Annotated in this window: 56 protein-coding genes, 1 tRNA gene and 2 pseudogenes (2 of these 59 cut by a window edge); 16 read left to right on the forward strand and 43 right to left on the reverse strand. The window is 72.3% G+C overall.

The genetic code is table 11. From position 1 onward, the window contains the following. Nucleotides 1-155: the 5' portion of a MarR family transcriptional regulator gene (locus AB0I21_RS03520; protein ID WP_360558753.1), read on the reverse strand. The gene continues 337 nt to the left of window position 1, outside the view; the window shows 155 of its 492 coding nt (coding positions 1-155); the start codon lies at nt 153-155; its stop codon lies off the left edge, out of view. Nucleotides 156-253: 98 nt separating this feature from the next. Here AB0I21_RS03520 and AB0I21_RS03525 point away from each other — a divergent pair, with 98 nt between their 5' ends. Both AB0I21_RS03525 and AB0I21_RS03530 read left to right on the forward strand, forming a co-directional pair. Continuing rightward, nucleotides 254-3,445, forward strand: a complete 3,192-nt coding sequence (locus AB0I21_RS03525; protein WP_360558755.1) for an efflux RND transporter permease subunit — start codon at nt 254-256, stop codon at nt 3,443-3,445. 147 nt (nt 3,446-3,592) lie between these two features. Continuing rightward, on the forward strand, nt 3,593-4,561 hold the full coding sequence (locus AB0I21_RS03530) for a hypothetical protein (protein WP_360558756.1): 969 nt from the start codon (nt 3,593-3,595) through the stop codon (nt 4,559-4,561). Nucleotides 4,562-4,576: 15 nt separating this feature from the next. Here the strand turns inward: AB0I21_RS03530 and AB0I21_RS03535 are convergent, their stop codons facing one another. Both AB0I21_RS03535 and AB0I21_RS03540 read right to left on the reverse strand, forming a co-directional pair. Next, nucleotides 4,577-6,172 (reverse strand): methyl-accepting chemotaxis protein, encoded by a 1,596-nt coding sequence (locus AB0I21_RS03535; RefSeq protein ID WP_360558758.1) that lies wholly within the window; start codon nt 6,170-6,172, stop codon nt 4,577-4,579. A gap of 194 nt (nt 6,173-6,366) precedes the next feature. Further along, nucleotides 6,367-7,929, reverse strand: a complete 1,563-nt coding sequence (locus tag AB0I21_RS03540) for a methyl-accepting chemotaxis protein (protein ID WP_360558760.1) — start codon at nt 7,927-7,929, stop codon at nt 6,367-6,369. A gap of 84 nt (nt 7,930-8,013) precedes the next feature. Between AB0I21_RS03540 and AB0I21_RS03545 the strand changes: the two genes are divergently transcribed. Further along, nucleotides 8,014-8,469, forward strand: coding sequence for a hypothetical protein (locus AB0I21_RS03545; RefSeq protein WP_360558762.1), 456 nt, complete (start codon nt 8,014-8,016; stop codon nt 8,467-8,469). Between the two features lie 12 nt (nt 8,470-8,481). Here AB0I21_RS03545 and AB0I21_RS03550 read toward each other — a convergent pair whose 3' ends face one another. Next, entirely contained in the window at nt 8,482-9,291 is an 810-nt protein-coding gene (locus AB0I21_RS03550) for an aldo/keto reductase (protein WP_360558763.1), read from the reverse strand. On the opposite strand from AB0I21_RS03550, the gene AB0I21_RS03555 reads away from it, so the two are divergent. Next, the gene (locus AB0I21_RS03555; RefSeq protein WP_360558764.1) at nt 9,290-10,648 is read left to right on the forward strand and encodes a GH1 family beta-glucosidase; all 1,359 of its coding nucleotides are present in this window, start codon (nt 9,290-9,292) and stop codon (nt 10,646-10,648) included. The genes AB0I21_RS03550 and AB0I21_RS03555 overlap by 2 nt on opposite strands. A gap of 68 nt (nt 10,649-10,716) precedes the next feature. Continuing rightward, nucleotides 10,717-11,112: a hypothetical protein gene (locus AB0I21_RS03560; protein WP_360558766.1), complete on the forward strand. Its 396-nt coding sequence runs from the start codon at nt 10,717-10,719 to the stop codon at nt 11,110-11,112. A gap of 103 nt (nt 11,113-11,215) precedes the next feature. Here AB0I21_RS03560 and AB0I21_RS03565 read toward each other — a convergent pair whose 3' ends face one another. The 3 genes from AB0I21_RS03565 to AB0I21_RS03575 form a co-directional block, all read right to left on the reverse strand. Next, the gene (locus AB0I21_RS03565; RefSeq protein WP_360558958.1) at nt 11,216-11,470 is read right to left on the reverse strand and encodes a hypothetical protein; all 255 of its coding nucleotides are present in this window, start codon (nt 11,468-11,470) and stop codon (nt 11,216-11,218) included. 42 nt (nt 11,471-11,512) lie between these two features. Continuing rightward, nucleotides 11,513-11,587: transfer RNA gene (locus tag AB0I21_RS03570), tRNA-Val, on the reverse strand. An 87-nt stretch (nt 11,588-11,674) separates the two neighbouring features. After that, on the reverse strand, nt 11,675-12,139 hold the full coding sequence (locus AB0I21_RS03575; protein WP_360558767.1) for a peroxiredoxin: 465 nt from the start codon (nt 12,137-12,139) through the stop codon (nt 11,675-11,677). A gap of 47 nt (nt 12,140-12,186) precedes the next feature. Here AB0I21_RS03575 and AB0I21_RS03580 point away from each other — a divergent pair. Then, nucleotides 12,187-13,221: pseudogene (locus AB0I21_RS03580) on the forward strand (Hsp70 family protein); the annotation flags it as partial. Between the two features lie 823 nt (nt 13,222-14,044). Here AB0I21_RS03580 and AB0I21_RS03585 read toward each other — a convergent pair. The 3 genes from AB0I21_RS03585 to AB0I21_RS03595 form a co-directional block, all read right to left on the reverse strand. Further along, on the reverse strand, nt 14,045-14,386 hold the full coding sequence (locus AB0I21_RS03585; RefSeq protein ID WP_360558960.1) for a metalloregulator ArsR/SmtB family transcription factor: 342 nt from the start codon (nt 14,384-14,386) through the stop codon (nt 14,045-14,047). 186 nt (nt 14,387-14,572) lie between these two features. Next, nucleotides 14,573-15,028 carry a hypothetical protein gene (locus AB0I21_RS03590; protein ID WP_360558768.1) on the reverse strand — a complete coding sequence of 152 codons (456 nt, stop codon included), beginning with the start codon at nt 15,026-15,028 and terminating at the stop codon, nt 14,573-14,575. Further along, a complete protein-coding gene (locus tag AB0I21_RS03595) occupies nt 15,028-15,324 on the reverse strand; it encodes a hypothetical protein (protein WP_360558769.1) in 297 nt (98 codons plus the stop codon). Before AB0I21_RS03595 ends, AB0I21_RS03590 begins: the two co-directional genes overlap by 1 nt. A gap of 43 nt (nt 15,325-15,367) precedes the next feature. Here AB0I21_RS03595 and AB0I21_RS03600 point away from each other — a divergent pair, with 43 nt between their 5' ends. Next, nucleotides 15,368-16,366 carry a transcriptional regulator gene (locus AB0I21_RS03600; RefSeq protein WP_360558770.1) on the forward strand — a complete coding sequence of 333 codons (999 nt, stop codon included), beginning with the start codon at nt 15,368-15,370 and terminating at the stop codon, nt 16,364-16,366. Between the two features lie 865 nt (nt 16,367-17,231). On the opposite strand, the gene AB0I21_RS03605 is transcribed toward AB0I21_RS03600, so the two are convergent. Then, nucleotides 17,232-17,867 (reverse strand): response regulator transcription factor, encoded by a 636-nt coding sequence (locus AB0I21_RS03605; RefSeq protein WP_360558772.1) that lies wholly within the window; start codon nt 17,865-17,867, stop codon nt 17,232-17,234. Continuing rightward, nucleotides 17,864-19,066, reverse strand: coding sequence for a sensor histidine kinase (locus AB0I21_RS03610; RefSeq protein WP_360558773.1), 1,203 nt, complete (start codon nt 19,064-19,066; stop codon nt 17,864-17,866). Before AB0I21_RS03610 ends, AB0I21_RS03605 begins: the two co-directional genes overlap by 4 nt. Nucleotides 19,067-19,268: 202 nt before the next feature. Here AB0I21_RS03610 and AB0I21_RS03615 point away from each other — a divergent pair, with 202 nt between their 5' ends. Beyond that, the gene (locus AB0I21_RS03615) at nt 19,269-20,306 is read left to right on the forward strand and encodes an ABC transporter permease (protein ID WP_360558775.1); all 1,038 of its coding nucleotides are present in this window, start codon (nt 19,269-19,271) and stop codon (nt 20,304-20,306) included. Further along, nucleotides 20,303-20,986, forward strand: a complete 684-nt coding sequence (locus AB0I21_RS03620; protein ID WP_360558776.1) for an ABC transporter ATP-binding protein — start codon at nt 20,303-20,305, stop codon at nt 20,984-20,986. Before AB0I21_RS03615 ends, AB0I21_RS03620 begins: the two co-directional genes overlap by 4 nt. Nucleotides 20,987-21,164: 178 nt before the next feature. On the opposite strand, the gene AB0I21_RS03625 is transcribed toward AB0I21_RS03620, so the two are convergent. The 9 genes from AB0I21_RS03625 to AB0I21_RS03665 form a co-directional block, all read right to left on the reverse strand. Beyond that, a complete protein-coding gene (locus AB0I21_RS03625; protein ID WP_344499749.1) occupies nt 21,165-21,929 on the reverse strand; it encodes a GntR family transcriptional regulator in 765 nt (254 codons plus the stop codon). An 11-nt stretch (nt 21,930-21,940) separates the two neighbouring features. After that, nucleotides 21,941-23,191: an amidohydrolase family protein gene (locus AB0I21_RS03630; RefSeq protein WP_360558778.1), complete on the reverse strand. Its 1,251-nt coding sequence runs from the start codon at nt 23,189-23,191 to the stop codon at nt 21,941-21,943. 11 nt (nt 23,192-23,202) lie between these two features. Continuing rightward, complete coding sequence (locus AB0I21_RS03635; RefSeq protein ID WP_360558780.1) at nt 23,203-24,015, reverse strand: class II aldolase/adducin family protein; 813 nt, start codon at nt 24,013-24,015, stop codon at nt 23,203-23,205. Nucleotides 24,016-24,041: 26 nt separating this feature from the next. Continuing rightward, nucleotides 24,042-24,347, reverse strand: coding sequence for a hypothetical protein (locus tag AB0I21_RS03640; protein ID WP_360558782.1), 306 nt, complete (start codon nt 24,345-24,347; stop codon nt 24,042-24,044). Between the two features lie 133 nt (nt 24,348-24,480). After that, on the reverse strand, nt 24,481-24,702 hold the full coding sequence (locus AB0I21_RS03645) for a 4Fe-4S dicluster domain-containing protein (protein ID WP_344499742.1): 222 nt from the start codon (nt 24,700-24,702) through the stop codon (nt 24,481-24,483). Then, nucleotides 24,699-25,409, reverse strand: a complete 711-nt coding sequence (locus tag AB0I21_RS03650) for a GntR family transcriptional regulator (protein ID WP_360558783.1) — start codon at nt 25,407-25,409, stop codon at nt 24,699-24,701. Before AB0I21_RS03650 ends, AB0I21_RS03645 begins: the two co-directional genes overlap by 4 nt. Next, on the reverse strand, nt 25,406-26,176 hold the full coding sequence (locus AB0I21_RS03655; protein WP_360558785.1) for a thiamine pyrophosphate-dependent enzyme: 771 nt from the start codon (nt 26,174-26,176) through the stop codon (nt 25,406-25,408). The genes AB0I21_RS03650 and AB0I21_RS03655 overlap by 4 nt, the downstream gene beginning before the upstream one ends. Then, complete coding sequence (locus AB0I21_RS03660; RefSeq protein ID WP_360558787.1) at nt 26,173-27,234, reverse strand: 3-methyl-2-oxobutanoate dehydrogenase subunit beta; 1,062 nt, start codon at nt 27,232-27,234, stop codon at nt 26,173-26,175. Before AB0I21_RS03660 ends, AB0I21_RS03655 begins: the two co-directional genes overlap by 4 nt. Next, nucleotides 27,231-27,782, reverse strand: a complete 552-nt coding sequence (locus AB0I21_RS03665) for a 2-oxoacid:acceptor oxidoreductase family protein (RefSeq protein WP_360558789.1) — start codon at nt 27,780-27,782, stop codon at nt 27,231-27,233. Before AB0I21_RS03665 ends, AB0I21_RS03660 begins: the two co-directional genes overlap by 4 nt. 79 nt (nt 27,783-27,861) lie before the next feature. On the opposite strand from AB0I21_RS03665, the gene AB0I21_RS03670 reads away from it, so the two are divergent. Continuing rightward, complete coding sequence (locus AB0I21_RS03670; protein WP_360558791.1) at nt 27,862-28,974, forward strand: zinc-binding dehydrogenase; 1,113 nt, start codon at nt 27,862-27,864, stop codon at nt 28,972-28,974. After that, nucleotides 28,971-30,389, forward strand: a complete 1,419-nt coding sequence (locus AB0I21_RS03675) for a class I adenylate-forming enzyme family protein (protein ID WP_360558793.1) — start codon at nt 28,971-28,973, stop codon at nt 30,387-30,389. Before AB0I21_RS03670 ends, AB0I21_RS03675 begins: the two co-directional genes overlap by 4 nt. A 17-nt stretch (nt 30,390-30,406) precedes the next feature. Here the strand turns inward: AB0I21_RS03675 and AB0I21_RS03680 are convergent, their stop codons facing one another. Next, nucleotides 30,407-31,993 carry a class I adenylate-forming enzyme family protein gene (locus tag AB0I21_RS03680; protein WP_360558794.1) on the reverse strand — a complete coding sequence of 529 codons (1,587 nt, stop codon included), beginning with the start codon at nt 31,991-31,993 and terminating at the stop codon, nt 30,407-30,409. A gap of 89 nt (nt 31,994-32,082) precedes the next feature. Here AB0I21_RS03680 and AB0I21_RS03685 point away from each other — a divergent pair, with 89 nt between their 5' ends. Both AB0I21_RS03685 and AB0I21_RS03690 read left to right on the forward strand, forming a co-directional pair. Further along, nucleotides 32,083-32,706, forward strand: coding sequence for a hypothetical protein (locus tag AB0I21_RS03685; protein WP_360558796.1), 624 nt, complete (start codon nt 32,083-32,085; stop codon nt 32,704-32,706). 90 nt (nt 32,707-32,796) lie between these two features. After that, nucleotides 32,797-32,925, forward strand: a complete 129-nt coding sequence (locus tag AB0I21_RS03690; RefSeq protein WP_360558798.1) for a hypothetical protein — start codon at nt 32,797-32,799, stop codon at nt 32,923-32,925. On the opposite strand, the gene AB0I21_RS03695 is transcribed toward AB0I21_RS03690, so the two are convergent. From AB0I21_RS03695 to AB0I21_RS03755, 13 genes are read right to left on the reverse strand one after another with little or no spacing between them, the layout of a single operon-like run. Further along, nucleotides 32,915-34,459 carry a class I adenylate-forming enzyme family protein gene (locus AB0I21_RS03695; protein WP_360558799.1) on the reverse strand — a complete coding sequence of 515 codons (1,545 nt, stop codon included), beginning with the start codon at nt 34,457-34,459 and terminating at the stop codon, nt 32,915-32,917. The genes AB0I21_RS03690 and AB0I21_RS03695 overlap by 11 nt on opposite strands. After that, entirely contained in the window at nt 34,452-35,177 is a 726-nt protein-coding gene (locus AB0I21_RS03700; protein WP_360558801.1) for an SDR family NAD(P)-dependent oxidoreductase, read from the reverse strand. The genes AB0I21_RS03695 and AB0I21_RS03700 overlap by 8 nt, the downstream gene beginning before the upstream one ends. After that, a complete protein-coding gene (locus tag AB0I21_RS03705) occupies nt 35,177-36,022 on the reverse strand; it encodes an enoyl-CoA hydratase (RefSeq protein WP_360558802.1) in 846 nt (281 codons plus the stop codon). The genes AB0I21_RS03700 and AB0I21_RS03705 overlap by 1 nt, the downstream gene beginning before the upstream one ends. Beyond that, nucleotides 36,019-36,921 carry an acyl-CoA dehydrogenase family protein gene (locus tag AB0I21_RS03710; RefSeq protein ID WP_360558804.1) on the reverse strand — a complete coding sequence of 301 codons (903 nt, stop codon included), beginning with the start codon at nt 36,919-36,921 and terminating at the stop codon, nt 36,019-36,021. The genes AB0I21_RS03705 and AB0I21_RS03710 overlap by 4 nt, the downstream gene beginning before the upstream one ends. A gap of 12 nt (nt 36,922-36,933) precedes the next feature. Further along, complete coding sequence (locus tag AB0I21_RS03715) at nt 36,934-38,073, reverse strand: acyl-CoA dehydrogenase family protein (RefSeq protein ID WP_360558806.1); 1,140 nt, start codon at nt 38,071-38,073, stop codon at nt 36,934-36,936. After that, the gene (locus AB0I21_RS03720; RefSeq protein ID WP_360558807.1) at nt 38,070-38,804 is read right to left on the reverse strand and encodes an enoyl-CoA hydratase family protein; all 735 of its coding nucleotides are present in this window, start codon (nt 38,802-38,804) and stop codon (nt 38,070-38,072) included. The genes AB0I21_RS03715 and AB0I21_RS03720 overlap by 4 nt, the downstream gene beginning before the upstream one ends. After that, nucleotides 38,801-39,172: a MaoC/PaaZ C-terminal domain-containing protein gene (locus AB0I21_RS03725; RefSeq protein ID WP_360558809.1), complete on the reverse strand. Its 372-nt coding sequence runs from the start codon at nt 39,170-39,172 to the stop codon at nt 38,801-38,803. The genes AB0I21_RS03720 and AB0I21_RS03725 overlap by 4 nt, the downstream gene beginning before the upstream one ends. Further along, complete coding sequence (locus AB0I21_RS03730) at nt 39,169-39,681, reverse strand: MaoC family dehydratase N-terminal domain-containing protein (RefSeq protein WP_360558810.1); 513 nt, start codon at nt 39,679-39,681, stop codon at nt 39,169-39,171. The genes AB0I21_RS03725 and AB0I21_RS03730 overlap by 4 nt, the downstream gene beginning before the upstream one ends. 10 nt (nt 39,682-39,691) lie before the next feature. Beyond that, nucleotides 39,692-40,447: an SDR family oxidoreductase gene (locus tag AB0I21_RS03735; protein WP_360558811.1), complete on the reverse strand. Its 756-nt coding sequence runs from the start codon at nt 40,445-40,447 to the stop codon at nt 39,692-39,694. A 2-nt stretch (nt 40,448-40,449) separates the two neighbouring features. Next, nucleotides 40,450-41,091 carry a gamma carbonic anhydrase family protein gene (locus AB0I21_RS03740; protein WP_360558812.1) on the reverse strand — a complete coding sequence of 214 codons (642 nt, stop codon included), beginning with the start codon at nt 41,089-41,091 and terminating at the stop codon, nt 40,450-40,452. Beyond that, nucleotides 41,091-42,140, reverse strand: a complete 1,050-nt coding sequence (locus AB0I21_RS03745) for a nitronate monooxygenase family protein (protein WP_360558814.1) — start codon at nt 42,138-42,140, stop codon at nt 41,091-41,093. The genes AB0I21_RS03740 and AB0I21_RS03745 overlap by 1 nt, the downstream gene beginning before the upstream one ends. After that, the gene (locus AB0I21_RS03750; RefSeq protein ID WP_360558816.1) at nt 42,137-42,889 is read right to left on the reverse strand and encodes a CoA-transferase; all 753 of its coding nucleotides are present in this window, start codon (nt 42,887-42,889) and stop codon (nt 42,137-42,139) included. The genes AB0I21_RS03745 and AB0I21_RS03750 overlap by 4 nt, the downstream gene beginning before the upstream one ends. Before the next feature lie 8 nt (nt 42,890-42,897). Next, nucleotides 42,898-43,713, reverse strand: a complete 816-nt coding sequence (locus tag AB0I21_RS03755; RefSeq protein WP_360558817.1) for a CoA-transferase — start codon at nt 43,711-43,713, stop codon at nt 42,898-42,900. Between the two features lie 171 nt (nt 43,714-43,884). On the opposite strand from AB0I21_RS03755, the gene AB0I21_RS03760 reads away from it, so the two are divergent. Next, a complete protein-coding gene (locus AB0I21_RS03760) occupies nt 43,885-44,475 on the forward strand; it encodes a TetR/AcrR family transcriptional regulator (protein ID WP_354894174.1) in 591 nt (196 codons plus the stop codon). 208 nt (nt 44,476-44,683) lie between these two features. Here AB0I21_RS03760 and AB0I21_RS03765 read toward each other — a convergent pair whose 3' ends face one another. From AB0I21_RS03765 to AB0I21_RS03780, 4 genes are read right to left on the reverse strand one after another with little or no spacing between them, the layout of a single operon-like run. Next, entirely contained in the window at nt 44,684-45,550 is an 867-nt protein-coding gene (locus AB0I21_RS03765) for an SDR family oxidoreductase (RefSeq protein ID WP_360558819.1), read from the reverse strand. Continuing rightward, nucleotides 45,550-46,743: an acetyl-CoA C-acetyltransferase gene (locus tag AB0I21_RS03770; protein WP_360558821.1), complete on the reverse strand. Its 1,194-nt coding sequence runs from the start codon at nt 46,741-46,743 to the stop codon at nt 45,550-45,552. The genes AB0I21_RS03765 and AB0I21_RS03770 overlap by 1 nt, the downstream gene beginning before the upstream one ends. A 24-nt stretch (nt 46,744-46,767) precedes the next feature. Beyond that, nucleotides 46,768-47,427: an SDR family oxidoreductase gene (locus AB0I21_RS03775; protein ID WP_360558823.1), complete on the reverse strand. Its 660-nt coding sequence runs from the start codon at nt 47,425-47,427 to the stop codon at nt 46,768-46,770. Beyond that, nucleotides 47,428-48,531, reverse strand: a complete 1,104-nt coding sequence (locus AB0I21_RS03780) for an AMP-binding protein (RefSeq protein WP_360558825.1) — start codon at nt 48,529-48,531, stop codon at nt 47,428-47,430. A 46-nt stretch (nt 48,532-48,577) separates the two neighbouring features. Between AB0I21_RS03780 and AB0I21_RS03785 the strand changes: the two genes are divergently transcribed. Continuing rightward, a complete protein-coding gene (locus AB0I21_RS03785; RefSeq protein WP_360558826.1) occupies nt 48,578-49,729 on the forward strand; it encodes an acetyl-CoA C-acetyltransferase in 1,152 nt (383 codons plus the stop codon). Further along, nucleotides 49,704-50,234, forward strand: a pseudogene (locus tag AB0I21_RS03790) (SDR family NAD(P)-dependent oxidoreductase); the annotation flags it as partial. The gene AB0I21_RS03785 and the pseudogene AB0I21_RS03790, both read left to right, overlap by 26 nt. 217 nt (nt 50,235-50,451) lie before the next feature. Here AB0I21_RS03790 and AB0I21_RS03795 read toward each other — a convergent pair. The 4 genes in view from AB0I21_RS03795 to AB0I21_RS03810 are tightly spaced (each overlapping or abutting the next) and all read right to left on the reverse strand, a layout consistent with a single transcriptional unit that may run on beyond the window. Further along, nucleotides 50,452-51,444 carry an acyl-CoA dehydrogenase family protein gene (locus AB0I21_RS03795; protein ID WP_360558827.1) on the reverse strand — a complete coding sequence of 331 codons (993 nt, stop codon included), beginning with the start codon at nt 51,442-51,444 and terminating at the stop codon, nt 50,452-50,454. Further along, nucleotides 51,441-52,601, reverse strand: a complete 1,161-nt coding sequence (locus tag AB0I21_RS03800) for an acyl-CoA dehydrogenase family protein (protein ID WP_360558828.1) — start codon at nt 52,599-52,601, stop codon at nt 51,441-51,443. Before AB0I21_RS03800 ends, AB0I21_RS03795 begins: the two co-directional genes overlap by 4 nt. Further along, the gene (locus tag AB0I21_RS03805) at nt 52,591-53,436 is read right to left on the reverse strand and encodes an SDR family oxidoreductase (RefSeq protein ID WP_344499679.1); all 846 of its coding nucleotides are present in this window, start codon (nt 53,434-53,436) and stop codon (nt 52,591-52,593) included. Before AB0I21_RS03805 ends, AB0I21_RS03800 begins: the two co-directional genes overlap by 11 nt. After that, nucleotides 53,433-54,296, reverse strand: the 3' portion of a protein-coding gene (locus AB0I21_RS03810) for an LLM class F420-dependent oxidoreductase (protein ID WP_360558830.1). The gene runs 3 nt beyond the window's last position; the window shows 864 of its 867 coding nt (coding positions 4-867); its start codon lies off the right edge, out of view; the stop codon is at nt 53,433-53,435. The genes AB0I21_RS03805 and AB0I21_RS03810 overlap by 4 nt, the downstream gene beginning before the upstream one ends.

Consider the following 54,296-nt stretch of genomic DNA (forward strand, 5'->3'; position numbering starts at 1 on the left):
CCGTCGTGACGAGCGAGCAGAATAAGCACCTTGAGCTGCTGCATCGTGAGGTTTACTGAGAACAGCCGGTTGGTCCGGTCGTACGCGAACAGGGTGCGCAGACGCTGCTCGGCCGTCATCACGCGCAGCAGCAGCGCTTCCCTGTGAGTCTTCACAGGGAAGTTGTACCCCCTGTAACCATTTTGTGCGAGGCGAACGGTTAGCATCACACGAACTAACGTCTGTCTTAGCCGATCGGAAGAAGACTCCAGACATGTCGTTCCTCGCCCGGCTCAGTTTGGCGAACCGGGGGCTGGTCGCGATCATCGCGATCGTCGTCCTGGGCTTCGGCGCCATTGCCATCCCGTCGTTGAAACAGCAGCTCATCCCGTCGATCGACTTCCCCGCCGCGTTCGTGCTGGCGCCCTACCCGGGCGTGTCGCCGGACATCGTGGAGGAGCAGGTCACCCAGCCCATCGAGAACGCGCTGCAGGGCGTGCCGGGGCTGACCGACATCACCTCCACCACGCGTGAGGGGGTCGCGACGGTCCAGGTGTCGTTCGAGTTCGGCTCGTCCATCGACGACATCACCAACAAGATCCAGACCGCGATCAACCGGATCAAGTCGACGCTGCCGTCGACCGTCGACCCGCAGGTCATCGCCGGCTCGACCGACGACCTGCCGGCCGTGGTGCTCGCCGCCAGCAAGTCCGGCGACCAGGTCGCGTTCGCGCAGCAGCTCGACGCGATCGTCGTGCCCGCGCTGCAGGGGATCGAGGGCGTGCGCGCCGTCGAGGTCACCGGCGCCGGGAAGCAGGACGTCGAGATCACGCTGGACCCGGCGAAGGCGTTCCCGGCCGGGGTCAACGCCCAGACGGTGACCGCCGCGCTGAAGTCCAACGGCGTGTCGTTCCCCGCCGGCACCCTCACCGAGGGCGACCGCAGCCTCTCCGTGCAGGTCGGCGGTACCCTGGCGACCCTCGACGACCTGAAGAACCTCAACGTCACGCCGACGGCGAAGCTCGGTGACGTCGCCAAGGTCGAGCTGAAGGCCGCCGAGACGACGTCGATCACCCGCACCAACGGCAAGCCCAGCCTCGGCATCGCGGTCACCGCCTCGCCCGACGGCAACGCGGTGAAGATCAGCCACGAGGTGCAGGACAAGCTCGACGACCTCAAGAAGGAGCTCGGCGGCGACGTGGCGATCACGTCCGTCTTCGACCAGGCGCCGTTCGTGGAGAAGTCCATCAAGAGCCTCAGCACGGAGGGCGCCCTCGGCCTGCTCTTCGCCGTGCTGGTGATCCTGGTCTTCCTGTTCTCGCTGCGCTCGACGCTCGTCACCGCGGTGTCGATCCCGCTGTCGGTCGTCGTCGCCCTGATCGGCCTGTGGACCGGCGACTACTCGCTCAACCTGCTCACCCTCGGCGCGCTCACCATCGCCGTCGGCCGCGTCGTCGACGACTCCATCGTCGTGCTGGAGAACATCAAACGACATCTGGAGTACGGCGAGGAGAAGCGCCACGCGATCCTCACCGGCGTCCGCGAGGTCACCAGCGCCGTCGTCGCCTCCACCTTGACCACGGTCGCGGTGTTCCTGCCGATCGGTCTCGTCGGCGGCTTCGCCGGGCAGCTGTTCCGCCCGTTCGCGATCACCATCACCGTGGCGCTGCTCGCGTCGCTGCTGGTCTCGCTGACCGTCGTGCCGGTCCTCGCGTACTGGTTCCTGCGCCCGCCGAAGCAGGTCGGCGCCCTGGAGCGGGAGGCGATCCTCGCCAAGGCCCTCGACAAGGAGGAGCGCAGCCGCCTCCAGCGGACCTACGTGCCGATCATCAGCTGGGTCACCCGCAGCCGCGGCACCCGCTGGGCGACCGTCGGCTTCAGCCTCCTCGTGTTCGTCGCGACGCTCATCCTGGCCGGCCAGCTGAAGACCAACTTCATCGACCAGAGCGGCCAGACGGAGTTCTCCATCTCGCAGGAGCTGCCGGTCGGCTCCAGCCTCGCCGTCACCGACGCCGCCGCGAAGAAGGTCGAGGACCTCCTCGGGGCCCGCTCCGACATCGAGTCCTACCAGGTCACCATCGGCGCCTCGGCCGGCTTCGGCTTCGCCGGCGCGCAGTCGGGCAACACGTCCAACTTCTCGGTCACCGCGAAGGAGGACGCCGACGTCGACAAGGTCATCGAGGAGCTGCGCAAGCAGGTCACCGACCAGAAGGCGTTCGGCACCGTGAAGATCGCCGCCGGTGGCGGTGGTGGCGGCTCCACCGACCAGCTCGAGGTCGTCGTCAAGGCCAACAACACCGCGGACCTGGCCACCGCGGCGAAGGCGGCGCAGGAGGCGATGACCGGCACCCCGGGCATCGCGGACGTGGAGAGCAACCTCGCGGCCAGCAACCCGCGCATCGAGGTGCGGGTCAAGCGGGACGTCGCGGCGAAGTACGGGCTGTCCGACGCGGCCGTCGGCGGCATCGTCAGCGCCGCGTACCGCGGGCAGAACCTCGCCCAGCTCACCGTCGACGGCCAGGAGCGCGACCTGATCCTGCGCTCCGGCCCGGCCCCGGCCACGCTCGACGCGCTCAAGGCGCTCGCGATCCCCGTCCAGGGCGGCAAGACGCCGTTCGTCCGGCTGGACGAGATCGCGGACGTCAAGGAGGGCGCCGGCCCGGTCGCCATCACCCGCATCGACGGCAACCGCAGCGCCTCCGTCACCGGCCGGGCCGAGGGCTCCGACCTGGGCACGGTCTCCGCGGACCTGCAGAAGAAGATCGACACGCTGACCCTGCCGGCCGGCGCGACCGTCACCCTCGGCGGCGTCACCCAGGACCAGCAGGAGGCGTTCGCGCAGCTCGGCCTGGCCATGCTCGCCGCGATCGCGATCGTCTTCATCATCATGGTGGCGACGTTCCGCAGCATCGCGCAGCCGTTCATCCTGCTGGTGTCGATCCCCTTCGCGGCGACCGGGGCGATCCTGCTCCTGCTCATCACGGACACCCCGCTGGGGCTGCCCTCGATGATCGGCGTCCTGATGCTCATCGGCATCGTCGTCACCAACGCGATCGTGCTGATGGACCTCATCAACCAGTACCGGGAAAGCGGCATGCCCGTCCGGCAGGCGGTCATCGAGGGCGGCCGGCACCGGCTCCGCCCGATCCTGATGACGGCCGTCGCGACGATCTGCGCCCTGCTGCCCATGGCCGTCGGCCTCACCGGCGAGGGCGGGTTCATCTCCCAGCCCCTCGCGATCGTGGTCATCGGCGGCCTGGTCAGCTCGACCCTGCTGACCCTGGTGCTCGTGCCCACGCTGTACACCATGGTCGAAGGCGTGAAGGAGCGCCGCCGCCTCAAGCGTGAGGGACGGCACGCCGCCCCCACCGCTCCGTCCTCGGAGGCGGACGGGTCGGCCGGGGTGGACGCCGAGGGCGAGGGCCGGCACCGCGTCGACCCGCTCGAGCCCGCACCGTCGCACTAGATCCGCACCGCACGACCGACCGGCCACCCGTCACCTCGACGGGTGGCCGGTCGCGTCTGTGCGCTCGACCGATCCGCAGGAGTTCGACGAACAGTAATGTCTGCCGTCGCGGCCCCAGCCGCGGCATTCCCGGCAGGCGAGGACCCCATGGCACTGGCGCTCAACCTGCTCGACGGCCCGGCGTTCAACGGCCTGACCATCGCGCTGACGGTCGCGAGCCTGGTCCTCGCCGTCATCTCGGCGCGCCTCGGGTATTCGGCGCTGTTACCGCCGAAGCGGCGGATCGCGGTCTGGTTCGGCACCCCCGCGGCGTTCCTCCGGGGCGGGTCGCTCACGGTCCAGCACGGCGGCGCGCCGGTCGCCGATCCGTTCGTGGTGTGGGTCATGATCCGCAACACGGGCCGGCACGACATCCCCCGGGAGCAGTTCAGCGCCGGCGGCCCGATCACGCTGGACCTGACGGTGCCGGTGGTCGAGGTGGTGAACCTCGACCCGGCGGACGCCGGCCTCGAAGCGACCGGCGGCGGCACGGCGGTGCGCGTCGCACCCGGGCTGCTGCGCCGGGGAGCCGCGGTCCAGCTGCGGGTGCTGACGGCCGGCGAGCCCGCGCTCCGCCGGCACAACCTCTCGTCGCCGCTGGTGGACACCGCGGTGGTCTGGGAGGCCGTCGAGGACATTCCGGAGCGCTCCGCCCGCTCCGCCCGCCAGGCCGTGCTGGCGGCGCTGACGGCCTGCGTCGTGGGGGTCGTCGCCGCGGTGTCGCTCATCGCCGGGACCGGACCGCTCCAGGAGGAGACCCGCGAGCTCGCGGCGGCGACCGCCGAGCTGCGGCGGGAGCTCGACACGAAACCCGAGCTGCGGGTCACGCCGAGCACCGTGGCGCGCGACTCGGACGTGCACGTCCACGTCTGGGGGCTGCGGCCGGGCGCGCACCTGCTCGTCCGGATCGGCGTGCTGACCGTGGAGCAGGGGCGCGCCGACGCGAACGGGGAGTTCGACGTGGTGGCGACGGTCAAGGACGGGCCCGCGGACCGTACCGTCGCCGTCGTCAACGTCGTCGCGCAGGAGTACGTGACGCACCGGGCCGCGATCGGGTCGCTCATCGTGGCCGGGTAGGGGCGGCGCGCCACCTCACACCCGGAAGCGGCCGACGGTCTCGTTGAGGTCCGACGCCATGCGGGCGAGCGAGTCGGCGGTCGCCCGGGACTCCTCGACCGTCTGGCTCGTCGACTCCGCGGCGTCGGCGACCCCGCCGATCGTGCGGGCGATCTCGTCGGCACCGGCGGCGGCCTCCGAGACGCTCCGGCTCATCTCGCCGGTCGTGGCGGTCTGCTCCTCGACCGCCGAGGCGATCGTCGTCTGGTAGTCGCTGATCCGGTCGGTGATCTGCGAGATCCCCTCGATGGCGGCCACCGCCGCGGACGTCTCCGCCTGGATCGTCTGGATCCGGGCAGCGATGTCCTCGGTCGCCCGGGCCGTCTCCTGGGCGAGGTCCTTGACCTCGGAGGCGACGACCGCGAACCCCTTGCCCGCGTCGCCGGCCCGGGCCGCCTCGATCGTCGCGTTCAGGGCCAGCAGGTTCGTCTGCTCGGCGATCGAGGTGATCACCTTGACGATGTTGCCGATCTCCGACGACGACTCGCCCAGCCGGCCCACGATGCCGGTCGTCTCGCGCGCCGAGGCGACGGCCTCGCCCGCCACGGTCGCCGCGTCGCCGGCGCTCGAGGCGATCTCGCGGATCGCGGCGCCCATCTCCTCCGCGGCGGCCGCGAGCGTCTGCACGTGGTTCGACACCTCCTGGGCGGCGTGGCGCACCGCGCCGGCCCGTCGCGCCGTCTGTGCGGCGCCGCCGGCGAGGGTGTCGCCGAGGCCGGCCATGTTCCGCGACGACCCGCCGAGCGCGGCGGCGTTGGTGCTGATCGTCGTGACAGCGGTGAGCATGCTGCCGATCGCCCGGTTCAGCGCCGACGCCATCTTGCCGACCTCGTCGCGCCCGCCGACGTCGGTGGTGCGGGTCAGGTCACCGTCGGCCACCCCCTCCAGCACCCCCGTGACCCGGCGCAGCGGTCCGACGACCGCGCGGGTGACCAGCCACGCCACGCCGAGGCCGAGCAGCAGGCTGACCACCGCTCCGCTGGCGACCAGCCAGTTGGTGCTGTCCCGCCGGTCGCGCAGCGCCTTCGCCTCCGCGGCGGCGGCGCCGGCCTGGCCGGCCACGAGGGTCTCGAACCGCTGGTTCATCTCGTCGGTCAGCTGCTCCGACTTGTTGTAACCGTCCCAGAACCCGTTCAGGTCGTTCTTGTCGGCGGCGGGCAGCACCTCGGTGTCGCGGATGCGCATGTACGACGCCCAGTCCTTGCGGAGGCTGTCGAGGCTGGCCGGGTCGGCGGTCTCGCCGGCGTACCGCTCCATCGACGCGGCGATGGAGGCGTCGAGCTGCTGCATCTGCTCCTTGTGCTTCGCCTGCCACTCGGCGCTGGAGATGAAGTACTTCACCGTCGTGTTCAGGTCCGCCAGCACGTCCGCGCGCAGCTGGGCGAGCGTCTGCGTGGGCCGGACCCCGCCGTCGTACACGGTCTGCCCACCCGCCGCCAGCCGGTTCAACCCCGCGATACCCAACCCGACCACGACCGCGGACGTCACCATGACGATCAGCACCGCCCCGAAGATCTTCACGCCGACCGGCACGTCACCGATCCGCCCCCGCCCACCTGTGGTCGCGCTCATCCGGACACCCTCCAAAGGGGTTTACCCCACCTATCGGGCGTTTCGCCCCGGATCTGAGCTTCCCGCCCTCAGCGTTGCCCGACCTGGGCGCTCGAAGACTCCGTCGGCGGATGGCCGTCCTCGGCAGGACGCAGAAGGTGACGTGGCCGGACCAGGGCACGGCACCGTAGGGCCACGCGCACACGGAAGGTAGGTCAGTAGCGGAACGTCTGGACGATGGTGCGGAGGCTGCCGGAGAGTTCGGCCAGGCTGCCGGCGGCGCGGTCGGCTTCGCTGAGGCCGGAGGTGGTCAGCTGGACCGAGGTGGACACCTCGCCGATGGTGGAGGCGACCTGGTTGCCGGTGGCCGCGGCCTGCTCGACGCTGCGGCTCATCTCCTCGGTGGTGGCGGACTGCTGCTCGACGGCGGAGGCGATCGTCGTCTGGTACTCGTTGATCTGGCCGATGATGGCGCTGATCTCCTCGATGGCGGAGACGGCGCCGGTGGTGTCGGACTGGATGGCGGCGACGCGGCGGCTGATGTCGTCGGTGGCGCGGGCGGTCTCCTGGGCGAGGTCCTTGACCTCGGAGGCGACGACCGCGAAGCCCTTGCCCGCGTCGCCGGCGCGGGCGGCCTCGATGGTGGCGTTGAGGGCCAGGAGGTTGGTCTGCTCGGCGATCGAGGTGATCACCTTGATGACGTTGCCGATCTCGGCGGAGGAGTCGCCGAGCTTGCTCATGACGGTGTTGGTGGTGCCGGCGACCTCGACGGCGCGGCCGGCGACGGTGACGGCCTGGGTGGCGCTCTGGGCGATCTCGCGGATCGAGGCGCCCATCTCGGTGGCGCCGGCGGCGACGGTGGAGATGGCGCTGGACATCTCGGTGGCGAGGGTCGCGACGGCGGCGGCCTGGCGGGCACCCGTGGCGGCGCCCTCGGAGCTCGCGCGGCTGGTGGTGGCGAGCTCCTCGGAGGCGCTGGCGAGGACCGTCGAGTGCTCGGCGAGGGTCGCGACGGTGCGGCGCAGGTTGCCGGTCGCGGTCCGCAGGTCGGCGGCCATCCGGCCGACCTCGTCGCGCTGGTCGACGTCGGGGTCCTGGGTGAGGTCGCCGTCGGCGACGGCGCGCAGCACGTGGGAGACGCGGCCGAGCGGCTGCACGATGAGCCGGGCGATGTAGAGCGCGAGCGCGACGGCCAGGGCGAGCGCGACGACGAGCAGGGTGACGACGGTGCGGCGGACCGAGGAGACCGTGTCGCTGAAGTCCCGGCCGGCGACGAGGGCCTGGTCGGCGCGGGTGATCTCCTTGTCGAGGAGGGTCTCGTACGACTTGCGCAGGTCACGGTTCGGCCCGAAGGCGGCGGTCACGGCCGCCGCGCGGTCCGTCGTGAACAGCGTGAACTCGGCCTGGAGGGCGGCGAACCAGGCGTCGGTCGCGGCCTGGATCTCCTCGACGGCCTGACCGGACGGGGCGAGCCGGCGGGCGGTCGCGAGCTGGGCGTCGACGCCGGTCTTGCGGCCGAGGGCCTCGTCGCGGAACTGCGTGTCGCCGCCGAGCAGGTAGCCGCGCTCGTCGTTGGCGGCGGTCTTGGCGGTCAGCGCGGCGGAGTGCAGCGCCGCGATGTACGGCGCGGACCTGCCGACCTCGGTGTTGCGCGTGTCGCTCAGGCCGGAGATGCCGACCAGGGCGACGATCCCGGTGGCGGCGGTCCCCGCGACCGCTACCGCGGCCACGAACAGGATCTTGGTGTACAGGCGGCGGGAGCCGAGCCAGCGGCGCATGACAGACGTCCTTTCGGATGTTCTGTCCGGCTGAACGACCGACGGCAGGGACACCTGAGGAAAACGGTGCGCGAAGATGTCGCCGTGAACAGTTGGGTGCCGTTCCGCAGGTCGGACACGGCGAGGGTGGTCGACCTCGTGCGCGCCGTCGCGGCCGCCCGCGACCCGGGCGAGCACGGCCAGGGCGTCGAGGTCGTCGTCGAGGCGCCGAGGACCCGCTGGTGGCGGGCGCTGTTCAACCGCGACGACACCCTGGCGCAGGCGAGGATCGTGGTGACCAGGGAGGGCGGCGAGGTGCGGCACCCCTTCGACATCCAGCTCGTCACGGCGCACGGCGCGGACGCCGCGCACCGTCTGGGCCGGCGGGCGGGGTGGGCCGTCAGCAACTCCGCCGGCCTGGCGTTCCTCATCCAGAAGGGGCCGGAGCCCGACTACGACGAGCTGGTGACCGGCGCGGTCGAGGCCCTGGCCAAGCTGCGCCGCCAGCCCCGCGACGGAGGCTGGCGGGCGCGCGTGGACCGGGCCGTACAGAGGAACTAGGAAACGGGTGGCCTAGAGCGAACCGACGGTCGCCAGCTCCTCGGCGGTCAGGGAGAAGGAGAGCACGGACAGGTTCTGCTCCATCCGGTCCCGGTGCGTCGACTTCGGGATGATGACGATGTCGTGGTGCAGCTGCCACCGGAGCACGACCTGCGGCACCGTCACCCCGTGCGCCTCGGCGATCGCGACCAGCCGCGGGTCGTCCAGCGGCGTGTTCTTCAGCGAGCTGTACCCCTCGACGACCACCCGCCGGTCGCGCATGTCGGCGAGGAAGCGCTCGTCGTGCTCGCCGGGGCTCCACGAGACCTGGTTGACGACCGGGGTCTCGCCGGTCTCCTTGACGAGCTCGTCGATGAGGGCCGCGTCGTAGTTGCTGACCCCGATGGTGCGGGTCAGGCCGGCGTCGCGCAGCTGCTGGAACGCCGCCCACACCGGCACGGACTTTCCCCGCGACGGCGGCCAGTGGATGAGCCACAGGTCGACGGCGTCGACGCCGAGCGCCTTGAGGCTCGCCTCGATCGTCTGCCGCTCGCGGCCCGCCTGCGACGGCGGGAGCTTCGTGGTGATGAAGACCTCGGAGCGGTCGACGCCGCTGTCGCGCAGCGCCCGGCCGATCTCCTCCTCGTTGCCGTACATGGTCGCGGTGTCGATGTGCCGGTAGCCGACGTCCAGCGCGGTGCGGGTCGACTCGTACGCGGACGCTCCGGTGATCTGCCAGGTGCCGAAGCCGATCGTGGGCAGCTGGACGCCCGGGGCGAGCTCGGCGGTCGGGATCTCGTGTGCCATGGCCCAATACTGCCGCAGCCGGTAGCGTGCGATCATGTCGGACTTTCCAAAGAACTTCCCCACGGGGTTCCAGTTCGGTGTGTCCACCGCCGCGTACCAGATCGAGGGCGCCGCGGAGGAGGACGGCCGCGGGCTGTCCATCTGGGACACGTTCAGCCGCACGCCCGGCGCGACCCGCGGCGGCGCCACCGGCGACGTGGCCTGCGACCACTACCACCGCTGGGAGTCCGACCTCGACCTGATCCAGGAGCTGGGCGCGACCGCGTACCGGTTCTCGATCGCGTGGCCGCGCATCCAGCCGACCGGCGACGGCCCCGCCAACGCCGCCGGGATCGCGTTCTACGACCGGCTCGTCGACGGGATGCTCGCGCGCGGCATCGACCCGGTCGCGACCCTGTTCCACTGGGACCTGCCGCAGGCCCTGCAGGACCTCGGCGGGTGGGGCAACCGCGACACCGCGATGCGCTTCGGCGAATACGCGGAGCTCGTCGGCGAGGCCCTCGGCGACCGGGTGAAGTTGTGGGTGACGCTCAACGAGCCGTACATCCACCTCGTGCTCGGGCACGTCCTCGGCGTCCACGCGCCCGGCCAGCAGCTCGGCATGGACCTGCTGCCGGTCATCCACCACCAGCTCCTCGGCCACGGCCTGGCCGTGTCGGCGCTGCGCCGCGTCTCGTCCTCGCCGATCACCCTCGCCAACAACTACTCGCCGGTGTGGCCGAAGAGCGGGTCCGACGACGACCAGGCCGCCGCCATGTTCTACGACCTGGTGCAGAACCGGCTCTTCACCGACCCGGTCCTGCTCGGCGAGTACCCGCCGATCGTCGAGGCCCTCACCACCGCCGACATCGACTCGATCGTCATGGACGGCGACCTGCGGGTCATCTCCCAGCCGATCGACGCGCTGGGCGTCAACTACTACAACCCGAGCCTCATCAGCGCCCCCGTCGAGGGTGAGGACCTCCCGTTCAGCCGCCTCGACATCACCGGCTACCCCACCACCGACTTCGGGTGGCCCGTCGTGCCCTCCGCACTGAAGGATCTCCTGGTGCAGTTGCGGCAGGTGTACGGCGACCGCCTCCCGCCGATCTGGATCACCGAGAGCGGCTGCTCGTACGCGCCGGTCGACGACCAGTTCCGCATCGACTACCACGCGGGGCACCTCGCCGCCGTCCGCGAGGCGATCGAGGCGGGCGTCGACGTCCGCGGCTACTGCGCGTGGTCCCTGCTGGACAACTTCGAGTGGGCCGAGGGGTACGACCAGCGCTTCGGCCTCGTCCACGTCGACTTCGAGACGCAGGAGCGGACCCGGCGGGCGTCGTTCGCCTGGTTCCGGGAGGTTTGCACCTCAGCTGCACCCCGCCCGGACTTGCAGGGCGAACCGACCGGATGACATCGTCGATGCGGGGCAATCCGTAGCGTTGCGCAGGTCAGTTGTGCGCAGCGTTGGGAGTCGTCGTCGTGACCGAGCAATACGCCGGAGCCCTCCTCTACCTGGTCCCGGTCGTCGTGGCGGCGATCGTCGCGTTCGTGGTCACCAGGCCGGAGAAGGACGAGCCTGCCGCCACGGACGCGGTCCCGGTGGCGCCCCGCATCCCGGCGCAGCGGGTGCACACGCCCGCGCCGGCGATTTCGACGTACACCGGCAGCAACCGGCGCATGCAGCCGATGCCGCAGCAGTCGCCGACGCTCCTGCACGCCGCGCTCTCCTCGCACCTGGCCGCCGTGTCCCGCACCGCGACCTCCACCTCCGCGCCGCACGCCGCTGCGTCGATCCGCCCGGCCCGGCTCGTCTCGATCCGCCGCCCGGCCCGCATCCCGCGGCGCCCGCTGCACCAGTGCCCGCACAAGCCGTAGGCCGCCCTACAGGTGCTGCAGCCCGTTCTCCCCGTGCACGACCGTGCCCACGAACCGCGGCCCGTCGAGGTAGTCCTCCAGCCGTGCGGACATCGCCGCGAACCTACCCGTTCGTGTCGACCCCGGTCTCGGACAGGTCCAGGTGGGTGAGGTCGGGGAGCCAGGCGGGGACCGCGGTGATCGGGTTGCCGGCGAGGTAGAGGCTGGTCAGGGCTGGGAGGCCGCGGACGCACCCGGGCAGCACGGCGAGCGCGTTGCCGTCGAGGTGGAGCTCGGTGACCCCGGACAGATCCCCCGGCGGGACGGGCAGCTCGGTCAGCCCGCGCGACGTCAGGTCCAGCGTGGTGGGGCTCGGCACCGTCAAGGCCTTCTCGACCGCGTTGATGTCAGGTGTGTGTGCTGGTGGGCACGGTTGGGTTCGAACCAACGACCCCCCGCTTGTAAGGCGGGTGCTCTTCCACTGAGCTACGCGCCCCGAACTGCTGTCACGGCGACGCGAACCCGGGTACCCCAGGATGCTACCTGCCGCGTCTCATCCGCCCCAGTCGGTATCAGGTCTGTATCAGCTCTGCAACGATGCGATCGCCGTGCGCCACCGGTCCTGGTCGCGGGCCTGACCTGGGCCATTGACCTCGGTGAACCTGATGATGCCGGTCGAATCGATGAGAAACGTTCCGCGGTTGGCGAAGCCGGCCTTGTCGTTGAAGACGCCGTACGACTGGGCGACCGCGCCGTGCGGCCAGAAGTCCGACAGGAGAGGGAAGTCATATCCTTCACGGTCCGCCCACACCTTGTGGCTGTACGGCGAGTCGACGCTCACCGTGAGCACCTGGACTGCGGGGGACTGGAAGTCGGCGATCTCGTCCCGGACGGAGGCGAGTTCGCCCTGGCAGGTGCCGGTGAAGGCCAGCGGGTAGAAGACCAGGAGCACCGCCTTCTGCCCGCGGAAATCCGACAGGCGGACCTCTTGATTGTTCTGGTCCTTGAGTGCGAATTCCGGCGCTTCGGCACCGACGTCCAGGGTCATGGCACGAGCATGCCACTTTGTCGTACCGGGGGCCTACACTCGCCCGCATGACTGCCGGTCCACGTCTGGGCATCGACTTCGGGACCTCCCATACCGTTGCGCTGCTTGCGTGGCCGGATGGGCGGGTCCGCCCCCTGCTGTTCGACGGTTCGCCGTTGCTGCCGTCCTGCGTCTATGCGCAGCCAGACGGGCAGGTCCTGGTGGGCCGCGACGCGGTGCACGCCGCGCGGGTCGACCCCGCGCGCTTCGAGGCGAGCCCGAAGCGCCGCATCGACGACGGCACGGTGCTGCTCGGCGACCGCGAGTTCACGGTGCCCGCGCTGATCGGGGCGGTCCTGTCGCACGTCGCGGCGGAGGCCAAGCGGGTCGCCGGCGGGCAGATCGGCGCGGTGACGATGACGCACCCGGCGGCGTGGGGCGTGTCGCGGCGGCTCGCGCTGGTGGAGGGCGCGACGATCGCGGGGCTGCCGCAGCCGGCGCTCATGCCCGAGCCGGTCGCCGCCGCGCACTACTTCGCGGGTGTCCTGCAGCGGCCGCTCACCGCTGAGCAGGGCCTGCTCGTGTACGACTTCGGCGGCGGCACCTTCGACGCGAGCGTCGTGACCCGGGCGGGCGACGGTTTCGACGTCCGGGCCGTCGACGGCATCGACGACCTGGGCGGCATCGATCTCGACGCGCTGATCGTGGACCACGCGAAGCGCAAGCTGGAGGACCCGCCGGTGTGGGCGCGGCTGGAGAGCCCGCAGACCACCGAGGACCGGCGGCACCGGCGGCTGCTGTGGGACGACGCCCGGGTGGCGAAGGAGATGCTGTCCCGGACCCCGTCGACCGGGCTGCACGTGCCGATCGCGGCGGCGGACGTCGAGATCACCCGCGAGGCGTTCGAGGACCTGGCCCGGCCGATGCTGGAGCAGACGGTCCGCACCACGGCGGCCGTCGTGCGCTGGGCGGGCCTGGACAACAGCAAGCTCGCCGGGCTGTTCCTCGTCGGCGGGTCCAGCCGTATCCCGCTCGTGGCGACGCTGCTGCAGAAGGAGCTCGGCGTCGCGCCGACGATCATCGAGCAGCCCGAGATGGTGGTCGCCGAGGGCAGCCTCCGCGCCTGGGTCAACGTGGGCGTGCAGCCCGGCATGGCGCCGCCGCAGTCCGGGCCTCCGGCCGGGTCCGGTGGGCCTGTGCCCGGCGGTCCTGTGGCCGGCGGGGGGCCGGCGGGTCAGGCGCCCGGCGTCGCGGGTGCTGCCGCGGCGGGTGTCGCGGGTGCCGCCGTGGCCGGCGCGGCTGGTGCTTTTGGCGCGCCGGCGGCCGGCGCCCAGCAGGCGGGACCGGCGGCGGCCCAGGCGGCGGCGGCGCAGCAGGCGGCCGCTCAGCAGGCGGCGGCTCAGCAGGCGGCGGCGCAGTTGGGGAAGGGCGGGCAGGGCGCCGCGGGGTTCCAGCACGGGCAGGGCACGCCGCCCGGTGGGGTCTCGCCGGTCAGCGCGGTGCCGATGAGCGGTCCGCCGGTGAGTGGCCCGCCGATGAGCGCGCCGCCGATGAGCGCGCCTCCCGCTGCCAACGCGCCCGTCAGCGCGCCGCCGCCGGTGAGCGGCGGGCCCGGTGGATATCAGGGCGGATACCAGGCGGGTGGCTTCCAGGCCGGCGCGGCGCCGGTCAGCGGCACGCCGGTCAGCCCGGCGTTCGGCGACGCGGAGGCGACGCAGCGGCTCCGCCCGATGGCACCGCCACCCGTCCAGCAGGGGCACCGCGGCGGGCCGCAGGGGTATCAGCAGGGGCACGCTCCCGTGCCGCCGCCGCAGCCGCCGAGGGTCGCGCAGCCGCCGCAACCGGTCCAGCGCCTCTACGACTCGCCGTCCGCGTCGCGGATGGAATACGCACCCGGCGCCGGCGCCGGGTCCCCCACCGTGTCGCTCAGCGGGCCCTCTTCGTCGCCCGCTTGCGGGGCGGCGTCAACAGTTCGGCGATCGCCGCGATCGCCGACGGCACCAAGCGGTAGTACGCCCAGACGCCGCGCTTCTCGCGCTCGAGCAGGCCGGCCTCGGTGAGGATCCGAAGGTGATGACTCACAGTCGGCTGGGAGAGACCAAGCGGCGCGGTGAGGTCACTCACGGACGCCTCACCCTCCGGAGCAGACTGGATCAAACTGAGCAGCCGCAGCCGGGCCGGGTCGGCGAACGCCTTCAACATTCCCGCGAGCCGCTCGGCATCGGCACGCTTAATCGGCTCGCCAGCAAGCGGCGAGATAGCAGGCATAGCAGTTTTCGCAGTTCCCACGCCTCCATCGTTCCACCAACACCATCAATAGGCCGGTGGAACCGGGACCAGTACCCCGACGGCGACCCCGAGGCCGGGTTCGAGGGATGCCGGGGCCGGGCGGCGGGGTTACGAGCAGCCGCTGCACACCAGCAACTCGACGTCCTGTGCGCCGCCAGCCACGGGCTAGCCGGTTCGCGCGAACTCCATGATCCAGTTCGTCTCCCAGGTCCGTTCGCCGTCGGTGGAGAACGCCTGCTCCCAGCGGCAGGAGGTCGGGGTGACCCCGGACCAGATGAACCGGCAGCGGACCGGCCGCCCCGTGTCGCTGTCGTCGGAGTAGAAGGTGCCGACGCCGTCGACGAACCGGCCCACTACCGGCGGGAGTTCGAGGACGCCTCGGAGGCTGCTCATCCAGTAGATCGACCAGAGCCCGGTCGATGGGTCGAGGATCCGCACCGTCGACCCGGAGAAGCCGCGGGTCGGACAGCGGATCTCGTCAAAGCTGCCGGCGCCGTCGAAGAACCGGTGTGCCACGGTTGTGCCGGGGAACTCGTCCCAGTCGTCGCTGCCGACGTGCCGCTGCTTCAGCCGCCGGTTGGTCACGTCCCAGCTGCCGACGAGGAAATCGAAGTCGCCCATCAGCGGCCCACCGGCTGGCCGGCGACGGCGATCCGGCATTCCAGCACGTTGTCCCAGAACCAGCTGTACGCCAGCAGGTTCGCGCCGCTGTCGCCGCCCCGGTGCAGCACCATCCAGCTCGCCGGCGGGATGCCGCCGTCCGTTCCGGGCAGCAGCTTCGGCAGGTAGGCGTACGCGGCCTCGACCACCTCCGGTTCGAGACAGCGGTCCGGCCGGTCGATGTGGTAGCGCTTGACGTGCCGGTCGGCGACCTCGACGGTCCCCGGCACGGTCAGTTCCTTGTCGTGAAAGGCCATGCCCGCACGGTAGGAACGATCCCCTGACAGCTAATGTCAGTGAATGCGGGCCAGCCGTCTCCTGTCGATCCTGCTGCTGCTCCAGACCCACGGCAGGCTCACCGCCGCCGAGCTGGCGCGCCGGCTGGAGGTCTCGGTCCGCACCGTCTACCGGGACGTCGAGTCGCTGCACGCCGCCGGCATCCCGCTGTACGGCGAGGCCGGCCACTCCGGCGGCTACCGACTCGTCGACGGCTGGCGGACCCGGCTGACCGGGCTCACGGCCGAGGAGGCCGACCGGCTGCTCTTCGCCGGGCTGCCCGGGCCGGCCGCCGAGCTGGGCTACCAATCGGTCGTCGCCACCGTCCAGCTCAAGCTGCGGGCCGCACTGCCGCCCCCGCTCGCCGACCGGGCCGCACGGCTCGAACAGCGTTTCCACTTGGACACTCCCGGCTGGTACTCCGACGGCGACCCGTCGCCGTACCTCCCGCCAGCGGCGGAGGCGGTATGGCGGCAGCACCGGATCCGGGTCCGCTACCGCAGCTGGACCGGCGAGGTGACCCGGGTCCTCGAGCCATACGGCCTGGTGCTCAAGGGCGGCCGCTGGTACGTGGTGGCGGCCCGGCCGGACCGGGCCGAACCGGCCACCTACCGGGTGAACCAGATCCTCGACCTGACCTCGCTCGACGAGCCGTTCGAACGGCCCGAGTTCGACCTGCCCGCCTGGTGGCGGGCGCACGTGGCGGACTTCCGGACCCGGTTGCACCGGGACGAGGCGACGATCCGCCTCTCCCCACGCGGCCGCGACCGGCTGCGGGAGATCGCCGGCGACCCGGTGGTCGCCGCAGTGGACGCCACCGCCGGTCCACCGGACCAGTCCGGCTGGGTCCACGCCGTCATCCCGATCGAGTCGCTCACCTCTGCCCACGGCGAGCTGCTGCGGCTCGGCGCCGAGGTGGAAGTCCTCTCCCCCGCCGCGCTGCGCGACCGCCTCGCCGACACGGCCACCGCCCTCGCCGCGTTGTACCAGCGAGCCCACCCCGGCCCATCGTCCTCCCGTTGATCAAGGAGTGTGCGCCAGTGCCGATCTCCTCAGAGGCGCAAGCCCCTTGATCAGCGGGGCCCTTCGCGGGCGGGGCGGGGTGGTCAGGGGCGGTCATGCACTGCCTCGGCGACGGCGGCGATGCCGCGCTCGACGTCGCCGGTCGGGTTGGCGGCGTAGCCGAGCACCCCGCCGTGTCCGGGCCGCGTAATTCTCGCCAGCCGTCGCCTTGCCTGTCACCTGGTTCACCGAACCGGCGGCCGGCGCGTCAGGACGACGCGGCCGCGGCGGCTTTTGCTGTTCTTCAGCCACAAGGCGAAGTCCTGAGCCTCACCCCGACCGGCGACGTACCAATCGATGCCGACCGCGCGCAGGAACCGGAACCACGCCAGCAGTTCATACGCGTAGACCCCAGCGATGCAGGGCTGGCGTCGTCCGCGAGCATGTGGCGCAGGAACTCGCTGACCGCTTCCACCTCGATGCCGTCTTCGTCCAGAACTCGAAACGGCCGCAGCCGATCGGCGGTCTCCTCCACGCGGCCGACCCTGTCGACCTTCAACGCTGCGACATCGTCGATGGAAGGGCGGCGCTATTTCGGTCAACGGGGCATCCGCTGCCCGATGTTCAACGTCAACCCGAAAGATGCTGCCCCGACTGGCCGAGTTGGAGCAGGACCTTCAGCTTCGCCGGGATTCAGCGCAAGCCGAAGGCTGGCTCGGTGAGATCGAGGGAATCGACCTCACCCTGCGCTTCCTGGCCGACAAGCAGCAACAAGCCGCACGCATACGAAGAATCACCGGCGCGGTTGATCTCGGGATGCCAGACACACGGACCGCCAGCTCGCTGAATAGGTCGCGATGGTACCGAGGTTCCTCGCGCTGCCGCCTCAGCGGCGGATGAGACCGAGGTTGGTGGCCGTGGCGACCGCGGAGGTGCGGGAGTCGACGCCGAGTTTGAGATAGATGCGGGCCAGGTGCGATTTGACGGTGCCTTCGGTCAGGTGCAGGCGGGCGCCGATCGCCTGGTTGGACAGGCCCTCGGCGACCAGGGTGAGGACTTCGGTTTCGCGGCGGGTCAGTGCGGTGTCGGGTTGACGCAGGCGGTTCATCAGCCGGTCCGCGATGGCGGGGGCGAGGGTGGTGCGGCCGGCTGCGGCGGTGCGTACCGCGGCGGCCAGTTCTTCGGGTGGGGCGTCTTTGAGTAGGTAGGCGGTGGCGCCGGCGGCGATGGCCGGCAGGGTGTCGGCGTCGGTGTCATAGGTCGTCACGATCACCACGCGGGGTGCGGCCGGACGTGCCGTGATCGCGGCGGTGGCTTCGGCGCCGGTCATACCGCCTCTGAATTGCAGATCCATCAGGACGACGTCGATGTCACCGTCGGCGGCCCGGGTGACGGCTTGCTCGGCGGTGACGGCCTCGGCCACCACGACCAAATCGGGTTCGGTTTCCAGGACAGCGCGCAGCCCGGCTCGCACGACGGGGTGGTCATCGGCGACCAGCAGGCGAATCGTCGATCCGGTCATGAGCCGGTCCCGGTGCCAGTGGGGACCTGGACGGCCAGCGCGGTGCCGGCTCCGGTGGTGGCCTCGATGGTGAGGGCGCCGCCGAGCGCGTCGGCGCGGGCGCGCATCGCCGCGAGCCCGAATCCGCCGCCGCTGGGCTCCGTGGCAGCGACCTGGGTGGGGTCGAAGCCGGTGCCGTCGTCGACGATGTCCAGGGCGACCTGGTCGCCCAGGTAGCTGAGGGTGACGTCCACGGTGTCGGCGCTGGCATGCCGGACGACGTTGGACAGGGCGGACTGGGCGATGCGCAGCAGCGCCATCTCGGTCGCGGCTGACAGCGGCACCGGGTCGCCGGTGCGGTGCAGGCGGGCGGTGATCCGGTGCCGTGCGGTCGTGGTGGCGCACAGCTGCTCGAGGGCTTCGACCAGGCCGGCGTCCTCCAGCGCGGGTGGGGTGAGCGCGGCGACGAAGCGGCGGGCCTCGGCGAGGTTGTCCACGGCGGCCTGCCGGGCCTGCGCGACGTGACGAGCGGCGGTCTGCGCGGTGTCGGGCAGCGCGCGTTCCGCGGCACGCAGCAGCAGCTGGATGCTGGACAGCCCTTGGGCCAGGGTGTCGTGGATCTCGCGGGCCAGCCGTTCCCGCTCGGCCAGCACCCCGGCCGAATGCTGGGCCGCGGCCAGATCCGCACGGGTGACGGTCAGCTCCTCGATCAGCTGCCGCCGCCGCTCACTCTCCCGATACAGGGCCTGGTAGCCCCGCACCACAGCGACCGCGACGGCCGCGCCGAGCAGCGGCCCAACCGTGATGGCCAACGTGAGCGCCCCGGCGTGAGCCGCGAATCCGGTGACCGCCACGAGCGCAGTGGCCAGTACCGCGACCACACCGGCTCGGCGCGGTAGCAGGTGCAGTTGCAGGAAATACAGCGGGAACGCCACCCACACTCCGTCCGCGGACAGGGCCAGCAGGACCAGCCACCCCGCGACGACCACGGCCAACCACACCCTGGCCGCCCGGCGCGACGCACGGACCCGCGCGAACCCCACCCCGGCGCCATAGGTCAACGCGAGCACGCTCGCCACCGCGACCACGAGCCACGCGTGCGCGCCGCCGCTGGCGACCGCCCGAGCGGCGGCCAGCACCAGCAGCCCGGCGAGGAGCAGGTGCAGGCACCACAGCAGGCCACGGGCCGTGCGGGGCAGGTGGGACGCGGTCGAAGACATGATCTATTCAGCGTACGGACAGCCACGCCCGGCCGGCCTCTATCAAAAGATGCAAGCCGCATCTGGTCTTGCGGCAGATGCCCGCACCCCCGCTCGGCGGCGACCGTAGACACAGCCGCATTACGTCAACGTGGAAGGGGGCCGGAACACCGTGTACGTCGCATGGCGCGATCTGAAGTTCGCCCGAGGCCGATTCGCTCTCATGGGCGCCGTCATCGTGCTGATCACCCTGCTCGTCGGGCTGCTGTCCGGCCTGACCGCCGGCCTCGGTCAGCAGAACATCTCCGCGATCACCGGCCTGCCCGCCGATCGCATCGCGTTCAACGCCCCCAACCGGGGGCAGGATCTGTCGTACGCCAACTCCACCGTCACCGCCGAGCAATGGCAGCGCTGGGCCCGCACGCCCGGCGTCACCAGCGCCGAACCACTCGGCATCAGCACCACCCGCGCCACCGCCGGCAGCACGACCGTCGCCGTGTCCGTGTTCGGCGTCCAGCCCGGCTCCCCGCTCGCACCGGCCGCCGACCGCATCGACGACCGATCCGTGGTGCTGTCTACCACCGCCGGCGGCGACCTCGGCCTCCACACGGGCGACACCCTCACCCTCGCCGGCCGGAGCCTGACCGTTGCCGCTGTCCGCGGCGACGCCTCCTACAGCCACACCCCGGTCGTCTGGACGAGCCTGGCCACCTGGCGCCTGACCACCCCACCAACCAGCGAGCCGGATCGGGCGACCGCGACTGTGATCGCCCTGACCACGACCAACGGAGCCGACATCACCGCTGGCAACCGAGCCGCCGGCACCCGCACCGTCACCCGCGACGACTCACTGTCCGCAATCGGCTCCTACACCTCCGAAAACGGCTCCCTGCAACTGATGCGCGGCTTCCTGTTCGCCATCTCCGCCCTGGTCATCGGCGCCTTCTTCACCGTCTGGACCATCCAGCGCAGCGGCGACGTCGCCGTCCTCAAAGCCCTCGGCGCCTCCACCGCGAGCCTGCTGCGCGACGCCCTCGGCCAAGCTGCCGTCCTGCTCACCGCGGGCACCCTGACCGGCACCGCCCTCGCCGCCGCAGCCGGCGCGCTCGTCGCCGGCACCACAGTGCCGTTCCTGCTCAGCCCCGCCACCATGCTCGTGCCCGCCTCGATCATGATCATGCTCGGGGTGTTCGGCGCGGCCCTGTCCATCCGCCGGATCACCTCCGTCGACCCGCTGACCGCCCTCGGGAGTGCCCGATGACCCTGACCCTGACCGACGTCACCCTCACCTACCCCGACGGCGACACCCGGCTGACCGCCCTCGACCACGTCACCCTTGACGTGCCTCGCGGCACCCTCGCCGCCGTCGTCGGTCCTTCCGGATCCGGCAAATCCAGCCTGCTCGCCGTCGCCGCCACCCTCATCACCCCGGACAGCGGCACCGTCACTATCGACGGCACCACCGTCAGCAACCTGAAACGCAGCGAGCAAGCCGCCATACGCCGTCGCAGCATCGGCATCGTCTTCCAGCAACCCAACCTGCTGCCCTCACTCACCGCCGCCGAACAACTCCAGGTCATGGCTGTCATCGACGGCCACCGACCCGCCGCCGCCCGCCGCCGCTCCCTCGACCTGCTCGACGCCGTCGGCATGGCCGCCCAAGCCGACCGCCGCCCACACCAGCTGTCCGGCGGCCAACGCCAACGCGTCAACATCGCCCGCGCCCTCATGAACAACCCCACCGTCCTGCTCATCGACGAACCCACCAGCGCCCTAGACCACGAACGCGGCGCCACCATCATCGAGCTGATCACCCAGCTCACCCACCAGCAAGCCACCGCCACCGTCCTCGTCACCCACGACCGCACCCACCTCACCGCCGCCGACCAGATCACCGAGGTCCGCGACGGCCGCCTTCTTGCTTTGACACGCTCGGAGTAGCCGATCCAGCGAAGACAACATCTTCGCAACCCCCTGTTTCGACGGAGCGGTGATTACCTGCTTCCGGTCGGGGCAGGGGGGAGGTTATCTGGCTCGGTCTGGGCATGCCAGGCGGTCTCGTATTCGTCGGGGCTGAGGTAGCCGAGTTCGCGTTGGATGCGAAAAACCGTTACCTCCACTACCCGCGTGGCTGCCGGCGGATCAGGGCCGCGTCGATGACGGCGGACGGGCCGGCCGGGCTGGGGTTGCGCTGCGCGGACGTCAGGTGCTCGGTGACGAGCCGGTGCACCTCGTCGGCGGCGCCCTGCTCGATGAGGGCGAGGATCCGGCCGTGCACCTCGCCGGCCGCGCGGCGTTCGCGCAGTGGCACGCCAGTGGTCTCCCGGATGCGGGTGGCCCAGTCCTGCTCGTGACTGGACCACAGGGCTTCCAGCGCCCCGGCGAGCACGATCAGCGGCGGGTTGCCGCACAGGCCGACGAGGGCCTCGTGGAAGCGGCGGGACACGCCGACGACCTCGACCAGGTCGTCGATGCGGGCCAGATACTCCTCGTGCAGCGCCCGCAGCCGCGGGACCACGGTGTCGGCCCGGTCGGGCCGGCCGGCGCACAGGGCGGCGCAGGCCGGCTCGACGTGGCGGAGCGCGGTGGCGACGTCGTCGATGCCGACGCGTTGCGCGGCGAGGACGAGGCCGAGGTTGTAGCCGAGGTTCGCCGGGGAGGGCCGGTGCACGACCGCACCGCCGAGCCGTCCCCGGCGGACCGTGATCAGGCCTTCCGCCTCCAGGATGCGCATCGCCTCGCGGAACGTCGGCATGCTCACCGGGTAGCGCTGGATGAGTTCCTCCGACTTGGGCAGCGGGGCGCCGTCTGCGAGCTCACCGCGCACGATCTGGCCGCGGATGTGATCGGCCACCTGCTCGGCGAGCCGGTCGGCTGAGACCATGAAGGCGGAGTCTAGTAGGCGTCCGGGTCGTCCTGGACCGCGGGTGGGACCGGGTGCCGGTATACCCTGGACGCGTTCTCCCAGGTCATCTTGCGCACGTCGGCGTCGGGCAGGCCACCGATCTCCTCCTCGATGGTGCGCTGGGTGTGCGGCCAGGTCGAGTCGCAGTGCGGGTAGTCCTGCTCGAGGAAGATGTGGTCGACGCCGATGACGTCGCGCAGCGCGAAGGACGACGGGTCCTCGACCGCGCAGAAGTAGAAGTTGCGCAGCAGCACCTCGGCTGGGGTCAGGTCGATGCCCTTCCAGGTGCCGTACATCTCGTGGTAGCTCAGCATGTGGTTGAGCCGGTCGACGAGGCCGGGCACCCAGCCGATGCCGCCCTCCGACAGCACGATCTTGATGTCGGGGAACCGCACCGGGATACGGGAGTACAACCAGTCCACGGCGGAGAACATCGAGTACCCGAAGAACAGCACGCCGACGACGTCCGGCGGGGCGTCCGGGGCGGTGGACGGCGAGGTTCCCGACGAGCCGATGTGCAGGTTGATGACGGTGCCGGTCTCCTCGCAGGCGCGCATGATCGGGTCCCAGTGCCCGGTGTGCAGCGACGGCATGCCGAGCAGGTGCGGTGCCTCGGTGAAGGTGACGGCCTTGAACCCGCGCTCGGCGTTACGGTAGATCTCCTGGGCGCCGACCTCGGGGTCCAGGAAGTACGGCAGCTGGCAGGGGATCATGCGGTCCGGGTAGGCGCCGGACCACGCCTCGATGTTCCAGTCGTTCCAGGCGCGGGTGGCGGCGAGGGCCAGCTCGGTGTCCTTCGTGGACAGTTGCAGGCGCTGGCCGGCGAAGCCGGGCAGGAACGACGGGAAGCACAGCGAGGCGTACACGCCGCTGAGGTCCATGTCCTTGATGCGTTCGTGGATGTCCCACGAGCCGCGGCGCATGTCGTCGAAGCGGCTCGGTTCCATGCTGTACTCGTCGACCGGCCGGCCGACGACAGCGTTGAAGCCGACGTTCGGGAACTCCTTGCCGTCGTAGATCCAGACGTGGCTGCCGTCCTGTTCGACGACCCGGGGCGTCTGCTCGGCGAACTTCGCCGGCATGCGGCCCTCGAACGCGTCGGGCGGCTCGACGATGTGGTCGTCGACGGAGATGAACGTGTACTTGCGGGGCTGGCGGGGCGGGTCGGGCAGGAAGGTCACCTTCGACCGGTCGGCGATGGTGAACGAACTGTTCTGCAGTAACTCGTCGATCGATGCCATGACGTTGCCTTTCAGTCCAGTACTTCGGGCTCGCGGCGCAGCAGTGAGCGCACGGCGCCGGCCCAGAACACGTCGGTGCCGCGCTCCAGCAGTGACTTCTTCATGCCGTGCCGCAGGCCGGGGGCGATCTCCAGGGGGTCGCGGCCGAGCAGCATGACGTCGTAGGCGAGGCGGCAGGCACGGTCGATGCTCGCCGAGCGGTATGTCGCCTCCTGGATCGTCGGGGCGGTGACGATGATGCCGTGGCTGGCGAGGATGACCACGGAGCTGTCCCCGATCCGGCGGGCCAGGTCGGCGCCGAGCGCGGCGTCGTCGACCTCGCCGGTGTATTCGTGCACGAACGCGAGGTCGCCGTCGTACATGCACCCGGTCTGGTGCACGATTTGCGGCAGCACCCCGATCGCGGCGAGCACGGTGACGTAGTACGGGTGGTTGTGCACGACGACCCTGGCGTCGGGCCGGACCCGGTGCAGTTCGGTGTGGATGTGGATGGCCGGGGTGACGTCCCACCGGCCGTCCAGGACGGTGCCGTCCCGGTCGACCACGCACAGGTCGGACGCGGAGATCTCCTCCCACCACAGGCCCCACGGGTTGACCCACATGGCACCTTCGGTGCCGCCTGGGCCGTCTTTGACCATGGTGATGTGGCCGGCGATGTTCTCGCTGAAGCCGCTGTTCCCCAGGATGCGGAACGCGCAGGCCAGGGCCTGCCGGTCGGTGAGGTCGACGCCGATCGGCGGGGTGATACGGGGCGACCAGGTGGCGGTCCCGCCGTCGCGCATGGGCGCGTCGGTCGAGCCGGGCGGTGCTGTCGTGAGTGTCACGGCTCACCTCCAAATCTTTTAGAAGATTAAGCCGCACTCCGCCCGCAAATCAAGCAATCGCTTGGTTGGATTCGCCTCGCCACCGACGTGGCGCCGCCCAAGGCGGCAGCATGACCACCCGGTGGATCGCCGGTCTGCTGGGACCACCGATCCACCGGGTGGACGACGTGTTCATCAAGCCCCGCGGGCCAGCGCTCCTTGGCGCAGATGACGACGCCCTTGCCGCCGGGCTGTTCGCGCCGGTAGTCGAAGGTGGCGTCCGGCCACCGGGCGCAGATGATCGAGACGTCCCTGGCGTCCTCGTCGGCGCGGTTCTCGACCCGGCCGAGCACGACGTACCGCGCGCCGGTGGACCCGCAGTCGGCCGTCTCGGACGTCGACGGGGTGGGTTTCCTCAGGCAGTCACCGGCGTCGGGGGCGGCCGGCTCTCCAACAACTGACCGTCCGTCGGGAGCCCCGCCGCGCTCACGCGGGCGGCGGGGTGTATCGGTAGACGGCGATGACGAAGTCGGGGCAGACGATCTGGCAGGCGGTACATCCAGTGCAGCCGTCGTGCAGCTCCGGATACCGGTAGCCCTGCTCGTTGACGGTCGCGGACATGCTCAGCACGCTGGGTGGGCAGGCGGCCAGGCACAGCTCGCAGCCCTTGCAGCGGTCGGTGTCGATGACGAGGGTGCCACGGCTCACGGGGTCGTTCCCTTCAGGACGGCCGCCGCGTCCGTCCACTCTGCACCGTCCACGACGGACGGTGGGAAGACGCCGCGGCGGCGCAGCGCGGCGACGGCGTTGTCGGCGGTGAGGCGCAGGTGCGCGAGGGCCGCAGCGCCGGCGGCGTCGGGGTCCCCGTCGCGGATCGCGGCGTATTCGGCGTGCAGGGCGGCGCGCTCGGCCGGCAGGGCGTCGTCGATGGAGAACCGGGCCGCGGCCGGGACCAGGCCGCTGAACGTGCGCAGCAGCGCCCGCAGGTGGTTGCGGGCGCCGGCGACGTTGACGACCCGGCGGAACTCGCGGGCCAGGGACTCGAATTCGGCCGGGTCGTCGCAGCCGGCCAGGCTCTCGTCGAGCTTGCCCAGAGCCTCCACGACCGCCGGGTCGCGGCGCGCGGCGACGCGGCGGTTGGTCAACGCGCTGAGCATGCCGTAGAGCTCGAACGCCTCCCGGACGGTGGCGTCGTCGAACTCCGCGACGAACGCCCGCTTGTAGTGGGCGCGTTCGACGAGACCGTCGCGCTCGAGCTGGATGAGGCCCTCGCGGACCGGCACCCGGCTCACGCCGAGCCGCGAAGCGATCTCGTCGAGGTCGAGACGCTGGCCGCTGCGCAGCTCACCGGCGAACAACAGGTCCAGCACGTGCGCCGCGACCGCCTCGCTGGTGTTGGCCCGCTGCAGCTTCACCGGGTCACCAGCTCGCCGATGCCGTACGTCTGCTCCATGGTGCCCTGCTGATACGACGGTCCTTCGGCGGTCGGCACGAACCAGCCGGTCGGGCACATGGTGAGGATCTCCACCAGGCTGAACCCGCCGCCGGCGAGCTGCGTCTCGAACGCCTTGCGCAGCATCCGTTTCGCCTGCAGCACCCCACCGGCGCTGGAGACGGCGCCGCGGGCGACGTAGCCGACGCCCTGCAGCGACGCGACCAGGTCGGCGACCGGGATCGGGTAGCCGTGGGTGTCCGGGTCGCGCCCGTCGATGCTGGTCTTGGTGCGCTGGCCGAGGACGGTGGTGGCGGTCTGCTGGCCGCCGGTGTCGCCGAAGACCCCGTTGTTGAGCATCACGCAGGTGATGTTCTCACCGCGGGCGGCGGCGTGCAGCACCTCCTGCAGCCCTTCGTTGGCCATGTCCCCGTCGCCCTGCAGGGTGAACACGGCGACGCCGGGGCGGACCCGTTTGATGCCGGTGGCGCACGCCGGGGCTCGGCCGTGCAGGCACTGCAGGACGTCGACGTCCATGATGCGCACGAAGCTGCCGTAGCAGCCGTGCCCGACGACGCCGATGCTGCGCTGCACGATGTCGAGCTCCTGCAGCACCTCCAGCAGGATCCGCAGGGCGACGGGCTCGCCGCAGCCGGGGCACAGCGAGTGCTCGCCGAGCAGGAGACTGGGCTTGAAGTCGGCGACCTGTTTCGCTGGGACGGCGGGCGGCCCGGACGTGTCGATGATCATGTCGCACCTAGGATTCGTTCGCGGATCACGGGGGCGTCGAGCAGGGGACCGTAGGAGAGCCCGGACTCGGCGATGCTGACCCCGCCGACGAACCGGACGGCGTCGCGGTCGGCGGCGTGGATGCGCACGTCGTCGAGCATCTGCCCGGCGTTGAGCTCGAAGACCAGGACGTTGCGGGCGCCGGTGGTGGCACGGCGCAGCGCGGCGCCGGGAAACGGCCACAGGGTGACGGGCCGGAACCAGCCGATGCGGTGGCCTTCGGCGCGCAGCTCGGTCACGACGTGCTCGACGAACTTCGCCGCCGTGCCGAACGCCACCACGACGGTCTCGGCGTCGTCCACCATGGACTCCTCGTGGCGCTGCTCCTCCGCGGCGATCCGGTCGAACTTGTCGGCGACCGCGCGCCAGTGCCCGTCGGGGCCGGGCCCGGGGTCGTTGGCCTTGCCCATCGCCCAGGTCCAGATCTGGCGGCTGCGGCCGGTGCCGCCGCCGGTGCCGTCCAGCGCCCAGTCCTTGGCCGGCAGCGGGCCGAAGTCGAGGGCCTGGACGTCGACGCCGACGCGGGTTTGCGCGAGCAGCGGGTCGCCGTACAGCATGACCGGCGCGCGGTGCTTGTCGGCGAGGTGGAACAGCAGCTGGGTGTGCTCGACGGCCTCCGGGACGTCCTTCGGGGCGAGGGTGATCGTGCGGTAGTCGCCCCAGCCGCCGCCGCGGGTGGCCTGGAAGTAGTCCTGCTGGTTGCGGGCCAGGTTGAACACGACGAACGGGGTCTCGTTGAGCGCGGCCTCGGCGATCGCCTCCTGCATCAGCGCGATGCCCTGCCCGCACGAGCCGGTCGCGGCGCGGGCTCCGGCCGCGGCGGCGCCGAGGGTCATGTTGACGCCTTCGATCTCGCTCTCCGCGTTGAGGCAGACCCCGCCGGCCTTGGGCAGCCGCCGTGACATCTCCTCCAGCAGGCCGGTGAACGGTGACATCGGGTAGCCGGTGAAGAACCGGCACCCGGCGGCGATCGCCGCCTCAGCCATGGCGGCCCCGCCGTCGAGCAGCTCCAGGCTCATGCCACACCGGCCCGCACGGTCAGGGCACCCGCCTCGAGGGCGCGCGCGTTGGCGGGGGCGTGCTGCTGCCGGTAGGGAGGCAGCAGTTCCTCCATCGCGGCGACCAGCGACGCCGCCGCCACCATCGTGGTGAGGGCGTTGTAGGCGCCGAGGAGGACGAACCCGGACGCGTTAGGCGCGCCGCAGTCCTTGGCCGCGGCCATCGCGTCGACGGCGAAGACCCGCAGGTCGGCGCGGAAGCTGTCGGGGTCGACGAGCGGGGTGTTGGCCACGACGAGGCCGCCGGGTCGGAGCCGGTCCTGCACGCCCTCGGCGAAGCGATGGTGGGCGAAGATCGCGGACCAGGCTGACGGCAGGATCGGCAGGGCGTGCAGTGGGGCGTCGCCGACGACGACGCCGGCCTTGGACGGCCCGCCGCGCATCTCGCCGCCGTAGTCCGCGGCGAGCATCGCATAGCGCCCCTCCCGGGTGGCGGCGAGGGCGAGGGTCTTCGCGAGCAGCTGGATGCCCTGCCCGCCGACCCCGGTGACGATGAGCTCCCGCTCCATCCGAGCCTCCCTTGACGAGATTTGAATATTGAATACAAAATCTAACCGCACCGTCAAGCACGGCCGAGGAGAGCATGAGATGCGGGCACTGGTACTGCACGGCTTCGGCGATCCGACCGTCGAGGAGGTCCCGGACCCGGTCCCCGGGCCGGACGAGGTCGTCATCGACGTCGCCTGCGTCCAGCCGAGCGTCACCGAGTGCATGCTCATCGCCGGTGACCCGGTCGCCATGCACGACGTCCTCGCCGCCCGGCTCGCCGCCGGGCCGACCCGCTTCGGCGGCCACGAGTTCGCCGGGGTCATCAGCATCGCCGGGCCGGGAAGCGGGCACGCGGTCGGGGACCGGGTGACCGCCGTCGAGACGGCCGCGTGCGGCACCTGCGCCGCCTGCCGCCGGGACCGCCCGGACGCCTGCCCCTCCCCCGGTGTGCTCGGCTTCACCCGGGCGGGGGCGTTCGCCGAGCGGGTCGCCGTGCCGGCGAAGTCGGTCGTCACCGTCCCGGACGGGGTCACCGCGGCGCAGGCCGCCGCCGTGCAGCCCCTCGCAGGCGCGCTGCACGGGCACGCCATCGCCGAGGTGCGGCCCGGCGACAGCGTCCTCATCCTCGGCGCCGGCGTGATGGGTGTGCTGCACACGCAGGTGGCCCGGCACGGCGGCGCCGGCCTGATCATCGTCACCGGCCGCAGCCCCGCCAAGCGGCGGCTCGCTCTCGCGGCCGGTGCCGATGCAGTCATCGACGCGACCGAGGACGTCCACGCCGCGGTCCTGGAGGCGACCGGCGGCATCGGCGCCGACGTGGTCTTCGAGACGGCGGGCGGCATGCCGAGCGCCGGACTCGCCGGCACGTCCACCTTGGACCTGGCCGCCCGATGCGTGCGGCGCGGCGGGCGGATCGTCATGGTCGCGGTCCTGCCCCGGCACGCGAGCGCACCGCTGGGCCTGCTGCGGGAGCGTGCCGTGGCACTGCTGCACCCGCGGTCCGGCGCGGGCGGCTACTCCCCCGGCGGCGGCGCGTTCGAGCAGGCGCTGCGCCTGGTGCGCCGCGGCGACGTCGACCTCGACTGCCTGGTGACGCACCGGCTCGACGGCGTCGACGCGCTGCCGAAGGCCCTGGAGATCACCCGCGACAAGGCGGCGCACGCCGCAGCCGGCCCCGCACAGGTCAGCATCGGCCCTTGGGACGCCGCATGAGCCTGCTGATCGGGGACATCGTCACGCTTGCCGCGCTCACCGCCCCTGGACGGACCGCTGCCACCCTCGGCGCGGAGGCGGTGACGTTCGCGGAGCTTGACGTCGCCGCGAACCGGACCGCGAACGCCCTCGCCGCCCGCGGGGTCGGCACCGGCGACATCGTGCTGTGGTGCGCGACGCCCACCCTGCGCTCCCTGGACGTGTTCGTCGCCTGCGCGCGGCTCGGCGCGGTGTTCGCCCCGCTGAACCCTGCCCTGCCGGTGCACGAACGCGACGCGGTCCGCCGGTACCTCGACCCCCGGCTCGTGCTGTCGGACCTCGCGTTCGGCGAGGCGGGAGTCGTACACCACGAAACCCTCGGCAACGGCTCCAGCGTCTGGGACCGGCGGCCGGTGGACGACGCGGCGCCGCACATCGTGTACCTGACCAGCGGTAGCACCGGCACACCGAAGGGCGCCCTGGTCAGCCACCGGGCGAGCTGGCTGCGTGCGGCACCCGGCGGCGGCACGTTCACCAGCGGCCTGCGCGGGCACGGCGGCGTGGTGTGCACGTTCCCGCTGTACCACTACGGCGGCTGGCACTACGTGATGGAGGCCTGGCAGCACCGCACCGCCGTGCACCTGGTGCGCCGCGCCGACGCCGTCGAGGTGATCGACGTGGTCCGCCGGCAGCGCCCCTCGGCGCTGTACTGCATCCCGGCGGTCTGGGAACGTCTGCTGGACCGGGAGCACCGCGCCGCCGACCTGCGCTCGCTCCTGCACGCCGACACCGGCACGTCCAGCGTCGCCGCGGACCTCGTCGAACGGATCAAGGCCAGGCTGCCCGGCACGACCACCACGATCCTGTACGGCTCCACCGAGGCCGGCCGGATGGCGGCACTGCACGACTGGGATCTGGCCCGCAAGCCCGGCAGCGTCGGGCGGGCCGCGACCCCGAACGCCTTGTGGCTGGCCGCCGACGGCGAGGTCTGCGTCGAAGGCCCCGCGCTGATGAACGGCTACCTCGGCGCCGACCCGCTCACCGGCGAGTACCGCTCCGGCGACCTCGGCCGCCTCGACGAGGACGGCTACCTGTTCCTGACCGGCCGCACCCGCGAGGTGATCCGCACCGGCGGCGAGTCGGTCGGTCCGGCGGAGGTCGAGCACGCGCTCCGCGACCTGCCGGGCGTGCTCGACGTGGCGGTCGTCGGCCTGCCCGACGACCGGTGGGGCGAGGTCGTCTGCGCGGTGTTCGTGGTCCCCGACGACTGCCCGCCGCCGACGGTGGCCCAGGTGCGGTCGCATGTGGAGGGCCGGCTCGCCGGGTTCAAGGTGCCCCGCCGAGTCGCGACGACCAGCACGATCCCCCGCACCCCCGCGACCGGCCAGATCCAGCGCGGCCGCCTGCGCGATCTGCTCACCGACCCGAAGGCCTGACGGCCCGGCAACGCCTTTCAGGCCCGCAGGCGCTGGCGGAGCTGGGCCTTGGCGACCTTGCCACCGGAGCCGCGGGGCAGGTCCGGCACGATCTCCAGGCGCTCCGGCCAGTTGTCCCGGGACACCCCGCGCGCGTCGAGGTGCTGGCGGAGCCCGTCGAGGTCGAGGGTCTCCGCGTCTCGCAGCACGACGAAGGCGCAGACCCGCTCGCCGAATGTCGGGTCCGGCACTGCCACCGCGGCGACCATGGCGACCGCGGGGTGCGAGCCGACGTGGTCCTCGACAGCGGCGGCGCTGATGTTCTTGCCGCCGCGGATGATGAAGTCGGACTTGCGGTCCACGACCCGCAGGTAGCCGTCGGCGTCGATGGTGCAGATGTCGCCGGTGAGCATCCAGCCGTCGGCCGTGAACAGCGCCTCGTTGGCGGCCGGGTCGGCGAAGTAGCCCAGGCACGTGGCGGGGCCGGCGCACGCGGCCTGGCCGGGGCCGCCGGCGGCGGTGACGTCGGTGCCGTCCTCGGCGAACAGCCGCACCCGCATCGCGTCGATGACCTTCCCGGCGGTGCGCAGCCGCTGGTCGGTGGTGTCGGTGACCGAGGTCCGCGACAGCGCGCCGGTCTCGTTGGAGCCGAAGAACTGCAACACTCTGGCGCCGGTGCGGCGTTCGAACTCGGCGGCCCGCTCGAACGGCACGGCCTCGCCGCCGGTGAACATGACCCGCAGCGACGACAGGTCCACGTCCGAGGCGACCGGCGAGTTGAGCATCATGATGAACTGGGTGCTGACGCAGCACACGACGGTGACCCGCTCGCGCTCGATGAGGCGCAGCGCCTCGTCGGCGGAGAAGCGGGGCATGACCACGGTCGGGGCGCCCAGCAGCGTGGGGGTGAAGTTGGCGGTCCACTGCGCGAAGCCGTAGGGCGCCGGGATCAGCGTCAGGAACACGTCGTCGGGGCGCAGGTCGCCACACTCGACGGCGAGCTCGTGGTAGTAGAACCAGCGGTCCTGGTTGTGCACCACGCATTTGGGCATGCCGGTCGTGCCGGACGTCGAGTTCAGCAGGTGGATCTCGTCGCGGCGCAGCTCGTGCGCCCCTTTCGGCGCGACCGTGCCGTCCTCGAGTTTCTGGATTTCGAGGTGTACGACGATGCCGAGCCCCTCCACGAGTGCGGCGACCGGCTCGTCGCGGTGCCGGGCCAGACTGACGAGCGCGGTGGCACCCCCGACGGTGAGCAGGTGCCGGACCTCCAGACGGGCCGCCCGCGGGCCGATCGCGACGACGATCATGCCGGCCTTCATCGCGGCGAGGTACACGACGTGCACCTCGACGCCATCGGGCAGCAGGACCCCGACGCGGGTGCCGCGCGGGAGCCCGGCGTCGGCGAGCCGCTGCGCGAAGGCGGTGGAGCGGGCGTCGAACTGCGCCCAGGTGAGCCGGTCGTCGCCGGCGACGAAGGCGATGCCGTCCGGTTGCGCCGCGGCGTGCCGGCGGACGGTGTCGGGCAGCGTCTCGCCGTCCCGCACCTCGGCGAGACGGTCGGCGACGTAGCGCTCGTGGACGCTGCCGGGCGCCGGTGCGGCTCCGGCGGGGAACAGGTCGTGCACGAAGAACCCCCAAGACCTCTACCAAACAAGCGCTTGGTTGTGCCATTCTGTTCCTGGCCCTTCGAGCATGTCAAGGTAGGGAGCGCCGCGTGCCGGACCTCTGGACTGCCCCCGCCGGTACCCCGGCGGACCTTCGCATCCTGCCGTTACTGCCCATCCCGGCGGACGCCCACGTGGAGCAGCTCATCTGGCACGGCGACCCAACGGGTCACGGCGACGACCCGCTGCGGCTCACCTCCATGGAGGGTGCGACCGGCGGCCGGGTGGTGATGCTGCGGCTGGTGCGGGGTGAGCGGCTCGTCGCCGACCTCCGCGTGCGCCACGGCGCCCCCCGCGACGAGGCACCGCACCGGCTGCTGCGCACCGACCTCGGCCCGGGCGCCTCCCGCACCCGCACGTTCACGGTCACCGCGGACCAGACCACCGACCACGTCCCGGACACCGAGCCGGTGCTGAGCACACCGGCGCTCATCGCCTGCCTGGAGGACACCGCCGCCGACGTCCTGCGCCCGTATTTCGCGCCGGCAACCGCGTCACTGGGCACCTGGATCGGGGTGCGCCACACCGGCCCGGCCCGCACCGGCCAGCAGTTCGTGGTGACGGCCGTCCTCGCCGACGTCCGCGGCCGGCGCTACCTCTTCGACGTGCACGCCACCCTCGACGGCCGCCCCATCGGTGACGGCCAGGTGGCCCAGACCCTCATCAGGCACTGAAGCTGACCTACCTGGGCCGGCTTCACCGCCGCCCGGTAACGCGTCGTTGTCCTGACCGGCTCCCACCTCCCGCAGCGACGGCGGCGACGTATGCGGCACGGTGAACCCACCACCGTCGAGGTCCGCGACGGCGAGGAGGTGTTCGCCGCCGCGGCGTGCGGCCTCGACGAAGTCCGCTCGGTCCAACGCCCGCCCGGCGCCGCGGACGTCAGGCGGTGAAGCGCCGGGCCGCGTCGGCGCGCAGCGCCGCCTTGTCCACCTTGCCGCCGGTACCAAGGGGCAGCGACGGCAGGGCGACCAGGTACTCCGGCCAGTTCTGCTTCGACACCCCGGCCGCGTCCAGGTGCACCCGCAGGGCGTCGAGGGTCAGCTCGTCGCGGGTGACGATGTAGGCGCAGACGCGTTCGCCGAGAACCGGGTCGGGGACGGCGACGACGGCGGTCTGCGCGACCGACGGGTGGCCGCCGACCGCCTCCTCCACGACGAGCGCGCTCACGTTGTGGCCGCCGCGGATGATGAAGTCCGCGATCCGGCCGGTGATGGACAGGTAGCCGTCGCCGTCGATGGTGGCCACGTCGCCGGTCAGCAGCCAGCCGTCGGGACGGAACAGGGCGGCGTTCGCGGCGTCGTCGTCGAGGTAGCCGGGGGTGCAGCCGGGGCCGCTGGCGGCCACCTGGCCCAGTCCCCCGGCGGCGGTGACGTCGGCGCCGTCGGCGAGCAGCCGCAGCCGCGCCCCGGGGATCGGCCGGCCGGCGGTGGTCAGCCTGGCCGTGCGCGGGTCGTCCACGGTGGTCACCGACAGCGGGCCGGCCTCGTTGGAGCCGTAGAACTGCAGCACCGCGCAGCCGGTCCGTTCCTCGAACTCGCGGGCCCGCTCGACCGGCACTCGTTCCCCGCCGGTGAACATGACCCGTAGCGAGGAAAGGTCCGTGGTCGCGAACGCCGGTGAGTTCAGCAGCATGATGAACTGGGCGGTGACCGCGCACAGCACGGTGACCCGGTGTTCCTCGATGAGCCGCAGTGTCTCGGCGGCGTCGAACTCGGCGGTGAGCACGGTCGGGTAGCCGTACATGGCCGGCACGACGTGGGCGCTCCACAGCCCGAAGCCGTACGGGGCGGGCAGCACACTGGCGAAGACCTCATCGGGGCCGAACCGGCCGGCGGCGTGGGCGAGGGGTCCGAAGTACTTGCGGTTGTTCATCGTCTGCCGTACGCACTTCGGCAGCCCCGTCGTGCCGGACGTGGAGTTGACGAAGAACAGGTCGTCCGCGCCGAGCCCAGGGCCCGGGTGGCCGGCGGCGGGCAGGGACGCCAGGTCGAGTGGTACGTGCCGGGGCGCGCCGCAGCGCGCGGCGATCTCCGCGCCCGGCCGGCCGCGGTGCGACCAGCGGGTGGCGAGTCCCACCGCACCGGTCTTGGCCAGCAGGTGGATGATCTCGGCGTCGCCGGCCCGAGGGCCGATCCCGACGGTGACCAGGCCGGCCTTCTGCGCGGCGAGGTAGGCGACGTGGGTCAGCGCGCCGCCGGTGAGCAGGACGGCGAGCCGGTCCCCGGGCGCGAACCCGGCATCCACATAGGACTGTGCCAGGCGTGATGACAGGACGTCGTATTCGCCCCAGGTGAAGGTGCCCTCGGGGGCGATGAACGCGACCCGGTCGGGGTCGTTGCGGGCGACCATCGCGGCGATCGTCTCGGCGGTCCAGGTGCCGGAGGCGTGGTGGGCGACGACGACGTCCGGAGGGTACTCAGACACCGGCGCCGCCGTCCAGGCGCAGCACGGCACCGGTGGCGAAGCGCGCTTCGGCGGAGCCGAGGTAGGCGATCGCGGCGGCGACCTCGTCCGGCTCGGCGACCGGCGGGTCGAGCAGCGCCCGGGCGTGCCCGGCCAGCCGCGGGTCCTGGTCCGGCACGGGCACCAGGTCACGTTTCAGCGGCGTGTCCACGGACCCCGGACACACGCAGGCGACCCGCACCCCATCCGGCGCGTACTCCACGGCGAGGGCCCGGGTGAGCGCGACGACCCCGCCCTTCGCGGCGGAATACGCGGCGCTGTACCGCCAGCCGCGGACCCCTGCCAGGGACGCGACGTTGACGACGGCACCCCGCGCGGCGATCAGGTGCGGCAGCGCGGTCCGGCAGGCGAGGAACGTGCCGGTGAGGTTCACCGCGAGGATCCGGTCCCACTCGGCGAGGGTGACGTCGGTGGTGTGCGCGTAGGAGGCGACCCCGGCGACGTTGGCGAGCAGGTCGATCCGGCCGCCCCAGCCGGCCGCGTCGGCGACGGCGGCGGCGACCTGATCTTCGTCGCGCAGGTCGCAGCGGATGCCGTGCACCCCGTCGATGTCCACGGCGGCCGTGTCGAGGCCGGCGACGCGGGCGCCCTCGTCCCGCAGGCGGGTCGCGACGGCCCGCCCGATGCCGGAGGCGGCACCGGTGACGAGGGCGACGCGGCCGTCGTACCGTCGCGGCATCAGCGACCGCCGTCGCGCATCGACCGGGCGTCGTGCCCGGCGAGGGAGTCGTGGCCGACCTCGGCGTTGTGCGCGTGGGCGACGTGGTGCAGGCCGAACACCGAGTCCATCCCGGCGCGCAGGCCCATCAGGTCCTCGGCCTGGTTGACCGCCTTCTTCGTCAGGGCGAGGCCGAGGCGGGGCATCTCCGCGATCCGCCGGGCGATGTCCATCGTGGACGATTCCAGGTCGGCGCGTGGCACGACCCGGTTGATCATGCCGAGTTGCAGGGCGCGGTCGGCGTACACCCGCTCACCGAGGAACAGGAACTCCTTGGCGTGCCGGGGACCCATCACCCACGGGTGGGCGAAATACTCGACGCCCGGGATGCCCATGCGCACCACCGGGTCGGCGAAGAACGCGTCGTCGGCGGCGATGATGAGGTCGCAGCACCAGGCCAGCATCAGCCCGCCGGCGATGCAGGCGCCCTGGACCGCGGCGATGGTCGGCTTCGGCAGTTCCCGCCAGCGCCGGCACATGCCGAGGTACACCTCGGACTCGCGGGCGAAGCGGCTCTCCGCGCCGGGTTTGCCGACGTGGTCCCACCACAGGCCGGCGCGGCGCGGGAACGTGGTGTCGATGTCCCGGCCGGGTGTGCCGATGTCGTGCCCGGCGGAGAAGTGTTTGCCCTCCCCCGTGAGCACGATGACCTTGACCTCGTCGTCGTCGGCGGCGCGGTACAGCGCGTCGTCGAGCGCGTAGGTCATCGCGGAGTTCTGGGCGTTGCGGTACTGCGGCCGGTGCATCGTCACGACCGCGACCGGGCCTTCGGTGCGATACCGGACGACGTCTGCTTCGTCGGTCATGTCCCTTGCTCCTTCAGGCCGATGGTGGTGGCGAGGGCGGCGAGGCGGTCGCCGGGGCCGGCGAGGGCGGCGAGGGCCCAGGCGCGTTTGGCGAAGCGGTGCAGTTCGTATTCGACGGTGTAGCCGATGGCGCCGTGGCACTGGATCGCGGCGCGGCTCGCCGCGTGCGCGGCGTCGGCGGCGAGCACGACGGCGCCGTCGACGGCGGGTCCCGCGTCCGCGCCTTCCTGCAGGGCCCAGGCGGCGGCAAGGACGGCGGGCCGGGCGAACTCCAGGCCGAGGTACGCGTCGGCGAGCTGGTGCTTGACGGCCTGGAAGCTGCCGACGGGCGCCCCGAACTGGTGGCGATGCTGGACGTAGCCGACGGTCAGGTCGAGCATCCGCCGGCCGAGCCCGACCAGTTCGGCGGCGTGACCGAGGGCGGTCCGCGCGGCGGCGGCCTCGACGAGTGCCGGGTCGTCGGTGAGGACGCCGGCAGCCATGGAGACGACGGCGTCGAGACTGGTGTCCACAGTGGATGCGGCAGTGCTCAGGCCACCGATCCGGGCGACACCGCCGTCGAGGTGCAGCACGAGGTCGGCGTGCCCGCCGAACGGGGTGAGGCCGCCCGGCCCGGCGACCGCGATCCGCAGCGACCCGGTGGCGGCCGCGGCGGCCCGGTCGTCGTCGAGCGCGGCGAGCAGCGGCACGGCGACGAACGCGGTCGCGGTGACCGGCAGCGCGACGGCGGCGTAGCCGACCTCCTCAAGGACCGGGACGAGGTCGGTCTCGTCCAGGCCGAGGTCGGCCATGGCGGCGAACACGCCGAGATCGGCGAGCGTGGACCAGCCGCCCGCAGCGAGCGGCGCCCGCACCGCGTCGCGCAGCGCGGTCTGGTCCTCAGTCAACGCGAACCGCACAGTGGCTTCCTTTCACGCTCGTGGCAGGCCGAGCACCCGCTCGGCGACGATGTTGCGCTGGATCTCGTTGGTGCCGGCGTAGATCGGGCCGGCGAGCGAGAACTGGAAGCCGCGGGTCCACGGCGAGTCGAGGACCGCTTCCGCGCCGAGCAGCTCCAGGGCGATCTCGTGCAGCTCGATGTCCAGCCGCGACCAGAACAGCTTGTTGAGGCTCGATCGGGCGCCGGGTGGTCGCCCTTCGACGAGGTCGGTGACCTGGTTGAGGGTGAACAGCTGGTAGGCGCGGGCGTTGAGCCAGGCCCGGGTGACCCGCTCCCGCATGACGGGCCGTAGCCGGTCGCCCTGCGCGGCGGCGAGCGCGACGAGCCGCTGCGCGGTGTGCAGGAACCGGCCCGGGGAGCGCAGCGTGAGGCCGCGTTCGGAGCCGGTCGTGGACATGGCGACCTGCCAGCCCTTGCCGGGTTCGCCGAGGACGGCGTCGGCGGGGACGAACACGTCGTCGAAGAAGACCTCGGCGAAGCCCTCGTCGCCGTCGAGGCGGCCGAAGCCGCGGACCGTCACCCCGTCGGCGTCCAGGGGGACCAGGAAGTAGGTGAGGCCGCGGTGCCGGGCGGCGGCCGGGTCGGTGCGGAACAGACCGAAGAGGTGGGTGCTGAAGGCGCCTCGGGTGGTCCAGGTCTTCTGCCCGTTGAGCCGCCAGCCGCCGTCGACGGGTTCGGCGCGGCTGCTGATGGCGGCGAGGTCGCTGCCGGCGCCGGGCTCGGACCAGCCCTGGCACCACAGGTCCCGGGCGGCGGCCATCCGAGGCAGGAGGGTGTCCTGCTGCACAGCGGTGCCGAACTCGAACAGCGTCGGGGCGAGCAGGAAGATGCCGTTCTGGGTGACGCGCTGCGGTGCGCCGGCGGCGTAGTACTCCTCCTCGAAGACGAGCCACTGCCACAGCGAGGCGTCGCGGCCGCCGTACCGGCGTGGCCACGACACGACGGCCCAGCCGGCGTCGAACAGGGCGCGTTCCCAGTGCAGGTGCGCGGCGAAGCCCTCGCGGGTGTCGCCGGACGGCAGCGGGCCGGGCACGTTGGCTCGCAGCCAGGCCCGTGCCTCGGCGCGGAAGGCGGCCTCGTCCGGGGTGTCTTCCAGGCGGATTCCGGTCACTGGCCGAACTCGTCTCGGACCTTGTCGGCCACGCCGGTGAGGTTGAGCTCGAAGGTGAAACCCTGCTCGTAGCGGTAGCTGCGTTTCGGGTCCCACGGGTCGATGCCGTTGAGCGACTCCTTCGCGGCCCGGATGACCGCCGGGTCCTTGGCCGCGATGTCGTGGGCGACGGCGAACGCGGCGGCCCGCAGCTCGTCGCGGGGCACGACGGTGAGGACCGAGCCGAACGCGTGCAGCTCGGCGGCGGTCGCGGTCGCCGACGTGTACATCATGGCCCGCATCTTGTGCTGCGGCACCAGCCGCGACAGGTGCGTGGCCGCGCCGAGGGCGCCCCGGTCGACCTCCGGCAGCCCGAACGTGGCGTCGTCGGAGGCGACGATGACGTCGGCGTTGCCGACCAGGCCGATGCCGCCGCCGAGGCAGAACCCGTGCACGGCGGCGATGACGGGGACCGGGCAGTCGTAGACGGCGCTGAACGCGGCCGCGCAGCCACGGTTGGCCCCGACGAGGGCGCCGTAGCCGGTGCTCGCCTGGATTTCCTTGATGTCGACGCCGGCGTTGAAACCGCGTCCCTCGGCGCGCAGCACGACCGCGCGGACGCCCGCGTCGGCGCCGGCCGCGTCGAGGGCGGCGGCGAGGGCGAACCAGCCGGCCACCGGCAGCGCGTTCACCGGCGGGTTGGCCATGACGATCTCGGCCACCCCGAGTTCGTCCACTGTGGACTCGATCACGATGCCTCCGTGGTGAAGGTCGCCCAGCCGTACACGGCGACGATGCCGTCCTGGGTGGTGCACGTCATCTCGACGTCGAAGCTGTCCTCGTCCTGCCGCACGACGGTGCCGTCGCAGGTGACGGTGTCGCCAGGGAAGACCTGGGCGGCGAAGCGGACCCGGAAGGAGCGGACCGCCGCGGCGCCGAACCGGTCGGTCGCCCAGGTCGCCAGGAACCCGGCCTGCAGCATGCCCAGTGACAGCGGCGCCGGCATCCCGGCCGCCAGGGCGAACAGCTCGTCGTGGTGGATCGGGTTGAAGTCCCCGGACGCCCCCTGGTAACGCACCAGGTCAGTCCGAGTCAGCGGGCCGTGGACGGAGGCGGTCATGCCGTCACCTCCGCTTCGGCGCCGCCCTGACCTTGGGACTGCGCTGCCGGTTGACCGGCCCCTCCGCTGCGCTGCGTACCGGTCACTGCCGTCTCCACGCCGGTGAGGCGGGCGGTGGCGACGTGGCGGCCGGTCTCGTCGCGGAACTCGGTGACCATCACCGCGAAGGTGAGGGTGCCGCTGCGGCCCTCCTTGCGGGTGACCGACTCGATCCGGGATCGCCCGGTGAGCCGGTCGCCGGCGCGGGGTGGCGGGCCGTGGAACACGAACTCCTGCTCCGCGTGCAACCCCTTGCGCTGGTCCATCGCGACCGCCTGCCAGGGATCGGACTCCCCGGTCTGCCAGAAGAACGCGGTGGTCAGGAACGTCGGCGGGATCACCGGGTCCTCCGCCGTCAGATAGTCGGGGTTCGCCGAGCCGGTCGCGCGGGCGAACTCGCGGATCTTGCCGCGTTCGATGTCGAGGGTGAACGGCTCGCCGGTCACCCCGACTGCACTGTCGTCGACCATGCCGGCCTCTCTACGGGTGTTGACTGCTGACCGAGACGACCTCGCCGGTCATGTACGAGCTGTATTCGCTGGCCAGGAACACGATCACGTTGGCGATCTCCCACGGCTCCGCGGGGCGGCCGAACGCCTCCCGGGTGGACAGCTCGGCGAGCAGTTCGTCCGTGGTGACCTTCGCCAGGTGCGGGTGCATCGCCAGGCTGGGCGCGACGGCGTTGACCCGCACCCCGGAGCGGGCCGCCTCGATGGCGGAGCAGCGGGTGAGCGCCATGACCCCGGCCTTCGCCGCGGCGTAGTGCGCCTGGCCCTCCTGGGCCCGCCAGCCGATGACGGAGGCGTTGTTGACCACCACCCCGGTGCCGCGCGGGATCATGTGCCGCAGTGCCGCCCTGGTACAGCGGAAGGTGCCGGTGAGCGTGACGTCCAGGACCGTGCTCCACTGCTCGTCGGTCATGTCCACGACGGCGGCGGTGCCACCGAGCCCGGCGTTGTTGACCAGCACGTCGAGCCCGCCACCGAAATGCGAGACGGCGGTGGCGAAGAGGTGCTCCACCTGGGCCTGGTCGGTGACGTCGCACGGCACGCCGAGGACGCCGAGGCGTTCGGCGGCTTCGGCGAGGCGGCGCTCGTGCCGGTCGGAGACGACGACCGTGGCGCCCTCCTCGACGCACCGCTCAGCGGTGGCGAAGCCGATGCCGGTGCCCGCGGCGGCGGTGATCAGCACGGTGCGACCGGCGAGCAGCCCGTGGCCCGATGTCCTGTTCGGCATGGTCACGACTCTACCAAGCGCTTGCTTGGCTGACCAGAGGCACGCCGGGCCTGATCGAGCGGCACCGCGACCGCCGCGGTCGTCGACAGCCGCGGCCGGTCCGGCTCCTCCTCCGTCAACGGCGTAGCAGGTCGCAACGAGTCGCGGCTGCGCACGGCCAGGGCCTGATACACCGCCGTCCCGTGCGCCTTCCAGGCCAGTTCCACGTCCGTCAGGTCCCGCACGACCTTCGCCGGCGCGCCGGCCGCCAGGGTCCTCGGCGGCACCACGAACTCGGCCCTGACGAGGGAGTGCGCGCCGACGAACGCGTATTCGCCGACGTCGACGCCGTCCAGCACGACCGCGTTGATGCCGATGAGCGCGCCGGCGCCGACGCGGCAGCCGTGCAGGACCGCGCCGTGCCCGACGTGTCCGTCCGGGCCGAGGGTCAGGACCGTGCCGGGGAAGGTGTGCAGGACGCAGGAGTCCTGGACGTTCGAGCCGGCCGCCATGACGATGCGCCCGAAGTCGCCGCGCAGGCTGGCGAGTGGGCCGACGTAGCAGCCGGCGCCGACGTGGACGTCGCCGATGAGCACCGCGGTCGGATGGACGTACGCGGTCGGGTGGACGACCGGCACGACGCCCTCGATGGCGTAGGCGGGCATCAGGCGAACCGCTTCAGCGTGTCCGCGGCCTCGGCCATGATGCGCTCGATGAGCTCCGCGCAGCTGGGCAGGTCGTCGATGAGCCCGGCAACCTGGCCGGTGGCCATGACGCCGGCGTCGGCGCGGCCGTCGACCATGGCGGCGCGGATCAGCATCGGGGTGTTCGCGGCGAGGACGAGCTGGCTGAGGCGCAGGTCGTGGCTGCCGCGCATGGCCCGGCCCTCGCGCAGCATGCTCAGCCACGACCGGCCCGTCAGCTTCCGCAGCACCTGCGCGTTGCGGACCGCGCGGGGCAGCCGCCGCAGCGCGCCGGTGTCGGCGAGGCCATCGACGAAGGGGGTGCGCAGGACCCGCTGCGGCACGCCGTCCAGCGCCGCGGTGACGACCGTGTCGGTGACGGTGGCGTCGAGGTACCGCTGCTTCACCGCCGCACCGACCGGGCTGTCGCTGGTGAGCAGGAACCGGGTCCCCATCGCGATCCCGGCGGCGCCGTAGGCGAGGGCGGCGACCAGGCCGCGTCCGTCGAAGAAGCCGCCGGCGGCGATGACCGGAATGTCGACGGCGTCGACGACCTGGGGCAGCAGCAGGGTGGTGGGGACCGGGCCGGTGTGCCCGCCGCCCTCGCCACCCTGCACGACGACGGCGTCCACGCCCCACGCGGCGACCTTCTCCGCGTGCCGGCGCGCCCCGACGGACGGCACCACCACCACGCCGGCGGCCTTGAGCCGCTCGATCAGTTCGGGCTTCGGCGCGAGGGCGAACGAGGCCACCCGTACACCTTCCCGGATGAGCAGATCGGCGCGCTGTGCCGCATCGGGGGCGTCGGCGCGCAGGTTGACCCCGAACGGCGCGTCGGTCAGCCGCCGCACGTCGGCGACCGCGGTCACCAGTTCCTCGTAGGACAGGGTCGCGCTGGCGAGGATGCCGAGGCCGCCGGCGTTGGAGGTGGCGGCGGTGAGCCGGGCGTCGGAGACCCAGCCCATGCCGGTCTGCACGATCGGGTACCGGATGCCGAACAGCTCGCAGATCGGCGTCCGCAGCGCGCTCACGTGTCGACTTCCCGCGAACGGACCGAGGCAGGGTCGATGACCTCGCGGATCAGGGCGAGTTCGGCGTCGGTCGGCAGCCGGGTCTGCGGTACGTCGGCGGGCACGGTCAGCTCGAAGCCGGTCGCGGAAACGATCTCGTCGACGGTGACGCCGGGATGCACCGAGACCAGACGCATCCGGTGGTCGTCGGTGCCGAAATCGAAGACGCCGAGGTTGCTGACCACCCGCCGGATCTCGTGGTAGCGGCCGGCGGCCGGGTTCGCGGCGGCCCGGTCGTAGCCGACGCCGCTGACCATGTCGACCGCGGCGACGAACGAGCGCCGCCCGTGCCGGGGCACCCAGTAGCTGGTGGGGTGATTGACGGTGTTGCCGGGCGCGCCGCGGACGCCGAGCAGCGCCCGGGTCGGGCGGGCGAAGTCGCCGATGGCGGAGATGTTGGCGTTGCCGTAGCGGTCGATCTGGCTGGGGCCCATCATGACGTGCCGGCGGCCGGTGTACAGCAGGTCGAACACGGCCCGGAACGGGATCCAGCCTTCGACGACCGGCGGGGTGGTGCCGATCGCCCAGGTGCCCTGGGTCAGGTACGCCTCGCCGTCGGACAGCAGCAAGTCCGGCGCGAAGGTGGCACGGGCCAGCCGGGCGGCGATGCTCGGCACCAGGCCGATCGGGCTGGCGAGGATCTCCCCGTCGCCGCGCCACACCTCGGCGCAGGCCACGACGCACACCTCAGCGCGAGTGACAGTGCTCATGCTGTTGCTCACGTCAGGACCTCCAGGTACCGGTCGTAGAACGCCGCCCACGCCTGCGGGTCGGCGGCGGCCGCGACGTATTCGCGCTGGAACGCCTCGTCTCGGCCGTAGTCAGGGGCGCAGGAGGTGAAGTGCGCGCCGCGGGGCGCCTCGACGACCCCGTGCACCATCCACCGCTGCAACAGCAGCGACTGCACGGGTGCGGTCCGGGTGAGCTCGGCGGTGTCGACGATCTGCTCGCACGACACGTAGGCCTTGTCGGCGGCGCTGCAGAACAGGTCGTCGAAGTACGGGTCGGGCCCCAGGTACTGGGCGTTGCCGTGCACGTCGGCCCGGTTGAGGTGCACCAGGGCCGCATCGAGGCGCACCGCCGGGATCGCGACGAGTTCCTCGTCGTCGTAGGGCGAGGCGACGGTCCGCAGCGCGGGGTTGACCTTCAGCACGTCGGAGCCGAGCCCGGCACGGCTGGGCATGAAGGGCAGCCGGCACGCTGCGGCGTACAACGCCCAGCGCAGCATGCCCTCGTCGTATTCGGTCACTTCCACCGCGCCCGCCTGGCGGGCCGCCTGGAAGTGCGGCTCGAGCGGGATCGTGTCCAGGGAGACGAACCCGTACACCAGGCGGCGGACCTTCTTGGCGGCCAGGAGCAGGCCGACGTCAGGGCCGCCGTAGCTGACGATGGTCAGGTCGGTGAGGTCGGAGCGCAGGATCGCGCGCACCAGGGACATCGGTTTGCGTCTGGATCCCCAGCCGCCGATCCCGATCGTCATGCCCGAGCGCAGCTGTGCCACGACCTCATCTTCGGTCATCTGCTTGTTCGCCATCGCCGCCTTCTTCACCGCGCAGGCTGGACCTTGCCCGATGAACGTACCAAGCGCTTGCTTGATTGCGCTACACTCGCTGCCGAGCCGTATCTCACGGCCGCGGTCCACGTAGACTCCTGGTGCGAACGGGATTGACGAGGCTGCACAACGACATCGGTGAGGAAGAGCGGGATGGCACGAGAGCCTGGGGATCGACGCGAGCGGATTCTCGCCAGCGCTGCGGCGCTGTTCGCCCGTAAGGGCGTCTCGGCCACGACCGTGCGCGAGATCGCCGACGAGGCCGGCATCCTGTCCGGCAGCCTGTATCACCACTTCGAGTCCAAGGAAGCCATGGTCGACGAGATCGTGACCTCCTACCTGGACGACCTGCGCACCCGCTACAAGCGCGTGCTGGACGGCGAAAGCCACCCGCGGACCCGCCTGCACGACCTCATCGTGGCCTCGCTCGAGGTCGTCGAGGCGCACCCGCACGCCACCGAGATCTACCAGAACGATGTCAACTATCTGACCCAGATCGAACGGTTCGGATATCTGCGCACCGCCGGCAAAGAGGTGCAGAGCACCTGGCTGTCCGTCATCGAGGCAGGCATCGCCGAGGGCGTCATCCGCGACGACCTGGACCCCAAGATCCTCTACCGGTTGATGCGTGACGCCGTCTGGCTGTCGGTGCGCTGGTTCAAGCCCACCGCGGCGTACCCGATCACCCGCCTCGCCGAGGACTGCACCTCACTGTTCCTGGACGGCCTGGCCAAGTCCCGCTAGCTTGATCTTCAACCTCGGGTGGGCTGGCATCGACCCTGGCTGATCATGGGTGCAGCCCTTGATCGATCATTCCTCTTGCCTGGGAAGAAGATCCGATCAAGGGCTGCGGAGGATCAGCGTGCCTGACGGTGGCCGTGGTGGTGCGGGTGGGAATCTCGGCCGGTTCCGCGAGGAAGAAGTCCACCAGTCCCCGACCACGCCGAACAGGCTAAAGATCAAGTTGGGCGCGGTGCAGGCCGACCGGGCTGATCGGGCCGACGGCACCGGCCGCGAAGGCCGCCTCGACCTTCTCCACCGTCCACTCGGCGTCCTGGGCTCCGGTGCCCTGCACGACGGGGTGCGCGATCATCGACAGCTCGTCGCCGTCGATGCGGACCACCTGCCCGTGCACGGCCGCGGCGGCGTCGGAGAGCAGGTAGATGACCGCCGGGGCGTTCTGCTCCGGCGGCTTGTGCACGTTCTGTCCCTTCGCGGCCGCGCCGAGGTACGCCTCGAACGTGTCGGCCATCCGGGTGTGCGCGTTCGGTGAGACGGCGTTGACCCTCACCCCCGTGCCGGTCAGGTCGGCCGCCCAGCAGTAGGTGAGCGAGGCGACGCCGCCCTTGCTGGCCCCGTAGGCGCCCATTGCCGCCGACCCGGCGTGCGCGCCGGACGTCACGTTCACCACCGAGCCGCCGCCCTGCGCGAGCATCGCCCGGATCGCGTGCAGGCCGCAGTACGCCGTGCCGAGCAGGTTCACCTCGATGACGGCGCGGAACTCGTCGGGGTCCTGCTGCGACGGGTGCGCGAGGCGGAAGATCCCGGCGTTGTTGACCAGGCCGTCGATCGCGCCGAACACCTCGACGCACCGCTCGACCACCGCGCCGGCGCCGTCCCAGGTGCTGATCGTGCCGACCGCCACGTCGGCCTGGCCGCCGGACGCGGTGATCTGCGCAGCGACGGTCAGAGCGAGGTCGGCGTCGACGTCGTTGACGAGCACCGCCGCCCCCTCGGCCGCGGCGAGGCGGGCGTAGGCGGCGCCGAGGCCCCGCCCGGCGCCCGTGACGACGACCGCCTTGCCGTCCAGGGCACCCATCAGGCGAGCCGCTCGATCACCATGGCCATGCCCTGCCCGCCGGCGGTGCACATGGTCTCCAGGCCGAACTGTGCGTCGCGGTGCACGAGGCCGTTGAGCAGCGTGGTGGCGATCCGGGCGCCGGTCATCCCGAACGGGTGGCCGACCGCGATGGCACCGCCGTGCACATTGACGCGCTCCGGGTCGGCGCCCATCTGCCGGTACGCCGGGATCGCCTGCGCGGCGAACGCCTCGTTGATCTCGACCAGGTCGATGTCGCCGATGCCCAGGCCCGCGTTGGCGAGGGCGCGGCGGGTCGCCTCGACCGGGCCGAGGCCCATGATCTCCGGGCTGAGCGCGGACACGCCGGTGCTGACGATCCGCGCGAGGGGGGTCAGGCCGAGCTCGCGGGCCCGCACGTCGCTGAGCACGACCAGGGCGGCGGCGCCGTCGTTGAGCGGGCAGCAGTTGCCGGCGGTGACGGTGCCGTCGGGTCGGAACACGGGTTGCAGCGCCGCGACCTTCTCCAGGGTGACGCCGGCCCGCGGCCCGTCGTCGTGGCGCAGCACGGTGCCGTCGGGCAGGGTGACCGGGGTGATGTCACGGTCCCAGAAGCCGTCGGCGAGGGCCTTCTCGGCGTTGTTCTGGCTGCGGACCGCGAACTCGTCCTGTTCGAGCCGGGTGATCCCGCACAGCTCGGCGACGTTCTCGGCGGTCTCCCCCATCGCGATGTACACGTCGGGCAGCTCCCCGCGGTCCCGCGGGTCCGACCAGGGCCGGGACCCGGTGATGCCGTCGAAGCGCGGGTTGCGGGTGCCGGGCATGCCATCCGCCTTCCCCAATGGGTAGTGCGAGACAACCTCGGCGCCGGCGGCGACGAACGCGTGCCCCTCTCCGGCCTTGATCGCGTGGAACGCCATCCGGATCGCCTGCAGCGACGACGCGCAGTACCGGTTGACGGTCGTGCCGGGCACCATGTCCAGGCCGAGGTGCATCGCGACCTGCCGGCCGAGGTTGTACCCCTGTTCGCCGGCCGGCTGGGCGCAGCCGAGCATGAGGTCGTCCAGCGTCCGCGGGTCCAGCGACGGGACCCGCTCCAGGGCCAGGCGCACGACCTGCGCGGCGAGGTCGTCGGCGCGCACGCCGGCGAGGGAACCCTTGTAGGCGCGACCGATCGGCGAACGCACGGCCGAGACGATGACGGCGTCAGGCATCTGCGCAGCCCCTTTCCTTGACGGTTACTGGGAGACCGTCCAGCCGCCGTCGACGGGCAGCAGGACGCCGTTGATGTACGCGGCAGACGGGGAGAGCAGGAACAGCACCGCGGCGGCGACGTCCTCGGGGCGCCCCGCGCGGCGCATCGGGTTGCGGGCGATGAGGTCCCGGCCGAGCGGCGTGTCGCCGAACCCGGCCATCCTCGGCGTGTCGATGAAGCCGGGGGCGACGGCGTTGGCGCGCACCGCCGGCGCGATCCGGGTGGCGAGGTGGCGGGTGTAGCCGGCGATGGCGGCCTTGCCGGCCGAGTACCAGGCCGAGTCGGTGCCGACGAGATTCCCGGCGACGGAGGCGACGTTGACCACCGCCGCGCCCTCGGGCGGGCCGGTGCGCAGCCAGGCCGTGGTGACGGTCTCGACGCTGCCGGCGGTCGCGGTGAGGCCCTCGGCGAAGCCGAGCGGGGCGCCGCCGCTGGCCGGGCCGGCGTTGTTGACGAGAAACCGGGCCGGCCCGCTCGCCTCCAGCGCCGCCGCGACCGCGGCCGGGTCGCGGACGTCGACGACGAGACCGCCGTCGGTCGGGGCCAGGTCCCAGACGACCGGGCGGAGGCCTTGTTCCAGCGCGAGGCGGACGATCGCGGCGCCGATGCCGCTGGCACCACCGGTGACGATGACGGTGTCCATCTACGCCGCCGCGCGCAGGGTCGTCTTGAGCACCTTGCCGCTGGCGTTGCGCGGCAACGCGTCCAGGAACACGTAGGAGCGCGGCAACTTGTAGTTCGCGAGGCGTTCCATGCAGTACACGGCAAGCTCCTCCTGCGCCACTGTGTGGTCCGTTCGCGGGACGATGTAGGCGCGGGCGACCTCGCCGAGGCGCTCGTCGGGGACGCCGATGACCGCGACCTCGGCGACGCTCTTGTGCCGGGCGAGGACCTGCTCGATCTCGGCCGGGTAGGCGTTGAACCCGCCGACGATGAACATGTCCTTGAGCCGGTCGGTGATCCGCAGGTAGCCGCGCTCGTCGAGGACGCCGATGTCGCCGGTGTGCAGCCAGCCGGCGGCGTCGAGCGCGTCGGCGGTCGCCGACGGGTCCTGCCAGTAGCCGCGCATCACGTTGTACCCGCGGATGAGCACCTCCGAGGTGACCGGATCGACGGCGACCTCGACGCCGTCGATCGCGGCACCGCAGGTGGTCGACACGGTGGTCGGGTCGTCGTCGGGGCGGCACATGGTGGCCGTGCCGCAGGACTCGGTGAGCCCGTAGGCGGTGAGCACCCTCGCCAGCTTCAGCTCCTCGCGGAGCCGCTCGATCATGACCACCGGCACCGTGGTGGCGCCGGTGACCGCGACCCGCAGGCCGAAGGTGTCCCACTCCGCCAGGGTTACGATGTCCGACAAGTCGGGTAGGTCCTCCGCCGCCAGCGAGTCGACGTAGCGGTTGCCGAGGAAGCCGTCGTCGACCAGCAGCAGCCGCGCGCCGCTGCGAGCCACGATGTAGCCGGCCTCCGGCCCCTTGAAGCGGGTGTTCAGCGGGACGAGGACACCACCGGCGGTGACGACGCCGAGCGCGGCGACGACCCACCGCCATGAGTTCGGCGCCCACAGTGCGACCCGGTCGCCCTTGCCGACGCCCCTGGCGGCAAGGGCCCCGGCGAACCGGGCGACCTCTTCGGCCAGCCCGGCGTAGGTGAGCCGGACCGGGCCGTCGACGATCGCCTCGCGGTCGCGGTGGTGCTCGGCGCCGGAGCGCACCAGGTCCGGCAGCGTCCGGGCACTCAACGGTTCCATGTCACGCACCTTACCAACCAAGCGCTCGCTTGGTAAGGTGTCGAGCATGACAGAGGCTTACCTGGTCGAAGCGGTGCGCACCCCAGTCGGCCGGCGGGGTGGCGGCCTCGCCGGCGTGCACCCGGCCGACCTCGGCGCGCACGTGCTGACCGCGCTCATGGACCGCAGCGGCGTCGACCCGGCCGCCGTCGACGACGTCATCTTCGGCTGCGTCGACGCCATCGGCCCGCAGGCCGGCAACATCGCCCGCACCTCCTGGCTCGCCGCCGGCCTGCCCGACGCCGTCCCCGGCGTCACCGTCGACCGGCAGTGCGGCTCCTCCCAGCAGGCGCTGCACTTCGCCGCCCAGGCCGTCATGTCCGGCACCGCCGACCTCGTCGTGGCCGGTGGCGTGCAGAACATGAGCGCCATCCCGATCTCCGCCGCGATGCTGGCCGGCCGGACGTATGGCTTCGACGATCCGTTCCACGGCTCCACCGGCTGGCAGACCCGCTACGGTGACCAGGAGATCAGCCAGTTCAGGGCCGCGGAGCTCATCGCCACGAAATGGTCCCTCAGCCGGTCTGAGATGGAGGTGTACGCGCTGAGCAGCCATCAAAAGGCGGCCGCCGCCCGGTCCGCGGGCCGCTTCACGCGCGAGACGGTGCCCTACGGTGACGTGTCCGCCGACGAGGGACCGCGCCCGGACACCTCGCTGGAGAAGATGGCCGGCCTGCCCACGCTCACCCCAGGCGGGGTCGTCACCGCCGCACTCGCCAGCCAGATCTCCGACGGCGCCGCAGTCCTGCTGGTCGCCTCCGAAGCGGCGGTGCGCACCCACGGCCTGCGCCCCCGCGCCCGCGTGCACCACCTCAGCGTCCGCGCCGACGACCCCGTCTACATGCTCACCGGCCCGATCCCGGCGACCGCGCACGCCCTGCGGCGCAGCGGCCTCACCATCGACGACATCGACCTGGTCGAGATCAACGAGGCGTTCGTGCCGGTGATCCTCGCCTGGCAGCGGGAGACCGGCGCCGACCCGGACCGGATCAACGTCAACGGCGGCGCGGTCGCGCTCGGCCACCCCCTCGGCGCGACCGGGGCCCGGCTGATGACGACGCTGCTGCACACCCTGGAGGACACCGGCGGCCGCTACGGGCTGCAGACCATGTGCGAGGGCGGGGGGACGGCGAATGTCACCATCATCGAACGGCTCTGAACCCGCCGCGCTGGTCACCGGCGGCACCCGCGGGATCGGCCGGGAGATCGCGGCGCGTCTCGCCGGTGCCGGCTTCCAGGTCCTGGTCTGCGGCCGGCGCTAACCTGCCGACCTGCCGGCCGGGGTGGTCTTCGCCGCCGCCGACGTGCGCGAGCCGGACGAGGCCGCCGCGCTGGTGACGACGGCCGTCGACCGGTTCGGCCGGCTCGACCTGCTGGTGAACAACGCCGGCGGCTCCCCCGCGGTCCCGGCCGCGACCGCCTCGCCGAACCTGGTGACCGCCGTCGTCCGGCTCAACCTCCTCGCGCCGTTCTTCGTCGCCCAGGCCGCGAACGCGGTCATGCAGACCCAGCCGGGCGGTGGGCTGATCGTCAACATCGGCAGCGTGTCCGCGCTGCGACCGGCACCCGGCACCGCCGCGTACGCCGCAGCCAAGGCCGGCCTCGAGGTCCTCACCCGCGCCCTGGCCCTGGAGTGGGCGCCGAAGGTCCGGGTCAACACCGTCACCGCCGGCGTGGTCCGCACCGGCGGGTCCTCGCGACGGGCTGACCGCCGACGGCGTCACCGTTCGGCGGTCCTTCCGCAGCCGAGACGTCCGCTGGGAGGACCTCCTGCCCGGCGGCCCGCATCCGGCTCGGCGCTGGACGATGCGACCGCCTCGAATCCGCGTACACCGCGTGGCGGTCGGCACCGAAGCCGCTGCCACGCCTGGCGTAACGGCGCTACAGGCCGGAGCGGGACAGCAGGAGGCGGCGCAGGGCGACCGGGTCGCCGGCGAGGAGCCGGTTGGCGGTGGCGCGCTTCAGGAAGCGGTGCGCGTCATGCTCCCAGGTGAAGCCGATCCCGCCGAGCAGCTGGATCGACGCCCGGGTCACGGTCCACGCGGCCTCCGTCGCGATCAGCTTGGCGAGGGGCGCCGCGGTGGCGAACTCGGAGGTGCCTGCGGCGCGCAGGGCGTACCACACGGATGACACCGCCTGTTCGAGGTGGACGTGCAGGTCGGCGACGCGGTGCCGCAGCGCCTGGAACGTCGCGAGGGGCACCCCGAACTGCTCGCGGGTGCGCAGGTGCTCGACGGTGACCCGCAGCGAGGCGCGGGCCACGCCGACGGACTCCGCGGCGAGCGCGGCGTGCAGCAGGTCCTGCGCGCGGGCGGCGTCGCGGGCGACGAGGCGGCCGGGCGCCTGCCACAGCACGAGGGTCCCCTGCCCGCGGGTCTGGTCCAGGGTCGGCTGCGGCCGTATGTCCGGGTCGGTGACGGCGTACAGCGCAGTGCCGTCCGACACGATCACGACCCCGGCCGATTCGGCGTCCAGGACGTGCGCGAACGAGCCGTCCAGGACGAACCCGTCGCCGTCGGGCCGGGCGGTGCAGCTGCCGTCGAGGGCGACCGCGCCGATCAGGTCACCGGCGGCGAGTGCCGGCAGCAGCGACGCGGCGGCGGGCAGGTCCGGGTCGAGGGCGAGGGCGGCGACCGTGGTGGACAGCAGCGGCGAGTGCAGCAGCGCGGCGCCGGCCTCCTCCAGGACGATGCCGACCTCGACCAGGGAGGCGCCGAAGCCGCCGTGGTCCTCGCCGATGGCCAGGGCGGTCAGGCCGAGTTCGCCGGTGAGCCGGCCCCAGTCCGCGCCGGTGCTGAAGAACGCGGCGACACTCTCGCGCAGCGCGGCGTGCTCCTGCTCTTGTTCCTGCTTCTGTTCCTGCTCCAGGGTCATCGGGTGCCTCGCGGGGTGCGGCCGAGGATCCGGTCGGCGACGATGTTGCGCTGGATCTCGTCGGAGCCGCCGTAAATGGTGTCGGCGCGGGTGAACAGGAACAGCCGCTGGGCGTCGGTCAGCTCATACGGCGCGGCCTCGGCGACGGTCGACGCGGCCCCACCCACGTCCATGGCCAGTTCCCCGAGGCGCTGATGCCAGCCGGCCCACAGCAGCTTCGCCACCGACGCCCCGACCGGGTCCGGTTCGGTGGCCGACAGCGCCCGCAGCGCGTGGTGGCGCAGGCCCTGCAGCCCGGCCCAGGCCTCCGCGATGCGGTCCGCGACGACGGGGTCGTCGAAGGACCCGTTGGCTCGCGCGGCGGCGACCACGGCGTCGAGTTCGCGAGCGAAGCCGAGCTGCTGGCCGAGGGTGGCGACACCACGCTCGTAGGACAGGGTGCTGGTGGCGACCCGCCAGCCGTCACCGGGCGCCCCGACGACCAGGTCCGCGTCGGTGCCGGCGCCGTCGAAGAAGACCTCGTTGAACTCCGACGTCCCGGTGAGCTGCATGATGGGCCGCACCTCGACGCCGGGCTGACGCATCGGCACCAGCAGGTAGGACAGGCCGGACTTGCGGGTCGCGGCGGGGTCGGTACGAGCGAGCACGAAGCACCAGTCGGCGGCGTGCGCCAGGGACGTCCACACCTTCTGCCCGGTGATCCGCCAGCGGTCGCCGGACAGTTCCGCGCGGGTGCGGACCCCGGCGAGGTCGGAACCGGCGCCGGGCTCGGAGTAGCCCTGACACCACAGCTCCTCGGCCCGGGCGATCGGCGGCAGGAAGCGGCGGCGCTGCGCTTCGGTGCCGTGCGCGATGAGGGTCGGTGCGAGCAGGTATTCGCCGATGTGGCTGAGCCGGCCTGGGCCGCCGGCACGGGCGTACTCCTCGAAGAACACCACCTGCTCGGCGATGCTCGCGCCACGGCCGTACGGCGCCGGCCAGCCGAGGCCGATCCAGCCGGCGGCGCCGAGCTCCCGCTCCCACTTCGCCCGCAGCTCCAGTTGCTCGTGCTCCCGGCCCGGTCCGCCCGCGCCGACCAGCGGGGCGAACTCGCCGGTCAGGTGCTCCCGCAGCCAGGCGCGGACGTCGGCCGCCCGGAGGCTCACCTCAGGCGCCATAGACGGCCGCCGGGGCCGGTGCGCGCGACAGCAGGTCGCGCACGACGGGGCCGAGCTCGTCGGGGTGCCAGCGCCGGCCGGCGTCGCGGACCTCGCCGTGCTGCCAGCCGCCGGCGACGCTGACCCGGCCGCCGGAGACCTCGAAGACCCGGCCGGTCACGTCGCCGCTGTCGGCGCCGGCGAGCCAGACGACGAGCGGGGACACGTTGCCGGGGTCCATCTCGTCGAAGCCGGCGTCGGGGGCGCGCATGGCGTCGGCGAAGACCTCCTCGGTCATCGCAGTGCGGGCGCTGGGGGCGATGGCGTTGACGGTGACGCCGTAGCGGGCCAGTTCGGCGGCGGCGACCTGGGTCAGTGCGGCGATCCCGGCCTTGGCGGCGCTGTAGCTCGCCTGCCCGACGCTGCCCATGAGCCCGGCGCCGGAGGTGGTGTTGACCACCCGGGCGGCGACGTCCTCACCGGCCTTGGCCCGGGCCCGCCAGTGCGCGGCGGCGTGCCGTAGCGGAGCGGCGGTGCCCTTGAGGTTGACCCTCATGACGGCGTCCCACTCGTCCTCGGCGAGGTTGACGACCATCCGGTCGCGGGCCAGGCCGGCGTTGTTGACGAGGGCGTCGAGGCGGCCGTGCTCGGCGACCGCCTTGCCGACGAGGGCGGCGGCGAAGTCCCAGTCGGCGATGTCGCCGGGGAACGCGACCGCGCCGGTGTGTGCGGCGACCTCGGCGAGCGCGCCGGCGTCCAGGTCGTTGAGCACGAGGCGGGCGCCGGCCGCGGCGAAGGCGAGTGCGTGCGCCTTGCCGAGTCCCTGGGCGGCGCCGGTGACGATGACGGATCTCATGCGCGGAGCACCTCTCGCTGATACCGGCGGACCTTGTCCCGGACGCCGACGAGGTCGGCGGGGTCGGCCCGGATGACGACCCGGGAGACGCCGAGGGAGCGCAGCGTCTCCAGCTCCCCCACGTTGCCCGGGGCCCTCATGGTGATCTCGACGTCGTCGATGGTGCGGCCGGCTGCCGCGCACTCGGCGGCGAGCGCGGTCCGCAGTTCGGCGAAGCGGTCTGCGCTGACGCCGAGCGGATACCAGCCGCCGCCGAAGCGGGCGGCCCGGCGCACCGCGGCGAGCGAGTGCCCGCCGACGACGATCGGCACGCCGCCGGGGCGGGTGGGCCGGGGGCGGCTGTGCACGTCGTGGAACGACACGAACCGGCCGGTGTGGCTCGCCGGGGCCTGCGTCCAGAGCGCGTGCATGGCGGCGAGGTACTCGTCGGCGCGGGCGCCGCGTTCCTCGAACGGCACGCCGAGGGCGTCGTACTCCTCGCGCAGCCAGCCGACGCCGATGCCGGCCAGGAGCCGCCCGCCGCTGAGCACGTCGACGGTGGCGAGGCGTTTCGCGAGGTCGACGGGGTGGTGTTCGGGCAGGATGAGCATGGCGGTGCCGAGGCGCAGCGTGGTGGTGTGCGCGGCGGCGAAGGTGAGCCAGTGCAGCGGGTCGGGGATGTCGTCGCCGGCGCCGAGGCTCATCCGGCCGCCCGGGTCGTACGGATACGCAGAGGTGTAGTCGTCGGGGACCACGACGTGCTCGACGGCCCAGACGGACTCGCAGCCGAGGTCCTCGAGCACCCGGACGAAGCGGGCGGTGGTGGCGGGATCGGCGGCGCCGGTGCCGCCGAGGACGGGCATGACCCCGAGTTTCAGCTC

Origin of the sequence: Dactylosporangium sp. NPDC050588, assembly GCF_040654975.1 — a bacterium.
GTDB lineage: Bacteria > Actinomycetota > Actinomycetes > Mycobacteriales > Micromonosporaceae > Dactylosporangium > Dactylosporangium maewongense.

What these genes read in the sequence shown, in the direction of transcription:
- AB0I21_RS03525 (WP_360558755.1), top strand. Translation starts at nt 254, where the DNA reads ATGTCGTTCCTCGCCCGGCTCAGTTTGGCGAACCGGGGGCTGGTCGCG.
- AB0I21_RS03530 (WP_360558756.1), top strand. Translation starts at nt 3,593, where the DNA reads ATGGCACTGGCGCTCAACCTGCTCGACGGCCCGGCGTTCAACGGCCTG.
- AB0I21_RS03535 (WP_360558758.1), bottom strand. Translation starts at nt 6,172, where the DNA reads ATGAGCGCGACCACAGGTGGGCGGGGGCGGATCGGTGACGTGCCGGTC.
- AB0I21_RS03540 (WP_360558760.1), bottom strand. Translation starts at nt 7,929, where the DNA reads ATGCGCCGCTGGCTCGGCTCCCGCCGCCTGTACACCAAGATCCTGTTC.
- AB0I21_RS03555 (WP_360558764.1), top strand. Translation starts at nt 9,290, where the DNA reads ATGTCGGACTTTCCAAAGAACTTCCCCACGGGGTTCCAGTTCGGTGTG.
- AB0I21_RS03550 (WP_360558763.1), bottom strand. Translation starts at nt 9,291, where the DNA reads ATGATCGCACGCTACCGGCTGCGGCAGTATTGGGCCATGGCACACGAG.
- AB0I21_RS03575 (WP_360558767.1), bottom strand. Translation starts at nt 12,139, where the DNA reads ATGACCCTGGACGTCGGTGCCGAAGCGCCGGAATTCGCACTCAAGGAC.
- AB0I21_RS03585 (WP_360558960.1), bottom strand. Translation starts at nt 14,386, where the DNA reads ATGCCTGCTATCTCGCCGCTTGCTGGCGAGCCGATTAAGCGTGCCGAT.
- AB0I21_RS03590 (WP_360558768.1), bottom strand. Translation starts at nt 15,028, where the DNA reads ATGGGCGACTTCGATTTCCTCGTCGGCAGCTGGGACGTGACCAACCGG.
- AB0I21_RS03595 (WP_360558769.1), bottom strand. Translation starts at nt 15,324, where the DNA reads ATGGCCTTTCACGACAAGGAACTGACCGTGCCGGGGACCGTCGAGGTC.
- AB0I21_RS03600 (WP_360558770.1), top strand. Translation starts at nt 15,368, where the DNA reads ATGCGGGCCAGCCGTCTCCTGTCGATCCTGCTGCTGCTCCAGACCCAC.
- AB0I21_RS03605 (WP_360558772.1), bottom strand. Translation starts at nt 17,867, where the DNA reads ATGACCGGATCGACGATTCGCCTGCTGGTCGCCGATGACCACCCCGTC.
- AB0I21_RS03610 (WP_360558773.1), bottom strand. Translation starts at nt 19,066, where the DNA reads ATGTCTTCGACCGCGTCCCACCTGCCCCGCACGGCCCGTGGCCTGCTG.
- AB0I21_RS03615 (WP_360558775.1), top strand. Translation starts at nt 19,269, where the DNA reads ATGGGCGCCGTCATCGTGCTGATCACCCTGCTCGTCGGGCTGCTGTCC.
- AB0I21_RS03620 (WP_360558776.1), top strand. Translation starts at nt 20,303, where the DNA reads ATGACCCTGACCCTGACCGACGTCACCCTCACCTACCCCGACGGCGAC.
- AB0I21_RS03625 (WP_344499749.1), bottom strand. Translation starts at nt 21,929, where the DNA reads ATGGTCTCAGCCGACCGGCTCGCCGAGCAGGTGGCCGATCACATCCGC.
- AB0I21_RS03630 (WP_360558778.1), bottom strand. Translation starts at nt 23,191, where the DNA reads ATGGCATCGATCGACGAGTTACTGCAGAACAGTTCGTTCACCATCGCC.
- AB0I21_RS03655 (WP_360558785.1), bottom strand. Translation starts at nt 26,176, where the DNA reads ATGATCATCGACACGTCCGGGCCGCCCGCCGTCCCAGCGAAACAGGTC.
- AB0I21_RS03660 (WP_360558787.1), bottom strand. Translation starts at nt 27,234, where the DNA reads ATGAGCCTGGAGCTGCTCGACGGCGGGGCCGCCATGGCTGAGGCGGCG.
- AB0I21_RS03665 (WP_360558789.1), bottom strand. Translation starts at nt 27,782, where the DNA reads ATGGAGCGGGAGCTCATCGTCACCGGGGTCGGCGGGCAGGGCATCCAG.
- AB0I21_RS03670 (WP_360558791.1), top strand. Translation starts at nt 27,862, where the DNA reads ATGCGGGCACTGGTACTGCACGGCTTCGGCGATCCGACCGTCGAGGAG.
- AB0I21_RS03675 (WP_360558793.1), top strand. Translation starts at nt 28,971, where the DNA reads ATGAGCCTGCTGATCGGGGACATCGTCACGCTTGCCGCGCTCACCGCC.
- AB0I21_RS03690 (WP_360558798.1), top strand. Translation starts at nt 32,797, where the DNA reads ATGCGGCACGGTGAACCCACCACCGTCGAGGTCCGCGACGGCGAGGAG.
- AB0I21_RS03700 (WP_360558801.1), bottom strand. Translation starts at nt 35,177, where the DNA reads ATGCCGCGACGGTACGACGGCCGCGTCGCCCTCGTCACCGGTGCCGCC.
- AB0I21_RS03705 (WP_360558802.1), bottom strand. Translation starts at nt 36,022, where the DNA reads ATGACCGACGAAGCAGACGTCGTCCGGTATCGCACCGAAGGCCCGGTC.
- AB0I21_RS03725 (WP_360558809.1), bottom strand. Translation starts at nt 39,172, where the DNA reads ATGACCGCCTCCGTCCACGGCCCGCTGACTCGGACTGACCTGGTGCGT.
- AB0I21_RS03730 (WP_360558810.1), bottom strand. Translation starts at nt 39,681, where the DNA reads ATGGTCGACGACAGTGCAGTCGGGGTGACCGGCGAGCCGTTCACCCTC.
- AB0I21_RS03735 (WP_360558811.1), bottom strand. Translation starts at nt 40,447, where the DNA reads ATGCCGAACAGGACATCGGGCCACGGGCTGCTCGCCGGTCGCACCGTG.
- AB0I21_RS03740 (WP_360558812.1), bottom strand. Translation starts at nt 41,091, where the DNA reads ATGCCCGCCTACGCCATCGAGGGCGTCGTGCCGGTCGTCCACCCGACC.
- AB0I21_RS03750 (WP_360558816.1), bottom strand. Translation starts at nt 42,889, where the DNA reads ATGAGCACTGTCACTCGCGCTGAGGTGTGCGTCGTGGCCTGCGCCGAG.
- AB0I21_RS03755 (WP_360558817.1), bottom strand. Translation starts at nt 43,713, where the DNA reads ATGGCGAACAAGCAGATGACCGAAGATGAGGTCGTGGCACAGCTGCGC.
- AB0I21_RS03760 (WP_354894174.1), top strand. Translation starts at nt 43,885, where the DNA reads ATGGCACGAGAGCCTGGGGATCGACGCGAGCGGATTCTCGCCAGCGCT.
- AB0I21_RS03765 (WP_360558819.1), bottom strand. Translation starts at nt 45,550, where the DNA reads ATGGGTGCCCTGGACGGCAAGGCGGTCGTCGTCACGGGCGCCGGGCGG.
- AB0I21_RS03770 (WP_360558821.1), bottom strand. Translation starts at nt 46,743, where the DNA reads ATGCCTGACGCCGTCATCGTCTCGGCCGTGCGTTCGCCGATCGGTCGC.
- AB0I21_RS03775 (WP_360558823.1), bottom strand. Translation starts at nt 47,427, where the DNA reads ATGGACACCGTCATCGTCACCGGTGGTGCCAGCGGCATCGGCGCCGCG.
- AB0I21_RS03780 (WP_360558825.1), bottom strand. Translation starts at nt 48,531, where the DNA reads ATGGAACCGTTGAGTGCCCGGACGCTGCCGGACCTGGTGCGCTCCGGC.
- AB0I21_RS03785 (WP_360558826.1), top strand. Translation starts at nt 48,578, where the DNA reads ATGACAGAGGCTTACCTGGTCGAAGCGGTGCGCACCCCAGTCGGCCGG.
- AB0I21_RS03795 (WP_360558827.1), bottom strand. Translation starts at nt 51,444, where the DNA reads ATGACCCTGGAGCAGGAACAGAAGCAGGAACAAGAGCAGGAGCACGCC.
- AB0I21_RS03800 (WP_360558828.1), bottom strand. Translation starts at nt 52,601, where the DNA reads ATGGCGCCTGAGGTGAGCCTCCGGGCGGCCGACGTCCGCGCCTGGCTG.
- AB0I21_RS03805 (WP_344499679.1), bottom strand. Translation starts at nt 53,436, where the DNA reads ATGAGATCCGTCATCGTCACCGGCGCCGCCCAGGGACTCGGCAAGGCG.